Annotated in this window: 61 protein-coding genes (1 of these 61 cut by a window edge); 32 read left to right on the top strand and 29 right to left on the bottom strand. The window is 59.5% G+C overall.

The features are described 5' to 3' along the window. Positions 1-1,255, top strand: partial view of a phosphoribosylamine--glycine ligase gene (gene purD, locus ACMU_RS17330; protein WP_035262371.1) — the 3' portion only. 8 nt of this gene lie to the left of the window's left edge; 1,255 of the gene's 1,263 nt are visible here — the last part of the coding sequence; its start codon lies off the left edge, out of view; the stop codon is at positions 1,253-1,255. 74 nt (positions 1,256-1,329) lie between these two features. On the opposite strand, the gene ACMU_RS17325 is transcribed toward purD, so the two are convergent. Both ACMU_RS17325 and ACMU_RS17320 read right to left on the bottom strand, forming a co-directional pair. Further along, the gene (locus ACMU_RS17325) at positions 1,330-2,019 is read right to left on the bottom strand and encodes an FG-GAP repeat domain-containing protein (protein ID WP_035262368.1); all 690 of its coding nucleotides are present in this window, start codon (positions 2,017-2,019) and stop codon (positions 1,330-1,332) included. 185 nt (positions 2,020-2,204) lie between these two features. Next, positions 2,205-2,528, bottom strand: a complete 324-nt coding sequence (locus ACMU_RS17320; RefSeq protein WP_035262356.1) for a 2Fe-2S iron-sulfur cluster-binding protein — start codon at positions 2,526-2,528, stop codon at positions 2,205-2,207. Between the two features lie 113 nt (positions 2,529-2,641). Here ACMU_RS17320 and ACMU_RS17315 point away from each other — a divergent pair, with 113 nt between their 5' ends. Together ACMU_RS17315 and ACMU_RS17310 are read left to right on the top strand one after the other, a co-directional pair. Beyond that, the gene (locus tag ACMU_RS17315) at positions 2,642-3,007 is read left to right on the top strand and encodes an OB-fold nucleic acid binding domain-containing protein (protein ID WP_035262218.1); all 366 of its coding nucleotides are present in this window, start codon (positions 2,642-2,644) and stop codon (positions 3,005-3,007) included. A gap of 126 nt (positions 3,008-3,133) precedes the next feature. Further along, a complete protein-coding gene (locus tag ACMU_RS17310) occupies positions 3,134-3,598 on the top strand; it encodes a peptidoglycan-binding domain-containing protein (RefSeq protein ID WP_236626295.1) in 465 nt (154 codons plus the stop codon). A 45-nt stretch (positions 3,599-3,643) separates the two neighbouring features. Here ACMU_RS17310 and ACMU_RS17305 read toward each other — a convergent pair whose 3' ends face one another. From ACMU_RS17305 to ACMU_RS17275, 7 genes are all read right to left on the bottom strand, one after another. Continuing rightward, on the bottom strand, positions 3,644-5,107 hold the full coding sequence (locus tag ACMU_RS17305; protein WP_051588425.1) for a Do family serine endopeptidase: 1,464 nt from the start codon (positions 5,105-5,107) through the stop codon (positions 3,644-3,646). Positions 5,108-5,259: 152 nt separating this feature from the next. Then, positions 5,260-5,454 carry a DUF2065 domain-containing protein gene (locus tag ACMU_RS17300; protein ID WP_035262212.1) on the bottom strand — a complete coding sequence of 65 codons (195 nt, stop codon included), beginning with the start codon at positions 5,452-5,454 and terminating at the stop codon, positions 5,260-5,262. Next, positions 5,451-6,323 (bottom strand): protease modulator HflC, encoded by an 873-nt coding sequence (gene hflC, locus ACMU_RS17295; protein WP_035262209.1) that lies wholly within the window; start codon positions 6,321-6,323, stop codon positions 5,451-5,453. The genes ACMU_RS17300 and hflC overlap by 4 nt, the downstream gene beginning before the upstream one ends. Next, positions 6,323-7,462: an FtsH protease activity modulator HflK gene (gene hflK, locus ACMU_RS17290; RefSeq protein WP_035262207.1), complete on the bottom strand. Its 1,140-nt coding sequence runs from the start codon at positions 7,460-7,462 to the stop codon at positions 6,323-6,325. Before hflK ends, hflC begins: the two co-directional genes overlap by 1 nt. Before the next feature lie 68 nt (positions 7,463-7,530). Beyond that, on the bottom strand, positions 7,531-8,889 hold the full coding sequence (gene gor, locus ACMU_RS17285) for a glutathione-disulfide reductase (protein ID WP_035262205.1): 1,359 nt from the start codon (positions 8,887-8,889) through the stop codon (positions 7,531-7,533). 14 nt (positions 8,890-8,903) lie between these two features. Continuing rightward, positions 8,904-9,686: a ribose-5-phosphate isomerase RpiA gene (gene rpiA / locus ACMU_RS17280; RefSeq protein ID WP_035262348.1), complete on the bottom strand. Its 783-nt coding sequence runs from the start codon at positions 9,684-9,686 to the stop codon at positions 8,904-8,906. An 89-nt stretch (positions 9,687-9,775) separates the two neighbouring features. Further along, on the bottom strand, positions 9,776-10,366 hold the full coding sequence (locus ACMU_RS17275; protein WP_035262344.1) for a LysE family translocator: 591 nt from the start codon (positions 10,364-10,366) through the stop codon (positions 9,776-9,778). 72 nt (positions 10,367-10,438) lie between these two features. On the opposite strand from ACMU_RS17275, the gene ACMU_RS17270 reads away from it, so the two are divergent. Continuing rightward, positions 10,439-10,891, top strand: coding sequence for an Lrp/AsnC family transcriptional regulator (locus tag ACMU_RS17270; RefSeq protein ID WP_035262195.1), 453 nt, complete (start codon positions 10,439-10,441; stop codon positions 10,889-10,891). A 39-nt stretch (positions 10,892-10,930) separates the two neighbouring features. Further along, positions 10,931-11,836: a DMT family transporter gene (locus ACMU_RS17265; protein ID WP_035262193.1), complete on the top strand. Its 906-nt coding sequence runs from the start codon at positions 10,931-10,933 to the stop codon at positions 11,834-11,836. Here the strand turns inward: ACMU_RS17265 and ACMU_RS17260 are convergent. Next, positions 11,772-12,413 carry a thiamine diphosphokinase gene (locus ACMU_RS17260; RefSeq protein WP_236626294.1) on the bottom strand — a complete coding sequence of 214 codons (642 nt, stop codon included), beginning with the start codon at positions 12,411-12,413 and terminating at the stop codon, positions 11,772-11,774. The two genes, ACMU_RS17265 and ACMU_RS17260, sit on opposite strands and share 65 nt — an antisense overlap. A 257-nt stretch (positions 12,414-12,670) precedes the next feature. Between ACMU_RS17260 and ACMU_RS17255 the strand changes: the two genes are divergently transcribed. Next, positions 12,671-14,989, top strand: coding sequence for a hypothetical protein (locus ACMU_RS17255; RefSeq protein WP_152544671.1), 2,319 nt, complete (start codon positions 12,671-12,673; stop codon positions 14,987-14,989). Positions 14,990-15,092: 103 nt separating this feature from the next. On the opposite strand, the gene ACMU_RS17250 is transcribed toward ACMU_RS17255, so the two are convergent. Together ACMU_RS17250 and ACMU_RS17245 are read right to left on the bottom strand one after the other, a co-directional pair. Then, complete coding sequence (locus tag ACMU_RS17250) at positions 15,093-15,341, bottom strand: DUF2842 domain-containing protein (RefSeq protein ID WP_035262181.1); 249 nt, start codon at positions 15,339-15,341, stop codon at positions 15,093-15,095. Further along, positions 15,341-16,633: an adenylosuccinate synthase gene (locus ACMU_RS17245; RefSeq protein ID WP_035262179.1), complete on the bottom strand. Its 1,293-nt coding sequence runs from the start codon at positions 16,631-16,633 to the stop codon at positions 15,341-15,343. Before ACMU_RS17245 ends, ACMU_RS17250 begins: the two co-directional genes overlap by 1 nt. 142 nt (positions 16,634-16,775) lie before the next feature. Here ACMU_RS17245 and ACMU_RS17240 point away from each other — a divergent pair, with 142 nt between their 5' ends. Continuing rightward, complete coding sequence (locus tag ACMU_RS17240; protein ID WP_035262176.1) at positions 16,776-17,174, top strand: DUF6524 family protein; 399 nt, start codon at positions 16,776-16,778, stop codon at positions 17,172-17,174. On the opposite strand, the gene ACMU_RS17235 is transcribed toward ACMU_RS17240, so the two are convergent. From ACMU_RS17235 to nthA, 3 genes are read right to left on the bottom strand one after another with little or no spacing between them, the layout of a single operon-like run. After that, positions 17,175-17,486, bottom strand: a complete 312-nt coding sequence (locus ACMU_RS17235; RefSeq protein ID WP_035262173.1) for a nitrile hydratase accessory protein — start codon at positions 17,484-17,486, stop codon at positions 17,175-17,177. Continuing rightward, positions 17,483-18,160 carry a nitrile hydratase subunit beta gene (nthB, locus tag ACMU_RS17230; protein ID WP_035262171.1) on the bottom strand — a complete coding sequence of 226 codons (678 nt, stop codon included), beginning with the start codon at positions 18,158-18,160 and terminating at the stop codon, positions 17,483-17,485. Before nthB ends, ACMU_RS17235 begins: the two co-directional genes overlap by 4 nt. Then, complete coding sequence (nthA, locus tag ACMU_RS17225) at positions 18,157-18,765, bottom strand: nitrile hydratase subunit alpha (protein WP_035262328.1); 609 nt, start codon at positions 18,763-18,765, stop codon at positions 18,157-18,159. Before nthA ends, nthB begins: the two co-directional genes overlap by 4 nt. A gap of 111 nt (positions 18,766-18,876) precedes the next feature. Between nthA and secG the strand changes: the two genes are divergently transcribed. The 15 genes from secG to ACMU_RS17150 all read left to right on the top strand — a co-directional run bounded on the left by secG (position 18,877) and on the right by ACMU_RS17150 (position 32,646). Next, positions 18,877-19,251: a preprotein translocase subunit SecG gene (secG, locus tag ACMU_RS17220; RefSeq protein ID WP_035262324.1), complete on the top strand. Its 375-nt coding sequence runs from the start codon at positions 18,877-18,879 to the stop codon at positions 19,249-19,251. Between the two features lie 164 nt (positions 19,252-19,415). Further along, positions 19,416-21,059, top strand: coding sequence for a CTP synthase (locus ACMU_RS17215; protein ID WP_035262169.1), 1,644 nt, complete (start codon positions 19,416-19,418; stop codon positions 21,057-21,059). A 50-nt stretch (positions 21,060-21,109) separates the two neighbouring features. Continuing rightward, complete coding sequence (gene cutA, locus ACMU_RS17210; RefSeq protein WP_035262167.1) at positions 21,110-21,421, top strand: divalent-cation tolerance protein CutA; 312 nt, start codon at positions 21,110-21,112, stop codon at positions 21,419-21,421. 3 nt (positions 21,422-21,424) lie between these two features. Continuing rightward, a complete protein-coding gene (locus ACMU_RS17205; protein WP_035262164.1) occupies positions 21,425-22,321 on the top strand; it encodes a PhzF family phenazine biosynthesis protein in 897 nt (298 codons plus the stop codon). Positions 22,322-22,369: 48 nt separating this feature from the next. Beyond that, a complete protein-coding gene (locus ACMU_RS17200; RefSeq protein ID WP_035262161.1) occupies positions 22,370-22,783 on the top strand; it encodes a tellurite resistance TerB family protein in 414 nt (137 codons plus the stop codon). A gap of 39 nt (positions 22,784-22,822) precedes the next feature. Then, positions 22,823-23,266: a tellurite resistance TerB family protein gene (locus tag ACMU_RS17195; protein ID WP_035262159.1), complete on the top strand. Its 444-nt coding sequence runs from the start codon at positions 22,823-22,825 to the stop codon at positions 23,264-23,266. Between the two features lie 103 nt (positions 23,267-23,369). Next, on the top strand, positions 23,370-24,152 hold the full coding sequence (locus ACMU_RS17190) for an ABC transporter ATP-binding protein (protein WP_201769914.1): 783 nt from the start codon (positions 23,370-23,372) through the stop codon (positions 24,150-24,152). 26 nt (positions 24,153-24,178) lie between these two features. Continuing rightward, positions 24,179-24,898 (top strand): transporter substrate-binding domain-containing protein, encoded by a 720-nt coding sequence (locus ACMU_RS17185; RefSeq protein ID WP_035262155.1) that lies wholly within the window; start codon positions 24,179-24,181, stop codon positions 24,896-24,898. A 56-nt stretch (positions 24,899-24,954) separates the two neighbouring features. Then, positions 24,955-25,842 carry an ABC transporter permease gene (locus ACMU_RS17180; protein ID WP_035262152.1) on the top strand — a complete coding sequence of 296 codons (888 nt, stop codon included), beginning with the start codon at positions 24,955-24,957 and terminating at the stop codon, positions 25,840-25,842. Then, positions 25,839-26,678 (top strand): ABC transporter permease, encoded by an 840-nt coding sequence (locus ACMU_RS17175; RefSeq protein WP_035262150.1) that lies wholly within the window; start codon positions 25,839-25,841, stop codon positions 26,676-26,678. The genes ACMU_RS17180 and ACMU_RS17175 overlap by 4 nt, the downstream gene beginning before the upstream one ends. Further along, the gene (locus ACMU_RS17170; RefSeq protein WP_051588424.1) at positions 26,675-27,973 is read left to right on the top strand and encodes a glutamine synthetase family protein; all 1,299 of its coding nucleotides are present in this window, start codon (positions 26,675-26,677) and stop codon (positions 27,971-27,973) included. The genes ACMU_RS17175 and ACMU_RS17170 overlap by 4 nt, the downstream gene beginning before the upstream one ends. A gap of 59 nt (positions 27,974-28,032) precedes the next feature. Further along, complete coding sequence (locus ACMU_RS17165) at positions 28,033-28,725, top strand: type 1 glutamine amidotransferase (protein WP_035262318.1); 693 nt, start codon at positions 28,033-28,035, stop codon at positions 28,723-28,725. After that, positions 28,718-30,073 carry a glutamine synthetase family protein gene (locus ACMU_RS17160; protein ID WP_035262147.1) on the top strand — a complete coding sequence of 452 codons (1,356 nt, stop codon included), beginning with the start codon at positions 28,718-28,720 and terminating at the stop codon, positions 30,071-30,073. The genes ACMU_RS17165 and ACMU_RS17160 overlap by 8 nt, the downstream gene beginning before the upstream one ends. Further along, positions 30,070-31,374 (top strand): NAD(P)/FAD-dependent oxidoreductase, encoded by a 1,305-nt coding sequence (locus ACMU_RS17155; RefSeq protein WP_035262145.1) that lies wholly within the window; start codon positions 30,070-30,072, stop codon positions 31,372-31,374. The genes ACMU_RS17160 and ACMU_RS17155 overlap by 4 nt, the downstream gene beginning before the upstream one ends. A gap of 81 nt (positions 31,375-31,455) precedes the next feature. Next, positions 31,456-32,646 carry a DegT/DnrJ/EryC1/StrS family aminotransferase gene (locus ACMU_RS17150; protein ID WP_035262143.1) on the top strand — a complete coding sequence of 397 codons (1,191 nt, stop codon included), beginning with the start codon at positions 31,456-31,458 and terminating at the stop codon, positions 32,644-32,646. A 221-nt stretch (positions 32,647-32,867) separates the two neighbouring features. On the opposite strand, the gene ACMU_RS17145 is transcribed toward ACMU_RS17150, so the two are convergent. Continuing rightward, on the bottom strand, positions 32,868-33,821 hold the full coding sequence (locus ACMU_RS17145; protein WP_035262140.1) for a LysR family transcriptional regulator: 954 nt from the start codon (positions 33,819-33,821) through the stop codon (positions 32,868-32,870). 211 nt (positions 33,822-34,032) lie between these two features. On the opposite strand from ACMU_RS17145, the gene ACMU_RS17140 reads away from it, so the two are divergent. Beyond that, positions 34,033-35,400 (top strand): aminotransferase, encoded by a 1,368-nt coding sequence (locus tag ACMU_RS17140; RefSeq protein ID WP_035262137.1) that lies wholly within the window; start codon positions 34,033-34,035, stop codon positions 35,398-35,400. A gap of 3 nt (positions 35,401-35,403) precedes the next feature. On the opposite strand, the gene phaR is transcribed toward ACMU_RS17140, so the two are convergent. From phaR to phaC, 3 genes are all read right to left on the bottom strand, one after another. Further along, positions 35,404-35,961, bottom strand: a complete 558-nt coding sequence (gene phaR / locus ACMU_RS17135) for a polyhydroxyalkanoate synthesis repressor PhaR (RefSeq protein WP_035262134.1) — start codon at positions 35,959-35,961, stop codon at positions 35,404-35,406. Between the two features lie 137 nt (positions 35,962-36,098). Continuing rightward, positions 36,099-36,548 (bottom strand): hypothetical protein, encoded by a 450-nt coding sequence (locus tag ACMU_RS17130; RefSeq protein WP_035262132.1) that lies wholly within the window; start codon positions 36,546-36,548, stop codon positions 36,099-36,101. A gap of 113 nt (positions 36,549-36,661) precedes the next feature. Next, positions 36,662-38,449 (bottom strand): class I poly(R)-hydroxyalkanoic acid synthase, encoded by a 1,788-nt coding sequence (gene phaC / locus ACMU_RS17125; RefSeq protein ID WP_035262130.1) that lies wholly within the window; start codon positions 38,447-38,449, stop codon positions 36,662-36,664. A gap of 97 nt (positions 38,450-38,546) precedes the next feature. Here phaC and phaZ point away from each other — a divergent pair, with 97 nt between their 5' ends. Then, positions 38,547-39,812, top strand: coding sequence for a polyhydroxyalkanoate depolymerase (gene phaZ, locus ACMU_RS17120; protein WP_035262128.1), 1,266 nt, complete (start codon positions 38,547-38,549; stop codon positions 39,810-39,812). On the opposite strand, the gene ACMU_RS17115 is transcribed toward phaZ, so the two are convergent. The 3 genes from ACMU_RS17115 to ACMU_RS17105 all read right to left on the bottom strand — a co-directional run bounded on the left by ACMU_RS17115 (position 39,813) and on the right by ACMU_RS17105 (position 42,344). Further along, positions 39,813-40,568, bottom strand: coding sequence for an alpha/beta fold hydrolase (locus ACMU_RS17115; RefSeq protein WP_051588423.1), 756 nt, complete (start codon positions 40,566-40,568; stop codon positions 39,813-39,815). Between the two features lie 63 nt (positions 40,569-40,631). Next, positions 40,632-41,591: an alpha/beta hydrolase gene (locus tag ACMU_RS17110; protein ID WP_035262125.1), complete on the bottom strand. Its 960-nt coding sequence runs from the start codon at positions 41,589-41,591 to the stop codon at positions 40,632-40,634. Between the two features lie 12 nt (positions 41,592-41,603). Further along, entirely contained in the window at positions 41,604-42,344 is a 741-nt protein-coding gene (locus tag ACMU_RS17105) for an alpha/beta hydrolase (RefSeq protein WP_035262124.1), read from the bottom strand. A 54-nt stretch (positions 42,345-42,398) separates the two neighbouring features. On the opposite strand from ACMU_RS17105, the gene ACMU_RS17100 reads away from it, so the two are divergent. Together ACMU_RS17100 and ACMU_RS19610 are read left to right on the top strand one after the other, a co-directional pair. After that, positions 42,399-43,511, top strand: coding sequence for a pyridoxal phosphate-dependent aminotransferase (locus tag ACMU_RS17100; protein WP_035262121.1), 1,113 nt, complete (start codon positions 42,399-42,401; stop codon positions 43,509-43,511). Between the two features lie 55 nt (positions 43,512-43,566). Beyond that, the gene (locus ACMU_RS19610; RefSeq protein ID WP_169737941.1) at positions 43,567-43,743 is read left to right on the top strand and encodes a hypothetical protein; all 177 of its coding nucleotides are present in this window, start codon (positions 43,567-43,569) and stop codon (positions 43,741-43,743) included. On the opposite strand, the gene ACMU_RS17095 is transcribed toward ACMU_RS19610, so the two are convergent. Continuing rightward, entirely contained in the window at positions 43,740-44,939 is a 1,200-nt protein-coding gene (locus ACMU_RS17095; RefSeq protein WP_035262119.1) for a pyridoxal-phosphate-dependent aminotransferase family protein, read from the bottom strand. The two genes, ACMU_RS19610 and ACMU_RS17095, sit on opposite strands and share 4 nt — an antisense overlap. Positions 44,940-45,047: 108 nt before the next feature. On the opposite strand from ACMU_RS17095, the gene ACMU_RS17090 reads away from it, so the two are divergent. From ACMU_RS17090 to ACMU_RS17070, 5 genes are all read left to right on the top strand, one after another. Continuing rightward, a complete protein-coding gene (locus ACMU_RS17090; RefSeq protein WP_161635702.1) occupies positions 45,048-45,755 on the top strand; it encodes a phosphatase domain-containing protein in 708 nt (235 codons plus the stop codon). Next, positions 45,748-47,496, top strand: a complete 1,749-nt coding sequence (locus ACMU_RS17085) for an ABC transporter ATP-binding protein (protein ID WP_035262116.1) — start codon at positions 45,748-45,750, stop codon at positions 47,494-47,496. The genes ACMU_RS17090 and ACMU_RS17085 overlap by 8 nt, the downstream gene beginning before the upstream one ends. 9 nt (positions 47,497-47,505) lie before the next feature. After that, on the top strand, positions 47,506-48,258 hold the full coding sequence (ygfZ, locus tag ACMU_RS17080) for a CAF17-like 4Fe-4S cluster assembly/insertion protein YgfZ (RefSeq protein WP_035262114.1): 753 nt from the start codon (positions 47,506-47,508) through the stop codon (positions 48,256-48,258). 65 nt (positions 48,259-48,323) lie between these two features. After that, complete coding sequence (locus ACMU_RS17075) at positions 48,324-48,704, top strand: VOC family protein (protein ID WP_035262112.1); 381 nt, start codon at positions 48,324-48,326, stop codon at positions 48,702-48,704. Beyond that, entirely contained in the window at positions 48,704-49,408 is a 705-nt protein-coding gene (locus ACMU_RS17070; protein WP_035262110.1) for a helix-turn-helix transcriptional regulator, read from the top strand. The genes ACMU_RS17075 and ACMU_RS17070 overlap by 1 nt, the downstream gene beginning before the upstream one ends. Here the strand turns inward: ACMU_RS17070 and ACMU_RS18935 are convergent. Next, on the bottom strand, positions 49,405-49,872 hold the full coding sequence (locus tag ACMU_RS18935) for a GNAT family N-acetyltransferase (protein WP_051588422.1): 468 nt from the start codon (positions 49,870-49,872) through the stop codon (positions 49,405-49,407). The genes ACMU_RS17070 and ACMU_RS18935 overlap by 4 nt on opposite strands. An 88-nt stretch (positions 49,873-49,960) precedes the next feature. Beyond that, positions 49,961-50,524 carry an elongation factor P gene (gene efp, locus ACMU_RS17060; RefSeq protein ID WP_035262107.1) on the bottom strand — a complete coding sequence of 188 codons (564 nt, stop codon included), beginning with the start codon at positions 50,522-50,524 and terminating at the stop codon, positions 49,961-49,963. A gap of 215 nt (positions 50,525-50,739) precedes the next feature. Between efp and ACMU_RS17055 the strand changes: the two genes are divergently transcribed. Further along, on the top strand, positions 50,740-51,060 hold the full coding sequence (locus ACMU_RS17055) for a DUF6280 family protein (protein WP_035262104.1): 321 nt from the start codon (positions 50,740-50,742) through the stop codon (positions 51,058-51,060). 57 nt (positions 51,061-51,117) lie between these two features. Here ACMU_RS17055 and ACMU_RS17050 read toward each other — a convergent pair whose 3' ends face one another. The 4 genes from ACMU_RS17050 to ACMU_RS17035 all read right to left on the bottom strand — a co-directional run bounded on the left by ACMU_RS17050 (position 51,118) and on the right by ACMU_RS17035 (position 54,905). Continuing rightward, on the bottom strand, positions 51,118-51,615 hold the full coding sequence (locus ACMU_RS17050; RefSeq protein ID WP_236626293.1) for a cobalamin biosynthesis protein CobQ: 498 nt from the start codon (positions 51,613-51,615) through the stop codon (positions 51,118-51,120). Positions 51,616-51,704: 89 nt separating this feature from the next. Next, on the bottom strand, positions 51,705-52,760 hold the full coding sequence (locus ACMU_RS19560) for a hypothetical protein (RefSeq protein ID WP_035262098.1): 1,056 nt from the start codon (positions 52,758-52,760) through the stop codon (positions 51,705-51,707). A 70-nt stretch (positions 52,761-52,830) separates the two neighbouring features. Continuing rightward, complete coding sequence (locus ACMU_RS17040; protein ID WP_035262306.1) at positions 52,831-54,192, bottom strand: TolC family outer membrane protein; 1,362 nt, start codon at positions 54,190-54,192, stop codon at positions 52,831-52,833. 59 nt (positions 54,193-54,251) lie between these two features. Continuing rightward, positions 54,252-54,905, bottom strand: a complete 654-nt coding sequence (locus tag ACMU_RS17035; RefSeq protein ID WP_035262095.1) for a protein-L-isoaspartate O-methyltransferase family protein — start codon at positions 54,903-54,905, stop codon at positions 54,252-54,254. Between the last annotated feature and the right edge of the window lie 170 nt (positions 54,906-55,075).

Below are 55,075 nucleotides of genomic sequence, written 5' to 3'. Positions count from 1 at the left end.
TCTAATTTTGGGCAGCGGCGGGCGCGAGCACAGCCTGGCCTGGGCGATCAAGCAGAACCCGAAATGTGACCGGCTGATCTGCGCCCCGGGCAATGCGGGCATGGCGGAAATCGCCGAATGCGCCCAGATCGACATCAATGACGGCGCCGCGGTGGCCACGTTTGCCGAGGAAAACGCCGTGAGCTTCGTGGTGATCGGCCCCGAGGCGCCTTTGGCCGCAGGCGTGGGTGACGCGCTGCGCGGGGCGGGCATTCCGGTCTTTGGGCCCTCGGCCGCAGCGGCGCGGCTGGAGGCCTCCAAAGCCTTCACCAAAGAGATCTGCGATGCCTGCGGTGCCCCCACCGCCGCCTATGCACGCTTTACCGAGGCCGCCCCGGCCAAGGCCTATATCCGCGCGCAAGGCGCGCCCATTGTGGTCAAGGCAGACGGTCTGGCCGCCGGTAAAGGCGTGATCGTGGCGATGGATGAGGCAACGGCGCTGGCGGCAATCGACGACATGTTCGGCGGCGAATTTGGCGATGCCGGCGCCGAGGTGGTGATCGAAGAGTTCATGGAAGGCGAAGAGGCGAGCTTCTTCATCCTGTGCGACGGTGAAAACGTGCTGCCGGTGGGCACTGCGCAGGACCACAAGCGGGTGGGCGAAGGCGATACGGGGCCGAATACTGGCGGCATGGGCGCGTATTCCCCGGCCCCGGTGATGACCGACGCGGTAACGCAAAGGGCGCTGGACGAGATCGTGAAACCCACCGTGGCCGAGATGGCGCGGCGTGGCACGCCGTATCAGGGCGTGCTTTATGCCGGGTTCATGATCAAGGACGGCCAGCCGCGTCTGGTGGAATACAACGTGCGGTTCGGCGACCCGGAATGCCAGGCGCTGATGATGCGGCTGGGCGCGCAGGTGCTGGATATCCTGCTGGCCTGCGCCAACGGGCAGCTGGACCAGGCGCAGGTGAATTGGGCCGACGATCACGCGATGACAGTGGTGATGGCGGCGAAGGGATATCCGGGCGGGTATGAAAAAGGCTCGGTGATCAGCGGGTTGGACGCCCTGCCCGAAGACAGCATGAACATGGTGTTCCACGCGGGCACCAAAGAGGTGGATGGCCAGATCACCGCCAATGGCGGGCGCGTGCTGAACGTCACCGCGCGGGGCGCATCGCTGCAAGAGGCCCGCGACCGGGCTTATGCCATGTGCGACGCGATCAACTGGCCCGATGGTTTCCTGCGGCGCGATATCGGCTGGCGCGCGCTGTAAGGTTTCGAACCGCTTGCGCGGTCCGACCAAGGCGGGGGCTCGGCCCCCGCACCCCCGGAGTGTTGCGCCCGGTCTTAAGGGCAGGCGAGCAGGTTCGCGACCTGTTCGGTGTTGCGAAATAGCCCAATCGGTGTCGCCTGAATCCGACCATCAAAGCGCACCGCCATCACCTCGCGCCAACGTGCATCCGCAACCAGCACCTCGGGCCCGTCACCGCAGTCACGAATGCCGCCGGTGATAAAATCCTCTCCGATCCGATGATTGGTCAGCCCCGGCATGTCAGCGACATGTTCAAGGCGTCCATCCCTGTAACGCCAAATGCGCAACAGCCTGGCCAGGTGGGGGCGGTCAATATAGGCGATCTCGACATGGCCGTCACCGTCCAGATCTGCAGCACCGATTGGCGCGAGCCAACGGAACCGTGTACCGATATGCGGCGTTGCAGCAAGCTGATTGCCGTGGATGTCATAAATCCTCAATTGCGCTCCAAGATTGGCGTCCGATACCACCGTAATTATCTCGGGCATTCCATCTTGATCGACGTCAGCAAACCGCGGCATCACGTCTTCGAAGACGGCCCCTAGCGGAAGGTGATCTCCCCTAGGACACGAGAACTTGTTATTATTGTCACCCTCTTGGGCCATGGTTATGTTCAGGGTCTTGCGATCGGTTAGCGGCCCGAGAATTCCATGGCCATACTCGTTCGTTTCGGCACTGTACCCTGCGTGCAGCGTGATCTTTGCGCCAAATGGCGCCCATTTCACATGCCGCCCTGCCACCCCGTTGACGTTTCGGAAGAATGTTTTGGTCGAACGCCCGGCATCCCCGAAAGGGCGGAAGTCTGGCGGGCACGCCGCCGCGAACCCCGGTGCCACGCATATCAACACCAGCAGCGCGCCGCGTAGGACCGTTTCCCAGAGGCGCTGGGGCAGACGCGGCGCTTGGGGCATCAGATCTGTTTTTCGGGCAGCTGCACGACAAGCCCGTCCAGATCGTCGGTTACCTTCAACTGGCAGGTCAGGCGTGAGCGGGCGGGGTCGGGTTGCCAGGCGAAATCCAGCATATCCTCTTCCATCGCTTCCTTGGCCGGCAGCTTCTCAACCCAATCCGGCACCACATAGGCGTGGCAGGTCGAGCAGGCACAAGCGCCGCCGCAATCGGCCTCGATGCCGGGGATGTTGTTGTCGCGCGCGCCTTCCATCACGGTCAGCCCATTGGCGACGTCCACAACATGTTCGCGCCCGTTATGTTCGATATAGGTGATCTTGGCCATCATGCCCTCAGAAGTTCCTGGTCATTCCCTGCTCAAATACGGCAAAAGCCACACGGTTTCCAGCGCACCGGTGATCACTTGTTTTTCCCACCGTTTGTTCTATTTTTGTTCTCATGACAGAGCCCAGCACCCCCCCGCCGGATCCCTGGCCGCTGCCGCCGGCCTGCATCCCGCATAACCGGCTGGTTGACCCGCCGGCGGGTGCGAGGGTTTGCGTGGCGGGGCTGGTGCTGGTGCGCCAACGGCCCGGTACCGCCAAGGGGGTGATCTTTGTCACGCTGGAGGACGAAACCGGCGTCTGTAACGTGGTGGTCTGGGCCAAGACCTATGAAAAGTTTCGTCGGGCCGTCATTGCCGGGCGCCTGTTGCGCGTCACCGGTCGCATTCAGCGCGAGGCGGGCGTGGTGCATGTTGTGGCCGAGCGGATCGAGGATATCTCGTACATGCTGGACAGCCTGCTTGAACCGACCGCCGGCTAAACCTTTCGCCGAAGGCGCGAAACGGGTATAAGGGCGCAAACCGGGGCAAACCCCACGAGCAGTATGTTTAAAGCGATTGTCGCAATTTCCGCTGGCCTGATATTGGCCGGATGTCAGCCGGGTACCGTGCCCGGGCTTGTTGCGCGTGCCGATGCAACTGCCCCCTACACCCCCGCCGCTGCGCCGCCCGGCGCCGCGCCGGGCAGCTGCTGGGGATCAGACAGCAGCCCCGCCGTGGTGGAAACGGTCACGCAGCAGGTGCTTTTGCAACCCGCGCAGGTTTCGGCCGATGGCACCGTGCTGGCACCTGCTTACTACAAGACCGAAACCCAGCAGCGGATCGTCAAAGAGCGGCAAGAGTTGTTGTTCGAGACCCCCTGTCTGAATGTCCTGACGCCCGAGTTCATCGCCAGTCTGCAAAGGGCCCTGAACGCACGCGGGCAGTATGCAGGATCAGATCACGGGCGACTGGACACCGACACACGCCGCGCCATTCGTGCCTTTCAGGCCCCGCAAGGGTTGGACAGTTCGATCCTGTCGATCGCGGCGGCGCGGCGGCTGGGCCTGATTGCGTATCCTCGATCGGAATAAAAAAGGGCGCCATAAAGCGCCCTTTTCACTGACGGGATCAACTGGTCAGTCACCAAGACCCAGCGCAACAAAGCGCGGATCGCCCTGACGACGGATCAACAGCAACAGCGATTTGCGGCCCGCCTCGGTCGCTTCATCGATACGAGCCTGGAAATCGGCCACGCCGGTCACTTTCTGCTGGCCGGCCTCGGTGATCACATCCCCCGCGCGCAGGCCTTTCTCGTAGGCTTCGCTGCCCTCTTCGATCAACGTGATCACCAGACCTTCGGTATCGGCGTCGATCTCCAGCTGCCCGCGCAACTCGTCGTTCAGCGTGGTGACGGTCATGCCCAAGATCTCTTGCTCTTCGGGCTCGGTCGCGGGCGGTTCGGCCGCGGCGGGAACGGCGGTTTCGGCAGTCTCACGGCGGCCCAGCGTCACTTTCAACGTCTGGGTTTTGCCGTCGCGGAACACCACAACGCGCACCGTTTTGCCCACCGGCGAGTTTCCGACAACTTTGACCAGACCGCGGGTATCTTCGACTTCGACACCGTCGAAGGTTACGATCACGTCACCGGACTCCATGCCGGCGTCTTTGGCCGGACCATCCGGCACATCAGTAACCAACGCGCCTGCAGCGTTTTCCAGGCCAATTGCCTCGGCGACATCCGGCGAAACGTCCTGAATGCGCACGCCCAGCCAACCGCGACGGGTTTCGCCGAACTCTTTCAACTGTGCCACAACATTGGTGACCACTTTCGAGGCCATCGAGAAACCGATACCGATCGAGCCGCCATTGGGGCTGAGGATCGCGGTGTTCACGCCGATTACTTCACCATCGGTGTTGAACAACGGCCCCCCCGAGTTGCCGCGGTTGATCGCTGCATCGGTCTGAATGAAATCATCAAAACTGCCAGACAACGCGCGGTTACGGGCCGATACGATGCCGGCAGAGACCGAGAAGCCCTGACCCAGCGGGTTGCCTACGGCCATCACCCAGTCGCCAACACGCATCTGGTCACTGTCCCCAAAGGGTACAAACGGCAAAGGTTCGTCGCTTTCGACCTTCAGCAAGGCGATGTCGGTGTTGGGGTCGGTACCAACCACGGTGGCCTGTAACAGCTTGCCCGAGAAGAACTCGATCTCGATCTCGTCAGCCTTTTCGATCACGTGGTTATTGGTGACGATGAACCCGTCCTCGGAGATCACAAAACCCGAGCCCAGTGCCTGACCGCGGCGCTGCCGCTGGGGGCCTTCGGGATCCATAAAGTCGCGAAAGAAGTCCTCGAAAGGTGACCCTTCCGGCAGTTGCGGCCCGGGGCCGGTCGATGCGGCGACTGTTGTGGACGTGGTAATGTTCACCACGGCGGGGCTGACCTGTTCAGCCAGATCGGCAAAGCTTTCGGGCATGCGTGCTTGCGCAGCGACGGCCTGCAACAACAGCAAAGCGAGGCCAGCGAACAGCGCCAGCACGGCGCGCGCACCAACATCACGCGTGGAATTCGTTTGGGATAGGGCCAAAACGGTCACTCAAACCTCCTTGGGGTTTAGAATATGGGCCGGTCATGGGGCGCCGGCTTTCTGCCTCATACTCTTCAGATAGTTGCAGAAATGCACATATCAAAGCAATTAACGCACACTCACTTAGACGTGATTTTATGAATTGAATGGCCGATTTCCGCCTAAGCGCCCAAACTGCGCGCCACCCAGACAAGCAATACGCCCAACGCTATCGCCCCCAAACCCAGAAAGCGGCGTGTCTCGGGCGACACGCGGCGCATCGCCTCGAGGATATCCTCGATGCGCAGAGGGGCCAGTGCGAACACCAGCCCCTCGACAACCAACACCAGCCCTATGGCCAGCAGGATCCAGCTCATTCGCCCAGACGGTCCGACTTGAGATAGTCGAAAAACTCGCTGTCGGGCGTAATCACCAGAGTAGAGTTCGCGCCGTTCAGCGCCTTCTCGTAGGCCGACAGCGACCGGTAGAAGGCAAAGAACTCGGGATCACGGCCAAAGGCCTCGGCAAAGATCGCGTTCCGGCGGGCGTCGGCCTCACCGCGGATGATGTCTGCATCCTTCTGCGCCTCTGACGTGGTCTCTACTGCCGTTCGGTCAGCCTGTGCCCGCACCCGTTGTGCAGCCTCGTTACCGCGAGCAATCTCGTCCGCGGCTTCACGCTGGCGTTCAGCCCGCATACGCTCGAACGTGGCGTTCAGGTTTTGTGTCGGCAGATCGGCGCGCTTGATCCGTACGTCGACCACCTCGATCCCCAGGCTTGCCGCTTCGGCGCGCGAACGGTCGCGAATCTGGTTCATCAGGCTGACACGGTCCGACGACAGGATCGCACCGGAATCCACGCGGCCCAGCACCTCGCGCACACCGGCGTTCAGAATACGCTCCAACCGGCGTGCACCGGCGGCCTCGCCCCCGGTACCAACCGCGCGGCGGAAGGTGACCGGATCCTGAATGCGCCAACGGGCGAACGCGTCGACAACAAGACGGCGGTCATCGCTGGGCGTGATTTCCTGGGGCGCGCTGTCCAGTGGCAGAATGCGATCATCGTAGAAGACAATCTCGTGTAGGAAGGGGATTTTGAAGTTCAGGCCCGGTTCTTCAATTACGGCCGAAACCTCACCGAACCACAGTCGCAGCGCCTTTTGGCGTTCATCCACGATGTAAACCGACGAGAACAGAAGCGCGACGGCGACGACAACGACACCAAAGAGAATGTTCAAACGTGACATCAGTTTGACCCCCGCGAGCGATTGAGTTCATTCAGAGGCAGGTAAGGTACAACCCCCTGCCCGCCTTCGGCTTGCTCGTCGATGATGATCTTGTCCACATCGCTCAGCACACGTTCCAGCGTTTCAAGGTACAGACGTTTCCGCGTGACCTCTTGCGCCTTGGCGTATTCTTCGTAGACGGCCACAAATCGGCTGGCTTCACCTTCGGCTTCGTTCACGACCTGCGCGCGGTAACCCTCGGCTTGTTCCAGCATCTGTGCGGCGGCACCGCGTGCCTCGGCAACGACCTGGTTGGCATAGGCGTCGGCCTGCTTTTCCAGCGTGTCGCGGGTTTGTTCGGCGGCCTGCACCTCGCGGAAGGCATCGATCACTTCGCGCGGCGGGTCGGCCTTTTCGAAGTTGACCCGCACGATGTTCACCCCGGCCTCGTAACTATCCAGCGTTGCCTGGATCAGTTCCTGCAGCTCGGCCGCAATGGCCCCGCGATCACGGTTCAGGATCGGCGCCAGGTTGGAACGACCGATGATCTCACGCATGGCCGATTCCGATACGGCGCGGATGGTGTTTTCGGGATCAGCGAGATTGAACAGGAACCATTCCAGATTGTTGATGTTCCACACCACCTGGAAATCGATGTCCACGATATTCTCATCGCCCGTCAGCATCAGGCCAGCATCCGACGTGCTGCTGGTGCCGGTGCCAATATCCAGTGTGCTTTCACGGGTCACTGCACGTTTTTCAACCGTGACAACCGGCCAGGGCGCAAAGTTCAGACCCTCGTTTCCGGTTTGAACGTAATCGCCGAACAAAAGCTCGACCGATTGTTCAGACGTGTCCACGCGATAGAAAGACAATACCAGCCAAACCACGGCCAGAACAGCAATCACCAAAGCGATGCCACCGCGTCCAACGCTGGGCCCCGAAGGACCGCCGGACCGCCCACCGCCATTGTTGCCGCCACGACCGCCCATAAGGACACGCAGCTGTTCCTGACCGCGCTTCATCAGCTCGTCAATCTCAGGGATCGGGGGTTGGTCACCGCCGTTCTGGGGGCGCTGCGGACGCCGGTCGCGGTCATCTCCGCCACCGCGGTTTCCGCCGCCTCCTCCGCCCCAAGGGCCGCCGTTGTTACCAGACATGCAGGGTCTAACCTCTTTTGTTGTTTGAATGCCTCACCCCATCATAACTGGAGGGTGAGGCCCGAAAATCAAGTTGAGCGCGTCGGCGCCTTCATTGTCACCAACTCTTCCGCCATTGTGGGGTGAACTGCAACCGTTCGGTCGAAATCAGCCTTGGTTGCGCCCATTTTCACCGCGATACCGGCCAATTGTATCATCTCACCGGCGTGATCGGCCACGATATGGCAGCCAAGCACCTTCTGGCTGGCCTGATCAACGACCAATTTCATCAGTACCTTGTCCTGCCGGCCGGCAAAAAGCGTCTGCATGCCGCGGAAGGTGGCGACATAGACGTCGATGGGGCCTTGGGCGGCGGCTTCTTCCTCGGTAAGGCCGACAGTGCCCAGCTCGGGCTGGGTAAAGACGGCGCTGGGGACAAGTTCGTGGTCGGGCTTGGTCGGGTTGCCTTTGAACACGGTCTCGACAAACGCGGCACCTTCGCGGATGGCCACGGGCGTAAGGTTGATGCGATCGGTCACATCCCCCACCGCAAAGATCGACGGCACCTTGGTTTGCGAGAAGTCGTCCACCACGATCTCGCCCTTGCGGCCAACTTCGACGCCGGCCTCTTCCAGGCCCATGTTGCCGGTGTTAGGCACGCGACCCGTGGCGTACATAACCTGGTCGACAACCATTTCGCTGCCGTCATTGGCGGTGACCTTGATGCCGCCGTCTACCTTTTCAAGGCTGGCCACATCGGTGTTTACCCGCAGGTCCACTCCGTTTTCCACCATCTGGGCGGCGACATGGCTGCGCGCCTCGTCATCGAAGCCACGCAGAACCTGCGGGCCGCGATAAAACTGCGTGGCCTGCACGCCAAGGCCATTCATGATGCAGGCAAACTCGCAGGCAATGAAGCCACCGCCCACGATCAGGATCGACTTGGGCAGTTCGTCCAGCAGGAACACCTCGTTCGAGGTGATGGCCAGCTCGGCCCCCGGCACGTCCGGGGTGAAGGGGCGGCCGCCGGTGGCGATCAGGATGTGTTTTGCCGTGAACTCCTCGCCGGTGCTCAGCGATACGGTATGCGCGTCTTTCAGCGTGGCGCGGGCGTCAAACGCCTCGACACCGGCATTGCGCAGCGTGTTGCGATAGGCGTTTTCCAGCCGGTTCAGCTCTGTATCCAGCTGCGGGCGGAACTTGGACCAGCTGAAGTCACCCGCCGTTACGTCCCAGCCATAAGAAGCCGCGTCTTCCATCATGCCCGAATAGCTGGAGGCAAACACCATCAGTTTTTTGGGCACACAACCCCGGATCACGCAGGTGCCGCCCATGCGGTATTCCTCGGCCAGGCCCACCTTGGCCCCGGTCTCGCCCGAGGCCAGACGCGCCGCGCGCACCCCGCCGGAACCACCGCCGATTACAAACAGGTCATAGTCAAAGCTCATCGCCGCACGCCTTTTCAAAAGTCCGAGAACAAGTTTTCGCTCTCGAGAAAGTCAATCTTGTCTTCTTCCAGCGTGCCTGCGTTGATGTCCCGCACCTCGACCCGCCCATCGCCGTGGCCAACCACGACGATGTCGCAGATATCAATGAACAGCCCGTTTTCAACCACGCCCGGGATCTGGTTCAGGACCAGCGCAGTCTGGCGCGCATTGCCGATGCGGGTAAGATGCAGGTCGATGATATAGTTGCCCTCATCTGTGACAAAGGGCGCGTCCCCGTTCATACGCAAAGTGCTGTCCGAGCCCAGAACATCAAGATTTATAAGGGTTTCTTCCAGCAGCGCCTTCGAGGTTTGCCAACCGAACGGGATCACCTCAACCGGCAGTGGAAAGGCACCCAACTGCGCCACTTCCTTGGCGCTGTCGGCGATCACGATCATCTGATCGGACGCGGTTGCGACAATTTTCTCCTGCAACAACGCGCCGCCGCCACCCTTGATCAGGTTCAGGTCGCTATCGAACTCGTCCGCGCCATCGATGGTCAGGTCCAGCCACTTGGCCTCGTCCAGAGAAATCACCTCGATCCCGACATCAGCGGCCAGTTCCGCGGTGCGGTTCGACGTGGGCACACCTTTGATCTGCAACCCTTCTTCGCGCACCAGTTCGCCCAGACAGCGCACCATCCACGCCGCGGTTGACCCAGTGCCAAGCCCCACGCGCATGCCATCCTCGACAAAATCAACCGCGCGTTTGGCGGCCACGAACTTGGCCTTGTCAATCGGGGAAAGCTCGCCGCTCATTCGGACCTCCTTGATGCCGTCGCGCACCTTATAAGGCAGGTCGCCGCCCCCTGCGAGCCGGAAATCGCGAATTGGCGTCCTGGCAGGGACTAAAGCTGCAAAACAGGGTACAGCGACGCGACAAGAAGCACCGCCATTGTGATATTGAAGGCGCGCAATCGACTGCGATTGGTCAGAAACCGGCGGATCTGCTGACCCAGCACGGTCCAGCTGCTGACACAGGGGAAGTTGACCAGCCCAAATACCACGGCCACAGCCACCACGCCCCAAATCCCACCGGAGGCATAAACCGTCACCGCCGTCAGCGCCATTGCCCAGGCCTTGGGGTTCACCCATTGAAACAGCGCCGCCTGAACAAAGGTGATCGGCGTGCCCTCAGCCGTGCGGGCCTCGGGCGGGGCGGCATTGGCGATCTTCCAAGCCAGCCACAGCATATAAATCACCGACACCACCTGTAGGCCGGTTTTGGCAATCGGATAGGTGTCGAACACCCCTGCCAGCCCCACGCCTACCAGCAGAACCATCACCGTGAATCCGATACCGATGCCCAGCATATGCGGTATGCTGCGGCGAAACCCGAAATTCGCCCCCGAGGCCATCAGCATCAGGTTATTGGGCCCCGGCGTGATCGAGGTGACAAAGGCAAAACCCATAAGGGCAATCAAATTCTCGTGGCTCATACGGCGCAGATTATCGATTCCGCGCGCCATAGGATTGCAAACAGGTGGCTTCTGGGCCTAATCTTGCAATTAATGGTCAAGATTGACGACATTAACCGCCGAATATTGCGTGAACTCACCCATGACGGACGGATCAGCAATTTGGAGCTGGCCGATCGCGTCGGCCTTTCGCCAAGCGCGTGCTTGCGACGCGTGCAGGAGTTAGAACGGAGCGGGGTGATCACCGGGTATCGCGCCGTGTTGGACCCTGCAGCCATGGGGGTTGGCTTTAAGGCCTATATCACGGTTGGGCTGAACAACCACTCGAAGGAATCGCAGCGCGCCTTCGAGCGGGCCGTTGCCCACACGCCCGAAGTGCGAGAGTGCCACAACGTAACCGGCACCATCGAATACCTGCTGCGTATCGAAGTGGCGGACCTGACCGCGTACAAGAAGTTTCACACAGATATGCTGGGTACATTGCCGCAAGTGGCATCGCTGACCTCGTTCATCGTAATGGAATCGCCAAAGGACGAACGCGCCTGACGATTGCCGGGCCCGGGCTTTGTCGATAAGCCTTGGGCCATGCAGGCAGATCGGCCGTTCATCGGCATCCTCTTTATGTTGGCATTTTGTATGCTTGCCCCCTTGGGCGACGCGCTTGCCAAATGGCTGAGCGTAACGGTTCCGGTCGCCATACTGCTGGTGGTCCGGTTCGGCGCGCAGGTGCTGTTCCTGCTGCCATTGGTCTGGCTAAATGGGTACACGCTGCGACTGTCACGGCGGCACTTGGGATTGCTGGCACTGCGCGCATTGCTGCATATTGGCGGGCTGGGATGCATGTTTCTGGCACTGCGTCAGATGCCTTTGGCCGATGCCATCGCGATCGCCTTTGTCATGCCATTTATCATGCTGCTTCTGGGCCACTTCGTGTTGCACGAAACCGTCGGAGTTCATCGGTTTGCTGCGTGCGCTGTAGGATTCTTGGGCACGTTGATGGTCATCCAACCCAGCTTTGCAAAGCTTGGCGCCGTGGCTTTGTTGCCCTTGGCCGTGGCCGTGTTCTTTTCGCTCTTCATGCTGGTCACGCGACAAATGGCCAAGGATATGCACGCCATCGTCATGCAGACGATCAGCGGAGGATTCGCCACGGTCCTTTTGTTACCGCTGCTGCTTCTTCCGCCAGAGGTCGCATACGCGTTGCCCGATCTGCGCTTTGACTTGTTGCTTTTGCTTGGGGCAATCGGGACACTCGCCCATTTGTTCATGACGTGGTCGTTGCGATTTGCACCTTCGGCTACGTTGGCCCCGATGCAATACATCGAGATTCCCATTACCACGGTGGTCGGGCTGATCGTGTTCAGCGAGTTCCCTAACGGTCTGGCCTTGGCCGGCATCTGCGTAACCATGGCCGCCGGGCTTTATATCATCCTGCGCGAACGCCGCGCATCCCGTTCAGCGCCGCCTGAGCCTGATCACGTGGCAGAATGACAACCATCTTGCGATCCGAAAACGTCAACTGCACGGTTTCTTCGGTCGTTTGGTTTGACGTGCCGATCCGGCCGTCAGGCGCAAAACAAATATCGTCCAAAGGATATGCCAGCCCTTGCGCGTGCCCGGAAACGGCTCCCATTGGGTAAAGCGACAGGCGCGTCGCAATTGGCAATGTCAGCGTCATTTGTAGCGGCGCCAGAAAGGCAACGTCGTGCGAACCGATCAGCAGGCAGGAAACCTCGGGGTGCGCGACAAGGGTGCTGAGCGCGGCAAGTTGATGATCCAACCGAAACCCGAGAAACCCCAACCCAATGACAAGCGGCGCATCGATCGATCGCAGGCATTTGTCAAAATCTGTGCTGTCTTGCTCGGCAATATGGTGCACCTGATCGGACGGCAAAGAGGCCAAGTTGTCCGGGTCTATGGAATCAAGATCGCCGATAACCGCGTGCGGTTGGACATTTACAATTCTGGCAAAATTGGCGCCCCCGTCTGCCGCAACAACCACCGGAGCCTGTCCAAAAGACCAATCAAAGTCAGATTTCGACACTTCGCCGCCGCCGATTAGGGTCACATTTTCAGCTGTTTTTATGATTTTCGGCTGCATTTTGCCTGTTTGTCCCGATTTCGCTAAAAATCACATTATGGCCACGTTTCGTGCAACCTATTATCCCAGTTCAGTTCCATGGTTGGAAACAGCTTGTGGCAGATTTCTGCTACAATCGGTCTGAGAAAGCGAGCGTACATATGGTTGGTGCCAGTAAAATCCTTACCGTTTCCTATGGAACCTTCTCCTGCACGTTGGAGGGGTTTGACGATTCGTTCGACACGATGAAAGCCATCGCGGAGTACTTCCGCGACCTGGCTGCAGACGATCGTTACTTTGGTGCCGAGCCACCGACCCCTGACGCCGAAATGTTGCAGCGGATCGCCCAGCGCGAGATCAAGAAGCAGGTCGAGGCGCGTGTAGGTGATACAGGCATTGTGCTGCGCGCCGCAGACGAGACCGAAGACGAACAGATCGACAATGCCCTAGCTGAGGCACCCGCGCCCGAGATCCAGGCGAAATCCCCGATCGAAGAACCCGCGCCTGAACCGGTCGCAGAGAACGAACCGATTACGTCCATCGCGACGCCGGCCGAACCTGAAGATATTCAAGACGACAACGCCGCCAACGGCGATAATCTGGGATCGGTTGCAGCGCGCCTGGCACGCATCCGCGCCGTTGTCGACAGCGACACTGCCGAAGAGGCCGAGATCATTGCCGACAATGACGACGAGGCCTTGGTTGAGGATATTTCCGACGACCTGACATTCGCGACGGATGAGGTTGCCGAAGTCTCGGATGAAGCGGATGAACTGGACGCTGAAGAGCTTGTAGAAATCGAGGCACCAGCGCTCGAGACCGAAGTTGAAGAAGTCGCGGTTGAAGAAGAGCCTGCCGTTGAAGACGTTGCAGAAGCAGATCAGGCCGAAGACAGCTTTGAGACCAGTGCGGACATCGCGGAGATATCATCCGAGGATGACGACGCCGAGGTTGCGATTGCAAAAGCCGAGACTGTGGCACCTGAAGCCGAAGGCGAAGAAACGCAAGCTGCAGATCAGGAAGAAGTTTTCGTGGCCGAGCTGCAGGATGACCCTGCCCCCGAGGCCGAAGAAGACTTTGAAGACGACGACGCGCTGGACGCAGCGACAATCGGTGCTGTTCTGTCTGCCGCCAAGTCTGTAGACGCCGACGACTGGGACAACGACGACATCGAAGAATCGACCGACGCTGCGCCTGAACTGAGCGCTGATATGTCGGATTTGGTTGAAGACGATGTCGAGGACGCGTTCGAGAATGACGAACCCGTCGATCTGGAACCAGCTGCCATCGAAGCCGAAGAAGAGTCAGTGGAGGTAGAAACTGCCGCCGAAGACGACGCAACGGACGATTCTTTCGACGACAAAGCCGAAGCTGAGGCTGAGCCGGAACCTGAACCTGCGGATGCAGAGGAACCTGAGGCCACGGAAGAAGAACCGGCGCCTTTGACTCTGACCGCTTCTGACGAAGTGGCCCAAGACGACGTATCCGAGGACGTCGCCGAGGAAGAAGAATCCCAGAGTGTCGAGGAAGAGGCACCCGTTGTTTCCGACAAAACGCGTGCCGCTCTGGAACGTGCCCGTGCGCGGGTCCTGAAGGTTAAAAAAGTTGACCTTGCCCAAGTGGCAGAGCCCGTGGCGGAGCCCGTCGAAGAGCCCAAATCGGAAGAGCCTCAGCCCGAGGCAAAGCCCCGTGCCGTGGTTCGCCCGCGTCGAGTAACGCGCGTTGCCGCAGAAGAGCCTCAACCGGAACCGCCCCAACCGCCTCAGGACGACGCCAAGTCCCTTCTGTCTGCTGAAGACGAAGCCGACCTGATGGCCGAACTGGAAGCGCTGCGAGACGAACCCGTTGACGCGCAGGATGCCCCCCCTTTGGGTATGCCGTCCGGTGATCAACTGAAAGAAGCTGCGGAACAGCCGGAAGAATCTGTGTCGCGCCTCGTCGACGAAGTGAACACGATGATGGACGGCCCCGAGCACCGCCGCCGCCGCTCGGCCATCGCGCATCTGAAAGCCGCGGTCGCGGCAACCGTTGCTGAACGCTCGTTCCGCCGTGGCAAGTCTGCTGACGAGGAAGCGGCCGAAGAAGAACAACCCTATCGCGACGATCTGGAAGCTGTGGTGCAGCCCAAGCCGTCGCAAACAACCGAATCCGACGGGATGCCCCCGCTGATGCTGGTGTCAGAACAACGCATAGATACGCCCGCGTCTGAACCGCAGCCGGTAAAGGTGGCCCACGGGAACCTGGCAGTTGCCGATGACCCCGAAGAGGACACCGAAAACCTGTTCGAAGAGTCCGAATCATTCGAGCAGTTTGCCGCACGTGTTGGCGCGCGCGAGCTGCCAGACCTGTTAGAGGCCGCCGCCGCTTATATGTTGGTGGTCGAGGACGAGCCGTTCTTTACCCGCCCCAAGGTGATCCGCGCCGCATCGCGTATCATCGGGAAAGACAACTTTGAACGCGAGGACGGCCTGCGTGCATTTGGAACGCTGCTGCGCGAGGGACCGTTCGAACGCGTCCAACGTGGTCAGTTCACGCTTTCTAAAGCATCGCGCTTTATGCACTAATCCGAGGATTGTGCCTGACCGAGGCAAGCTCAATTCTCGGGTAACGAGTGTTGGGCGACAGGCCCGGTCGGCTTGTCGCCTTTTTTAGATACTTTTCAGATGCTTAACCTTGGTCCGGGGGTAAAGGCGCATCGGGATCCGCCTTACCCACGCCAAGGAAGACACTGCGCAGCGGCAACATCCACAGGAACCCCAAGACAACAAAAATCAACAGTTCCACAAGAAAATTTAGGCCATCAAAACGTTCGCGCAACCAGTCGGTCAGCGTGACGGCCAGCACGATATAGACGGGCAGCCCAATCAGCAGAACGACCAGCGCCCACCGGCGGCGTGCCTTGTAGCTGAGCGCCATCAGTCGGCAAACGGGTCGGTCACCAGGATGGTGTCGTCCCTCTCCGGGCTGGTGGACAACAACGCCACCGGGCAATCGATCAGTTCTTCCACGCGGCGAACGTATTTGATCGCGGCGGCCGGCAAGTCGGCCCAACTGCGCGCGCCTTCGGTGCTTTCTGACCAGCCGGGCATGGTTTCATAAATCGGGGTACAGCGCGCCTGATGGTCGGCGGCGGTGGGCAGGTAATCGATGCGCTGGCCGTCCAACTCGTACCCCACACAGATCTTCAACTCGTCAAACCCGTCCAGCACGTCCAGCTTGGTCAGCGAGATGCCGTTTACGCCCGAGGTCGCGCAGGTCTGGCGCACCAGAACCGCGTCGAACCAACCACAGCGGCGCTTGCGCCCGGTGGTGGTGCCAAACTCGTGGCCCCGCTCGCCCAGCCGCTGGCCGTCGTCATCGTCCAGCTCGGTCGGGAACGGGCCTTCGCCCACCCGCGTGGTATAGGCCTTGACGATGCCCAGCACAAAATCGATCGAGCCCGGCCCGATGCCAACCCCCGTGGCCGCCTGCCCGGCGATCACATTGGACGAGGTCACAAACGGGTAGGTGCCGAAATCAATGTCCAGCAACGCGCCCTGCGCGCCTTCGAACAGGATGCGTTTGCCGGCCTTGCGTTTCTCGTTCATCACCTTCCAGACAGGTGCGGCAAATTCCAGAATCTGCGGCGCGATCTCGCGCAGTTTGGCCACCAGCGCGTCACGATCCACGGGTTCCAGCCCCAGACCAGCGCGCAACGCGTTGTGGTGCACCAATGCGCGATCGACCCGAAGTTGCAGCGTAGCCTCGTCCGCCAAATCCGCCACGCGGACCGACCGGCGGCCAACCTTGTCCTCGTATGCCGGGCCAATGCCGCGGCCGGTGGTGCCGATCTTAGCCACCGAATTCTGGTTTTCGCGCGCCCGGTCCAGCTCGCCATGAATAGGCAGGATCAGCGGCGTGTTCTCGGCAATCATCAGCGTTTCGGGCGAGATCTCGACACCTTGCCCGCGAACGGTGGCGATCTCGTCCATCAGGTGCCAGGGGTCCAGCACCACGCCATTGCCGATCACGCTGAGCTTGCCGCCGCGCACCACGCCCGAAGGCAGCGCGTGCAGCTTGTAAACCTTGCCGTCGATCACCAGAGTATGGCCCGCATTGTGCCCGCCCTGGAACCGGGCGATAACATCGGCCCGTTCCGACAGCCAGTCCACGATCTTGCCTTTACCTTCGTCACCCCATTGGGCGCCGACCACGACGACATTGGCCATTGCTGTTCCTTAGCATTTGGAAAACCCGGCACCGTATAGCGCTATGGGTGCCACAAGAGCAAACGGGATTTTCGCCGCAGCCTAGAGAACGCTGGACACAAAGGCAGCACGGCGGCATCAAGGCACCAGGAAAGGGACCGAGATGGGCAGCATTATTCTTAGGTGGTTGTTCGCGTTGGTGCTGATTGCGGCCACGTTCAACCCGACACCGTTCAACTACATCGCGTGGGCAAGCGGATCTTATGCCGAACAATTGCCTTTGGCGGTCTTATTGGGGCTGCTGCTGATGATCGGCTATATCATCTACCTGCGTGCCACGATCCGGTCGATCGGCGCATTCGGGATGATTCTGGTGGCCTCGGTCGTCTGTGCAATGATCTGGGTGCTGGTCGATTGGGGGCTGCTGACATTGGAAAACACCAGCGTGAACCTATGGCTGGGCATTTTTGCGCTGTCCTTGGTACTGGGAATCGGGCTCAGCTGGTCAATCGTGCGCCGGCGCCTTTCTGGCCAGGCGGATGTGGACGATCTTGAGGACTGACTATATCAACCGAACGGGCGCGCCATGGGGTGTGGTCATATAGGCCTGTTCCCACGCGTTGCGAATCCGGTCAACCTGCGCAGGATCAGCCAGCGATTGCTCTGACAAGACCGCCTCCAGCGTTTCCAGCCACGCGTTGAAATAGTCATCGCCGCCATTCAATTCGCGCGCCACCCCATGGCGTTTCAGTGTTGCGCTGAACCGATCTGCCCAATGTGGCCAATCAAACAAGCCTGTCTCGTTCAGATGAACCGTCAGGGCAAAAAGCTGTGCATGCCAAGGCTCGGCAAAGGCGGGTTCGGGGCGTTTCATGCGGGGGAAAGGTAAGATTGCCAAAGGTCGAGAATGACCTCGTCCCCTACCCTCTCGGGCGCGCCAAACAGCTCGGCGGCGTCAAAGACAACGGCATAGATCGGTTCGGGTGCCTCTCCCAGCCCATGTGCGTTACTGTCAGGGAAAACATGTGCGCCATGCAGACGCAGGATCGTGCCGGTCGCACCCTGTGCATAAGTGGGCAGGCGCGTATGGCCCCCGTCAACCAGCGTGTTGCGGGCCCGGGCGCGGGTTGTGACACGGTCACCGGGGGCGAATTTCGCGGCAACGTCGCTGGGCCGGTCCACCGGGCCACCTTTGGACAATGCGGAGGGAACGTTTTCGGCAACCAAACAACGTTCCGCCAATTGTGACGGGCCATCGGCATGGCCTTTGGTCAGCTCTTCGCGGGTTAATACCCCCTTGGCGACCAGCAAATCCGCCAGCCCGGCCATCCACTTTTCGTAGTAACTGAACCGGGTGTAGTCCCTGGGCGACAGTTTCTCGCGGGCGTGCCGCGAGGTATCGAGATTCCATTGCCCCAACGCACCGCACGCCAGCGTGACGGCCAAAGCGCGGGCGTGCCAGTCTTCGGCAAAGACCGGGGCATCGGGCGCATCGACCTCAACCTTACCGTCGCCAAACCGCCCCCCCATGTCGTGTATGCGGCTCATGCTGGCACCGTGACAAGGCCGCAGCCGACCATGGCATCACGAGAGATGATGGCGGCCAGGTCATCGACGCTCCAACCTTCAGTACCGTCGGGACGGCGGGGAATGACCAGATAGCGGACTTCGGCCGTGCTGTCCCAGACCCGCAATTTGGTCTCGTCGGGCAACGTGACGCCGAATTCGGACAGAACCACGCGGGGCTCGCGCACGGCGCGGGCACGGTACGCATCGGATTTGTACCACGCTGGAGGTATCCCCAGCAGCGGCCAAGGATAACAACTGCACAACGTGCAAACGACCATGTTATGCACGTCGCCGGTGTTTTCCACGGCGACCAGATGTTCACCCTGTCGGCCATAAAACCCCATTTCGGAAACCGCCGCCGTGGCATCGGCCATCAGCGCGGCATGAAATTCAGGCTCCGTCCATGCGCGCGCCACAACCGCTGCGCCATTCTGCGGCCCCACCTTGTTCTGATAGGTATCGATAATGGCATCCAGCGCCGCGGGGTCGATCAACCCTTTCTCGGTCAGGATGGTCTCCAGCGCCTTCACCCGCAGCGCGGGATCGGGAGGTAAAACGGAATGGTCGTGATCGTCATGAGGCATGGGCGCAGCATTGCGCGCGGCACTGTCGACTGTCCAGCGAAACATGGCGGGTTGCCCCCTCACAAAAACTTGCCTAAATAGCCGGTCAACATCCGCGATATGCAGGGCCCCATGGAAAACGTCATTCTGGTCATCCATCTTATCTTGGCATTGTGCCTGATTGCCGTTGTGTTGCTGCAACGATCGGAAGGCGGCGGCCTTGGCATGGGCGGTGGCGGCGGTGGTGCTGCCGGCGGTCTGGTGTCCGGCCGCGCAGCCGCTTCGGCGCTGAGCAAACTGACTTGGCTTTTTGCAGTCGCCTTTATCTGCACCTCGATTACGCTGACCATCATTGCGGCCAAAAACTCGGCCGGTGGTTCGGTTCTGGACCGTTTGGGCGCGGACGCTCCGGCCTCCAGCAGCGAAGGCGCGGGCGATTTGTTGGGCGATGACCTTTTGCCACCTTCGGCAGGTGACGAGCCGTTGGTTCCGCCGCGGGCCGACTAAGTTTAGCCACAAAATTTGGTTGAGGGCGCTTTTTGCGCCCCATCATGTTGCGGTCCGGTTGCGGGACGGCCGCGAATCCGTTATAGGTTAAATCCCGTGATGCAGTGGTCCGACGGGCCCGAATCAAACCAACAAAATTGAATATCACGGGGGTAGCCAGCCCTATGGCGCGCTTTATTTTCATTACAGGTGGTGTGGTCTCTTCGCTGGGCAAAGGTCTTGCCTCGGCCGCACTTGGCGCGTTGCTGCAAGCGCGCGGATACACAGTGCGCCTGCGCAAGCTTGATCCCTATCTGAACGTCGATCCTGGCACCATGTCGCCATTTGAACATGGCGAGGTTTTTGTCACCGATGACGGGGCCGAAACCGATCTGGACCTGGGTCACTACGAGCGCTTCACCGGCGTGGCCGCGCGCATGACCGATTCTGTCAGCTCGGGGCGGATTTATTCCAACGTGTTGGAGAAAGAGCGTCGCGGCGACTATCTGGGCAAAACCATCCAGGTGATCCCCCACGTCACCAACGAGATCAAGGATTTCATCGCCATCGGCGAGGACGAGGTTGATTTCATGCTGTGCGAGATCGGCGGCACCGTGGGTGACATCGAGGGGCTGCCGTTCTTCGAAGCCATCCGCCAGTTCGCCAATGACAAGCCACGCGGAGAGTGCATTTTCATGCATCTGACGTTGCTGCCGTACATCAAAGCGTCGGGCGAGTTGAAGACCAAACCGACACAGCACAGCGTGAAAGAGCTGCGTTCCATCGGCATCGCGCCCGATGTGCTGGTCTGCCGCTCCGAAGGACCGATCCCCAAGAAAGAGCGCGAGAAGCTGGCGCTGTTTTGCAACGTCCGCCCCGACAGCGTGATTGCCGCGCAGGATCTGAAATCTATCTACGAAGCGCCGCTGGCCTATCACCGTGAGGGGCTGGATCAGGCGGTGCTGGACGCGTTTGGCATCCAGCCCGCACCGAAGCCCAAGCTGGACCGTTGGGACGACGTCAGCGACCGCATCTTCAACACCGATGGTGAGGTGAAGGTGGCAATTGTTGGCAAATACACTCAGCTGGAAGATGCCTACAAGTCGATCGCCGAGGCGTTGACCCATGGCGGCATGGCCAACCGCGTGAAGGTCAATGTGGAATGGGTAGATGCCGAGGTGTTCGATACCGAAGACCCCGCTCCGCATCTGGAAGGCTATCACGCGATCCTGGTGCCCGGCGGGTTCGGCGAGCGCGGCACCGAGGGCAAGATCAAAGCGGCGCAATTTGCCCGCGAACGCAAGGTGCCTTATCTGGGCATCTGCCTGGGCATGCAGATGGCGGTGATCGAGGCGGCGCGCAACGTCGCCGGCATGGGCGATGCCGGGTCCGAGGAATTTGACCATGAATCGGGCAAAAAGCGTTTCACGCCCGTAGTTTACCACCTGAAGGAATGGGTACAGGGCAACCGCACCGTGGCCCGCAAGGTGGATGATGACAAAGGCGGCACCATGCGGTTGGGCGCTTATTCGGCGACGTTGGCCGAGGGGTCGAAAGTGGCCGAGGTCTATGGCGCCTGCGCCATCGAGGAACGCCATCGCCACCGCTACGAGGTTGATATCAAGTACCGCGAGCAGCTCGAAGAAAAGGGCCTGTCGTTCTCTGGCATGTCGCCTGATGGTCGCCTGCCCGAGATTGTCGAGTGGAAGGACCATCCGTGGTTCATTGGCGTGCAGTTCCACCCCGAATTGAAGTCCAAGCCGTTTCAGCCACACCCCTTGTTTGCCGACTTCGTGCGTGCAGCCGTCGAGAACTCGCGGCTGGTCTAAGGTAACCTGCGCGGCTAGGGTTCGGTGCGACTCGATGTCGGGACCGAACCATGCCGTATGCCGCCTTCACCACGCTTCACGATGCGCAGCTGGCGCGCGACTTGGCCCGGACTGTGGTTAAGGAGCGGTTGGCCGCCTGCGTTCAGATCGGGCAGGTCACGTCGGTGTTCCGCTGGGATGGGGCCGTGCAGGAAGAGCCCGAATTCCGGTTGCTGTTCAAAACCTCGGCCGAAGCTTTGCCCAATCTCAAAGCGCGGGCGCTGTCAGACCATCCCTACGACGAACCGGCCTTCTGGGCCGTTGAAATGGACACGGGCAGCGACAGCTTCTTTGACTGGATCCACACTGAAACCAAAGGCTGAACAATGACCGAACTGCGTTTTCACGTTTATGACGTGTTTACAGACACCCCGTTTGCCGGCAATCCGCTTGCCATCGTCGAAGGGGCCGGTGGGTTGCGCACCGCGCAGATGCAGACCATCGCGCGCGAATTCAACTTGTCCGAGACAATTTTTGTCATACCCCCCGCCAACCCGGCCCATACGGCAAAAGTGCGCATCTTCTTTCCGACGGCAGAGATTCCCTTCGCCGGTCACCCAACAGTTGGCTGCGCCATCCACTTGGCCAAAGCGCAGAACGCGGGCGATTTCGATACAGAGATCACGTTAGAAGAAGAGGCCGGTCTTGTACCGGTGCGGGTGACTTGTCGTGGCGATGAAATGCGCGCCGAGTTCGCAGCGCCTGTGCTGCCTTCGGCGTTTACCGGTCAGGCTGACCCGGCGCTGATTGCGAAGGCGTTGGATATCTCGCCCGGCGATCTCGGCCCGCATCAGCCCGGTATCTGGCAGGGCGGCCCTGCCTTCCTTTATGCACCGGTTCGATCGCGAGAGGTTCTGGCCCGTGTCCGCGCGATCGAACCCCATTGGTCCACGCTCATGGACGCCGCAAATGTGGATTCAGCCTATATCTATGCCCCGACCGACGGCGCCGACTGGCAAGCGCGCATGTTTTCGCCGACGGCCGGTATCCCCGAGGATCCCGCCACAGGATCCGCTTCGGCCATCCTGTCTGCGCAGCTTTTGGCCAATGGTGCACTTGGCGAGGGGCGCAACAGCTTGCAGCTTTTGCAAGGGGTTGAAATGGGGCGGCGCAGCGAGATTGGCCTGACCATCGACGTGTCGGACGAAAGACTGACACAGATTCGCGTTTCCGGATCAGCGGTGCCGTTCAGTCACGGTTTCCTTACCCCACCTGCAACGTAAACGATTCTGACTTGATCGGTGCCGCGGCAGGGTGGTTAGACTGCGCCCATGTTTCGTGACCTTCTGAACCGCCTGTCCGGCCCCGAACCCAGCGCACTGGCGCCCAGCGACACCCAACTGGCACTTGGCGCCCTGTTGGTGCGACTGGCAAAGTCCGATGACGAATATGCCGTGGAAGAAATCAGCCAGATCGACAGCATCCTGTCCGCCCGGTTTGATTTGAACCAGGTCGAGGCCGCCCGCCTGCGTGCCGAGGCCGAAAAAATGGAAGCCGAAGCCCCCCGGACCGAAGATTTCGCCGCGTCATTGAAAGACGTCATCGCCTATGCCGAACGTTCGGCCATCGTGGCCGCCATGTGGGAAATCGTGACCGCTGACGGCCGCATGCGGGACGATGAAAAGATGCTTTTTGAGAAAGCCGCTCATACCTTTGGCGTGGATCCCAGCGACTTGGAACGTTGAGCGCTTGGCGCTCTGAACGACGCAACCTATATTACACAAATGCTCTCTGATCTCCTGTCCCGGCTGACCGCCGACCGCCCGCAAACCCTGCCCGACCCTGACGCACGTCTGGCGCTGACGGCGCTTTTGGTCCGCGTAGCCCGCACCGATGGTGACTATGCCGCCGAAGAGGTGCGCCGCATCGATCGCATTTGCGAAACGCGCTATGGTCTTGACCATGCTGGCGCGCGCGCCTTGCGCGAGCAGGCCGAAGCGCTGGAGGCCGAGGCCCCTGATACCGTCCGCTTCACCCGTGCGATCAAGGATGCCGTCGCGTATGACGACCGCTCGGCCGTGGTCGAGGCATTGTGGGACGTCGCGTTGGCCGATGGCATGCGGGACGAAGAAGAGGACGCTTTGCTGCGTCTGGTCGCCAATCTTTTGGGTGTGGGCGATGCCGACAGCCACCGGCTGCGGCTGAAAGTTCAGGCAAAATACGACTGACCCGGCGTAAGGTCAGGGCTTCAATACAATATCGGCAAGGCACGGATTGCAATTCCCACAGAATTGCGCCCTAATTTGACCAGAAGTTAAATAAAGTTTGCCTGTGACCGCTGACCCAAACGCCCCCGTCGTCGAAATTCGAGATCTCCACAAAAGCTATGGCCAGCTGGAGGTTTTGAAAGGCGTCGACATTGTTGCCCGCAAAGGGGATGTCGTTTCTCTGATCGGTTCGTCCGGGTCAGGAAAATCCACCCTCTTGCGCTGCGCAAACCTGTTGGAAGACAGCCAAAAAGGCGAAATCCTGTTCGAAGGCGAACCGGTGAAGTGGAAAGGTCAGGGCGCGGCACGCCGCCCCGCAGACCGGGCACAGGTCACCCGCATTCGCACGAACCTGTCCATGGTGTTTCAGCAATTTAACCTTTGGGCCCATATGACCATCCTGCAAAACGTGATGGAGGCCCCCGTGACCGTTCTGAAACGAGACCGGCCCGAGGTCGAAGACGCTGCGCGCCGTTATCTGGAAAAGGTCGGGATTGGCGACAAGTGCAATGCCTATCCCGCCCAACTATCGGGTGGCCAGCAACAGCGCGCCGCCATCGCGCGGGGTTTGTGCATGGAGCCGCGCGCGCTGCTGTTTGACGAACCCACCTCGGCACTGGATCCGGAACTGGAACAGGAGGTGGTCAAGGTGATCCGTGCCTTGGCGGATGAAGGGCGTACCATGTTGATCGTGACCCATGACATGCGCATGGCCCATGATGTCTCCAGCCATGTCGTGTTTCTACACCAAGGGCTGATCGCCGAAGAAGGCGCGCCCGGCACGGTGCTCAAAAACCCGCAGACTGACCGTTTGCGGCAATTCCTGTCGGCGTCTGCGCCGGCCTAAAAAACCAACCAACTGGGAGCAAAAAAATGAAAAAACTGGTTCTGACAACCGCCGCCATGGCGCTGATGGCCGGAACGGCGCTGGCCGATGGTCATGCCGTGGTACGTCTGGGCACGGAAGGGGCCTATGCCCCGTGGAACTTTGTGAATGACGCAGGTGAGATTGACGGGTTCGAGCGTGAACTGGGCGACGAACTGTGCACGCGGGCCGAACTGACCTGTGAATGGGTCAAAAACGACTGGGATTCGATCATCCCCAACCTTCTGTCAGGCAATTACGACGCCATCATCGCGGGCATGTCGATCACGGCCGAGCGTGAAGAAGTCATCGACTTCACCCAAGCCTACACCCCCCCGGACCCCTCGGCCTATGTTGCGCTTGATGCCAGTGTGGATCTGGAAAACGGCGTGATTGCCGCGCAAACGTCCACGATCCAAGCAAGCTTTATCGCCGACAAGGGGTGGACTTTGATCGAATTCGCCTCACCCGAGGACACGGTCGCTGCGGTTCGTAATGGTGAAGCCGACGCTGTTCTGGCGGACAAGAGCTTCCTTGACACAGTAGCGGGCACCGACGGTCTGGTGATGCTTGAGCGCATGGAGGCCATCGGCGGTGGCGTCGGCATGGGCCTGCGTGAAAGCGATGCTGACTTGCGCGCCAAGTTCGATGCCGCCATTTCGGACATGAAGGCGGACGGGACGCTGAACACCATGATCGCCAAGTGGGAAGTTGCATCGCAGTGGTAAGCCGCTGCGTGTGAAATCTGGCTCGCGGGGATCGCTCGCGGGCCTGTTACCGCACCATGTTCGAGTTTTGCTCTGATCCCGAAGCCCTTGAACGGCTACGCTGGTTTGCCTGCTATCTGAGCAATGGCAAACACATGGCGTTTTACGCCTCTTTCGGGACGGTCATGGTACTCTTGGCGATAACCGCGCCAGTGGCCATGGCCTTTGGGTTTGCCGGCGCAAGCGCAGCGCGATCACGTATTCTTCCGATCCGCTGGCTGGGCAAAGGATATACCGCGATTGTGCGTGGCGTACCGGATATCGTGTTTTTCTTGTTCTTTGTGATCGCTCTGGACCAAGCGTTTGAATGGATGCGCCACCAAATCAAATGCCCGGATTGGGCCGACCCGATCCGTCAAGGCAACGACTTTATTGTCTGCGGTGCGGCCAAACTGCCGTTGAACACCGCGCCGCAATGGATCCACGAAACATACGGGTTTTTCCTTGCTGTACTGACCTTTGCCATCGTCTTTGGTGCCTTCGCCGCCAACGTTCTGTTTGGTGCCATGCGCGCTGTACCCATGGCGCAGCTGGAAACCGCCGCCGCGTATGGCATGTCGGAACGCCAGACCTTCTGGCGGGTTTTGGTCCCGCAAATGTGGCTGTACGCCCTGCCCGGCCTTTCGAACCTTTGGCTGATCCTTGTGAAAGCCACGCCCCTGCTGTTCCTGCTGGGGGTTGAGGACATCGTCTATTGGGCGCGCGAGCTGGGCGGTTTCGTGAACCCGCGGTTCACGGACTATCCGCATGGTGACTGGCGTTTGTTCTATTTCCTGGGGCTGCTTGTGTTCTACCTGTTCCTGACCTGGGGCAGCGAAAGGGTGCTGGCGCGGCTGACCAAACGTCTCAGCCATGGACAGGCCACGATGGGCGGTGAAGCGGCCCGGCGCGAGGCACAAGCATGAGCTGTCTTGAAACCATTCAAGCCTACGGCGTACGTGCACTTGGTTACGGTGAACGCCTGCTGCCGCGCAGTGACTTCACGCTGTGTGAACAAGTGACCCTGATCGGTTCCGGCATGATTTGGAACATCTATTTCGGAGCGCTGGCCTTGGTATGCGGGTTCTTTCTGGCCACCGTTGTGGCCCTTGCCAAGAATGTTCCATCGCCGTGGCTCCGCAAGCCGGCTGAGGCGTTCGTTTTTGTCTTCCGTGGCTCACCGCTTTTCATCCAGTTCTTTTTGGCCTACGAGGCCTTCGTTCTGCTGCCAAAGGCGGGGATTCCTGTGAATCTCGGCTTTGTCCTGATCACTGTGGAAACGGCGTGGCTGACCAAAGCATGGGCTGGTGCGCTGATCGTTTTGTTCCTGAACACGGCGGCCTATTCGGGTGAAATCTTCTATGGCGCCCTGCGCGCTGTGCCGCGCGGAGATCTGGAGGCCGCCGATGCTTATGGCCTGACTGGCTGGGCCCGGTTTCGCCGCGTGGTCTGGCCCACGATGCTGCGCCTTGCGTGGCCTGCTTACACGAATGAGGCAATCTTTCTGTTCCATGCCACCACTCTGGTCTATTTCTCGGGCTTCCCGGCATGGAAGCAACAGGGTGATGCGCTGTACTATGCCAACTATTTCGCGGACAAGACGTTCAATCCCTTTGTGCCCTACCCCATCGTTGCAACCTATTTCGTTTTGTTGACCTTGGTGGTGATCGGGTTCTTTGGTCTGGTGAACAGACGCTTGAACCGTCACCTTCCGCAATCAAACCGCCCGCGTCTGCGTATCCGCCCGCAGGTGATCCGATGAGCCGGACCATACGTGTTGCCGCGTGTGACCTGAATGGGCAAGCCCGTGGCAAACGGTTGCCCGAAAGCTATGCCACGAAACTGGATGGCGCAGTCCGACTTCCGTTCTCGGCCCTGAACCTGGACATATTCGGCGCCGATATCGAGAACAGCCCACTGGTCTTTGAAAGCGGCGATGCTGATGGTGCCCTGCAACCCACCGATCGGGGTCCGGTGCCCATGCCGTGGCTGCAGGGCGCACCTATGTTCTATCCGATGACGTTGGTGGAAAATGGCGTACCTTGGCCCGGCGACCCCCGGGGCGCTTTGATCAATGTACTGGACCGCTTTGCAGCACGCGGCTGGCGTGTCATGGCCGCGACAGAGTTGGAGTTCTATTTGCTGGACACGAGCGACAGGCAAGTGCGCGCGCCCTTGTTGCCCGGTACAGATACGCGTCTTTCGGGCGACGAAATCCTGTCATTGCAATTGTTGGACGGTTTCGATGCCTTCTTTTCAGACCTCTACGCCAACGCGGCCGCGATGGGACTGCCAGCACAAGCGGCCATCGCCGAGGGGGGTGTGGGACAGTTCGAGGTGAACCTGAACCACCAAGATGCCCTGCGAGCCGCAGACGACACTTGGCTGTTCAAAATGCTGGTTAAAGGCGTAGCGCACGCGCATGGTCTTACGGCCAGCTTCGCAGCCAAGCCTTTCCCGGCGCAAGCGGGCAACGGCCTGCATGTGCATTTTTCGATCATTGACCGAGACGGCAACAACGTCTTCGATGACGGGTCAGATACCGGAAATGACACGCTGCGCCACGCTGTTGGCGGGCTGTTGGCGACCATGCGCGACCAGACTTTGATCTTTGCACCGCACGCCAATTCCTTTGCCCGGTTCACGCCCGGCTCTCATGCCCCAACAGCGCTGTGCTGGGCGTATGAAAACCGTACAGCGTCGATCCGTATCCCTGGTGGATCACCAAAGGCACGACGCATCGAACATCGTGTCGCGGGCGGAGACACGAACCCTTACCTGATGCTTGCCGCGATCCTTGGCGGTGCCATGAACGGGATTGACGATGCCATCAATCCACCGCCTCCGATCACGGGTAATGCTTATGCGCAGGATCTGCCTCAGATGGCGGGAAGCTGGGTCGAGGCCATCGACTTTTTCGCTGACAGCCCCTTCACGACCCGCATTTTTGCGCCTCTTCTGATAGACAATCTTGTTCGCACCAAGCGTCAAGAGTTCTCTCAATTGGGCGAGGCCACATTTGATGTGCAGTTGGGCGCGGTCCTCTCGCGGGTCTGACCCCTTGTCCGAATTTCAGGCCGGCGTTAGCGTACCCACCAGATAACGTGCAGGTATCAATGCTGATTGGAATTCTTCAGGCAGGCCATTTGGCGCAGGAAGTGCAGGCCGGCCACGGTGACTATGTGCGGCTCTATTCCGAGCTGTTGGCAGGCCACGGGCTGCGGTTTCAGGGATGGAACGTCGTGGACATGGAGTTTCCGATTTCTATCGACGCGGCGGATGGCTGGCTGATCTCGGGGTCGCGACATGGGGCATATGAAGATCTGCCGTTCATTCCGCGCCTTGAAACCTTTATCCGCGAGGCACATGCCGCCGAGAAACCTATGATCGGCATATGTTTTGGCCATCAGTTGATCGCCAAGGCCCTGGGTGGTCGGGTCGAGAAATTCGACGGCGGCTGGATGGTGGGGCGCAAAGACTACATGCTGGATGGCATGAGCTACGCTCTGAACGCATGGCATCAGGACCAGGTTCTGAAAGCCCCGGCAGGCGCCCGCGTCATTGGTTCGGCCCCGGGATGCAAAATCGCGGCATTGGCCTATGGCGACACAATCCTGACGATGCAACCGCATCCCGAGTTTCCAAACAGCGTGTTGACCGAACTGCTGGACCATCGTGCCAAGGGCATCGTGCCCGTTGACCGCCAAAACGCTGCACGGGCCATGTTGGACCAGCCCAACGACAACGCGCGCATCGGGCAGAAACTTGCACGGTTCTTTGTGGCACACCAACAGGTGGATCATGGGTGATCTGATCCAAAAGTTGCCCGAAGCAGCCCAAGCCTATTTGTCCGGGCGACGATTGGACGAGGTTGAATGCATCGTTTCCGACCTTGCCGGTGTGGCACGCGGCAAGGCAATGCCAGCCAGCAAATTCGGCAATCAAAGCCACTTCTACCTGCCGAATTCGATTTTTCTACAGACGATTACCGGCGATTGGGCCGACCTGGATGGCGAAGCCTTCACCGAACCCGACATGGTTTTGACCCCCGACTATGACACGGCCGTGGCGGCGCCGTGGACCGGGGACTGGACGCTTCAGGTGATACACGACATTGCCACGCAGGATGGCAGGCCGATGCCTATTGCCCCGCGTAACGTGCTGAAACGTGTTGTCGCCCTTTATAATGACCGCGGGTGGGAACCGGTTGTGGCCCCGGAGATGGAGTTCTTTCTGGTGGCGCGCAACACTGATCCTGCCATGGAAATCGAACCACCCATGGGTCGGTCCGGGCGCCGGGCAGCAGCGCGGCAGGCCTATTCGATGAGCGCGGTTGACGAATACGGGCCGGTGATCGACGACATCTATGATTTCGCCGAGGCGATGGGGCTGGAGATCGACGGCATCCTGCAGGAAGGCGGCGCCGGTCAGATCGAGATGAACCTGCGCCACGGCGATCCGGTGCGGCTGGCCGACGAGATCTTTTACTTCAAACGCATGATCCGCGAGGCAGCTCTGCGGCACGATTGTTTTGCCACCTTCATGGCCAAGCCTATTCAGAACGAACCCGGCAGCGCCATGCATATCCACCATTCCGTGGTGGACCTGGCCAGTGGACAAAACCTCTTTGCCGCGCCAGACGGGCAGGAAACCCCGGAGTTTCTGCATTTTATCGGCGGAATGCAGCGGCATTTGCCTTCCGTGATTGCCTTGTTGGCGCCTTATGTGAACTCCTATCGCCGCTATGTCCCGGATTTTGCGGCGCCGATCAATCTGGAATGGGGCCGCGACAATCGTACGACGGGGCTGCGCGTGCCGGTTTCGCGTCCTGAGGCGCGGCGGGTCGAAAACCGCATCGCCGGGATGGACTGCAACCCTTATTTGGGCATCGCGGCCTCGCTGGCTTGCGGATATCTTGGCCTGCTGGAGCGTGAAGCCCCGCGCGAAGGGTTCACCGGCGATGCCTATGACAGCGACGCGGGCATTCCGCGAAATGTCGGCGAGGCGCTGGACCTGCTCGTGGCGGCCGACGCCCTGAAAGATGTGCTGGGCACGGAGTTCTGTCAGGTTTATGCGGCGGTTAAGCGTCTGGAATACCAGGAATTTCTGCACGTTATCAGCCCGTGGGAACGCGAACATCTGCTGCTGAACGTATGAACCTGCTCACGGCAAACGACCGACCCGGCTTTTACCCACACAGCTGGTACGCGGCAACCGCCAAGCCATTGCCACCATTTCCATCCCTGAAAGGTAACGCGACAACCGATGTGGCCGTCATAGGTGGTGGCTTTACCGGGCTTTCCGCGGCACTTCACCTGGCCGAGGCGGGCGTGCATGTCACCTTGTTAGAGGCGCAAAGGGTTGGCTTTGGCGCTTCGGGGCGAAATGGCGGGCAAGTTGGTTCGGGTCAGCGACGCGAACAAGACACGTTGGAACAGATGATGGGCAAGGAAGACGCCCAAGCGCTTTGGCAATTGGGCGAGGATGCAAAAGCCAAAGTCCTGTCTTTGTGTCGTGCTCATGCGATTGATGCAATGTGGCGTCCGGGCATTGTGCATGCCGACATAAACCCGAAGGACGTTCCCCACAGTCACGCCTATGCGGACCACTTGCGCGGCGCCTATGGCTACGTAGCAATAGAAAAACTGAACGGCGCTCAAATACGCGCACTCGTTGGCTCGCCGACCTATCATGGCGGCTATATCGACCGCGGCGCGGCTCATATTCACCCGTTGCGTTTTGCCCTGGGGCTGGCACGCGCTGCTGTCACAGCGGGGGCCGTGATTCATGAAGGTAGCACGGTAGAGCGAATTGACCCCGGCCAACCCGCGACTTTGCAGACGCCTAACGGAACGCTGCGCGCGAACCATGTGATCGTTGCCGCCAATGGCTATCTTGGCAAACTGATGCCACAGATCGCCTCACGGGTGATGCCGATCAACAATTTCATCGTTGCAACCGAGCCGTTGGACCAGACCGCGCCGGAAATCCTGTCCGAGGATGTTGCCGTAGCTGACAGTAAATTCGTGGTGAACTATTTTCGCCTGTCCGAGGATCGCCGGTTGCTGTTCGGCGGCGGCGAGACGTATGGCTATCGGTTTCCCAAGGACATTGCGTCGACCGTTCGAAAACCGATGGCCCGGATCTTTCCACAGCTCAAAAACGTGCGCATAGACTATGCTTGGGGCGGCACGCTGGCCATCACGATGCAACGTCTTCCCCTGTTCACACGGTTGGGGTCGAATATCGTGTCGGCCTCGGGCTATTCAGGGCATGGCGTCGCGTTGGCAACGTTGGGCGGGCAATTGCTGGCCGAGGCCATTCGAGGCCCGTCAGACGGGTTTGCACTGATGTCGCGTCTGCCAACGCCACGCTTCCCCGGTGGAGCCGCCTTGCGCAGCCCGCTGTTGGCCGCCGCCATGACTTGGTACGCCATGCGCGACAAATTGCGCCTTTAGCCCTTGCAGTAAAAATTTCATTTGCCTTTCATGAACCCAAAGTTCAAAATTCCTGAAACTCTTATTCAGGATTTCTGAAACATGACCACCGCGCCGAATGTGCATGACGCCGAGCCCATCCCCGAAGCCGCCCGGGCCGAGATTGACCGGCTGCTGAACTCGGGCGATCTGTTCCGTTATACAGCCCCCGAAAACGCACCGGTGGCCCTGCTGGAACGCGAATTCGCGGAATTCATGGGTGCAAAATACGCGGTGGCTGTGGCCTCGTGCTCGGCCGCGCTGTTCCTGTCGCTCAAGGCGCTGGACTTGCCGCGCGGCGCGCGCGTTCTGGTGCCCGCCTTCACCTTCGCCGCTGTGCCCAGCGCGATCGTCCATGCCGATTGCCAGCCGGTGCTGGTTGAAGTGGGCGAGAACTATCGCATCGACATGGCCGATTTCGAGGCCAAGCTGGATGACAGCATCGCCGCCATCATGATCAGCCATATGCGCGGCCATACCTCGGATATGGACGCCATCATGGCGCTGGCCGATGCGCGCGGTATTCCGGTGGTCGAAGACGCCGCCCATTCGCTGGGTACGCTGTGGCATGACCGCAAGATCGGCACCATTGGCAAGATCGGCTGTTTCTCGTTCCAGTCCTACAAGATGATCAACGCCGGCGAAGGCGGTATCCTGATCACCGACGACGCCGACCTTGTGGCCCGCGCGGTGATCATGTCGGGCGCCTACGAGCATAACTGGCGCAAGCACCCGGTGGTGCAGGACCGGTTTGGCCACTGGCAAAACAAGCTGCCGCTGTACAACACGCGCATGCAGAACCTGTCGGCCGCGGTGATCCGCCCGCAACTGGCCGAGGTGGCGCGCCGGGTGCGCGACGGGCGGGCCAACCATGACTATGTGGCCGGGCGGCTGAACGCGTCGCCCTTTCTGACAGTGCCCGAGCCGCTGGCCGCCGAGACCCGCGCGCCGGATTCCATTCAGTTCAACCTGGTGGGCTTCGGTTCCGATGCCGAAGCCAAGGCATTTCAAGATGCCACGGCAGCCATCGGCGTACATGTGCAGGTCTTTGGGCTGAGCGACGACAATGCCCGCGCCTTTTGGAACTGGCAGTTCATTCCGGGCAAGATGCCCGACCTGCCACAGACCCGCGCGATGCTGATGCGCGCCTGCGACGTGCGCCTGCCCGCGCGCCTGACCCGGGCCGAGCTGGATTTCATCGCCGATGCACTGCTGAACGCCGCCACCCAGGTTAAGGGGGCCGAGGCGGCCTGAATTACGGCATTGCCTGCAAGGGTCGTCTTGCGCAACGGTCAAACCTCACGCGAAAGACCGCGGGGTGGCGATCCAACCGGGGTCGTGATGCGTTTATGGTGCAAGGCGCCTCTGACGGCGTGGTCAAAGACCGTCCATTGCAAAATCGCCAGCCCTTTCGGGCGGTCTGGCGATCAGCCGGGCGCCTTCGGCGCTGTTAACCGGCTGAGAAACGGCACGGCCTAAAGCAACTTCAATCGCCCCTTCAGCCACGGCATGTCGTGTGTTGCCGGCGCAACGATCATCTCGTCCAGGATAGGGCGCAGGCGGCCAGCCATCTGTGCGGGCATCTCGCCCAGAACACCCTGGCGGGCATTCAGGCTGATCTGTCGCGACAAAGGTGCAAAAGGCAACGGGTGCGCACGGGTTGCACCCCGGAAGCGGTGCGCCCGCAAATACCCCAACGGTGTCAGGATCGCCCAGCCCAGCCCCGCCGCCACCATCGCCAGGATGGCGTGATAGCTGTCCAGCTCGAACCGATGCGGTGGTGCCAGATTGTGGCGTTCCAGATGCGCCAGGATCTGCCGGCCCATCACATGGCGCGCCGAATACTGGATCAGCGGCAGTTCGGCCATCGCCGCCTCGGCGCTGTCGAACCCGTCGGGCGTGGCGGCAATGAACGGTTCCTCCAGCAGCGGATGCACCTCCATCCAGCTGGGCGGCGTGGCGGTATCGGCGGTCACCACCACGTCTAACGCCCGGGCGTCCAGCTGATCAATCAGCCGATGACTGGCCCCGGTTTCCAGCAGGAACTGGCAGGTTTGCAGGTCGCCGGCCATCTGAGCCAACAGGCGTGGGGTGACATCGGCGTCAAAATCCTCGATCACGCCCAGTCGGAAATCGGTCAGCGCCGACAGATCGTTGCCCGCCAGTTCGGCCTTGGCCAGCTGCGCCTCGGTCAGGATCTTGCGAGCGCGCCGCAGAAAGATCTTGCCCGCCGGGGTCAGGGTCACGGGCCGCGTGGTGCGGTCCATCAACTGCACCCCCAGCGCGGTTTCCAACCCGGCGATCTGTTGCGAGATGGCCGACGGGCTGGCGCCCAGCCGCTTGGCGGCGGCGGATACGGCGCCCTCGTCGGCGGTGGCGGCAAATGCCTCGACCCCCCATAGGGTTACCCTGCCCGCCGATTGTACCATACCCACCCCTCTGGCTCAGATTACGCAAAGACTAGGCCGATGCAGAACCCGCCGCAACGGCGAAGGCGGGCGAAAACTGCCCGCTGCCCGGCCAGAAACCCGGCCAAATGCCCAACGGTTTGGGCAAACTGCCGCCGCGCCGGTTTCGCCGATTGATCCGCCGCAACGGGGGCGCTAGCGTGCAGCCAACAGCAGACCCAAGGAGAGCCCGATGGCCGACACCACCCCGCAAAGCTGGGACGCCCGTGCAACCAACAGCATGTTCTATGGCTTTACCGACCTGCCGTCGATCCGCGAACGCGGCGCGGTTGTTCTGACCCATGGCGAGGGGCCTTACGTGGTGGATGTCGAAGGCAAGCGCTATCTGGATGCCAATTCGGGCCTGTGGAACATGGTTGCGGGCTTCGACCACCCCGGCCTGATCGAGGCCGCGCAGGCGCAATATGCGCGCTTTCCCGGCTATCACGCGTTTTTCGGCCGAATGTCGGACCAGACGGTGATGCTGAGCGAGAAGCTGATCGAGGTATCGCCGTTTGAGACGGGCAAGGTGTTTTTCACCAATTCGGGGTCCGAGGCGAATGATACCATGGTCAAGATGCTGTGGTTCATGAACAAGCAACGCGGCATGCCAACCAAACGCAAGATCATCACGCGCGAAAACGCCTATCACGGGGTGACGGTGGCCGCGGCATCCATGACCGGCAAACCCTATAACGAGCTCTTTGGCCTGCCCCTGCCCGAATTTGTGCATGTGCGTTGCCCGCACTACTGGCGCGAGGCGCTGCGCGGTGAGACCGAGGAAGAGTTCACCCAACGCATGGCCGACGAGCTGGACCAGACCATCCGCCGCGAAGGCGCCCAGACCATCGCGGCCTTTGTGGCCGAGCCGGTGATGGGCGCTGGCGGGGTGATCCCGCCCAGCAAAGGCTATTTTCAGGCCATCGCCAAGGTGCTGAAAAACCACCGCATCCCGTTCATCGCCGACGAGGTGATCACCGGGTTTGGCCGCACCGGCAACACCTGGGGCTGCGAGACCTATGACTTCATGCCCGACGCCATCATCTCATCCAAGAACCTGACCGCCGGGTTTTTCCCGATGGGTGCGGTGATCCTGGGCCCCGAACTGGCCGACACGTTGCAGCAGGTCACCGACGAGGTGGAGGAATTCCCGCATGGCTTCACCGCCTCGGGCCACCCCGTGGGCTGCGCCATCGCGCTGAAGGCCATCGACGTGGTGATGAACGAGGGGCTGGCCGACAACGTCAAGGCGCTGACCCCCCGGTTCGAGGAAGGTCTGGCGCGGCTGGCCGAGCACCCGAACATAGGCGAATGGCGCGGCAAAGGCTTTATGGGCGCGCTGGAAGCGGTGCAGGACAAGGCCACAAAAACTCCGTTCGACGCCAAGCTGTCGGTCAGCGAGCGCATTGCGAACACGTGCACCGATCACGGGCTGATCTGCCGGCCGCTGGGTCAGTCGATCGTGCTGTGCCCGCCGTTCATCATGACAGAAAGCCAGATGGACGAAATGTTCGACAAGTTGGAAAAGGCCCTGAACGAGGTGTTCAAGGCCATCACCTAGGGCTTAGCCACCCAGTTTGCTGAGTTTTGCCTGAAGCTCGGCCAACTGGGCCTTTATGTCATTCAGGTCATCGCCACCTTCGCCCTGCTCTTCTTCGGGCTGCGTCGTGCCGAAACCGCCCATCATGCCGCCGGTCATTGCTTTCATAAACGCTTCTTGCTGCTTTTGCATCGCGTCGAATCCGGGCATGCCCGCCATCGGGTTAGGGATCGAGCCAAGGTTTTCCATCATCTTTGACTGACCGTCGCGCAGCATTTCAAAGCTCATGGCCAGAAACTGCGGCACCACGCTTTGCGCCTGCGTGGAATAGCTGCGCACCAGATCGTTCAAAACACCCAGAGGCAGAACATTTTCGCCGCGACTTTCATGCTCGGCCACAATTTGAAGCAGGTATTGGCGGGTCAGATCGTCACCGCTTTTCAGGTCGACGATCTTGACTTCGCGACCATCACGGATGAATCCGGCGATGTCTTCGAGCGTCACGTAGTCACTTGTTTCGGTATTGTACAACCGCCGGCTGGCATATCGCTTGATCAACAGCGGTTTTACTTCCTCGTTCACAGAGCTTCTCCCCAGATTTTACCCACCGATGTTGCGGTGCAGAGAAGCTTAGGACCAGTTGGACAAAAAGAAAAGAGCGGGCTGAGGGAAGCCCGCTCTTGCGACCACATCAACAGGGAGGGAGTTGATGAAGTAAATTACTTAGCAGCTGCAGTAGCTTTCTTAGCGGCAGCAGTTGCTTCGTCGGTTGCTTTCTTGACCGCGGCGGTTGCTTCTTCGGTCAGGTCTTTACCAGCAGCCAGAACCAGCTCAACGGTTTCCATCTGAACTTTCTTGGCAACTTCAGCGAAGGCAGCCAGGTTTTCAGCAGCCAGTTCAGCCGAAGCCGAAGCGAAGTCGGTCAGGGCTTTGGTGTATTCGGTCGGCTCTGCCTTGGCAGTGGTTACCGAACCCAGTTTGCCCAAAGTGTCTTTGGCCCAAGCCGACGAGATGTCGTTCGACTTTTCAGCAGCTTCCAGAGCTACTTTCGACATTTTCTCGCCCAGCACGGCGCTGGTTTTGAAGGCGTCTTGGTAGGCAGTGGTGTCAACCGGGAAGTTTGCAACCATGTCCTGAACCATTTTGTTGAAGTCTTGTGCGGTAGCCATTTTCGTATCTCCTAAAAGGATGGGCGGGGGCCCGTTCGTATTTCCTGAAAAGAGATATACATGCTGCGCCGCAGCATTTCAACATTTTTTTGCTGCGGTGCAGAAAAAACTTTCTAGTCGCTTCTCTGGACGTTGCGTCCGGGTGCATCTTCCAACGCGGGGAATTCGTCTGAACCGGGCACGCGTGCATCAACCTTTTTGCCTGCGCGGCCAGCCAGCCATTCACCCCAACGCGGCCACCAAGACCCTTCGGTAAACTCAGCGCTGTCCAGCCACTCTTGCGCCGTACCATCAAGGGATTCGTTGGTATAATGACCATACTTCTTCTTTGATGGCGGATTTATGATACCCGCAATATGGCCGCTTTCGGACATGATAAACGTCTTGTCCTTGCTCGCCATTTTCTGAATGCCGCGGTAACTGTCATTCCAAGCAGCGATGTGATCGGTTTCGCAGGCAATTGCGCACAGCGGTACAGTCACGTCCTTTAGCGTCAGGGTTTCGCCGCACAGCAGAAATCCCTCATTTGCCAGCTTGTCGCCCTGACACAGCCCGCGCAGATACTCGACCGTCATTCGGCCAGGCAGGTTGGTGCCGTCACCGTTCCAATACAACAGGTCAAATGCAGGCGGTGCCTCACCCATCATGTAACTGCGGATTGCCGGGCGATAAATCAGATCATTGGCGCGCAGGTACGAGAACGTGCGCGACATGTAGAAGGATTCGAGGATACCGTTCGCTTCAACTTCCTGCTGGATTCCGTCCACAAAGTCGTCATCCAAGAAGGGGCTGAACTCACCCTGGTCGGAAAAATCGGTAAGCGTCGTAAAGAACGTCGCGGACTTTACCGATCTATCTTTGCGCTTTTTCAACAGGCCCAGAACCATCGACAGCGTGGTGCCCGCAATGCAGTAGCCCACTACATTCACCGACTTTTCCCCGGTGATCTTCTTGGCCACGTCGATCGCAGTCAGGTAACCCTCTTGAACATAGGTATCCATCCCGACATCGGCATAGGTTTTGTCCGGGTTTACCCAGCTGACAACAAACAATGTAAAGCCCTGATCGACGATCCACTTGATCAACGAGTTCTTGGCCTTCAGATCCATGATGTAGAACTTGTTGATCCATGGCGGGAAGATGATCAACGGCGTCGCATGTACCTTTTCAGTCGCAGGGGCGTACTGGATAAGCTCCATCATGCGGTTGCGGAATACGACCTTGCCCGGTGTGGTTGCCAGGTTCTCACCCACCTTGAAAGCGTTCTTGTCGGCCAGCGTTACCAGAACCTCGCCGTCATTCGCTTCGACGTCACGCACCAGGTTTTCCAACCCAAGAACCAGAGACTCACCTTCGGTTTCCACTGCTTTTGCCAGCGCCTCAGGGTTTGTTCCAAGGAAATTCGTTGGCGCCATCAGGTCGACAACCTGCTGTGTAAAATGCCGGATGCGGCGCCGGTCTTTCTCGTCCAGTCCATCCAGTTCTTCGACCGCCTCGCGGATGGCCTCGGACGTGGTCAGGTATTGTTGCTTGAGATAATTGAAATACGGGTGCGTCTGCCACAGCTCGCTTGTGAACCGCGGGTCCTTGGGTGTTTCATCCTTGGGCGGCACCAGCTTGCCGGTCGCAAGCGCCTCTTGCGCTTCGATGAAGTGTTTCACCGTTTTGCCCCAAAACGCCACCTGCTGTTCAAAGATTTTCGACGGCTGATGCATCACGTCGTTAAGGTATGCCGCCGTGGTTTTCATATAGAGGTCTTGGCCCGGACCGTTCAGACTGGGCCGCACTTGTCGCTTGGAAGACAAGGCTGTTACCAAACGTTCGCTCAGTTCTTCAACCCGCGCGAGGTTCTCGTTCAGCTTTTCGAGGTTGGCAGATGCGTCCTTCTGGTCGGTTGTCATCGGGCCATTTTCCCCCTATATTTCGCACTCGCAGCATAACTAGTATTAAGCTACGCTTCAACCGTGGCACGCCGACGCAGCAGGAAAGGACTACCGCATGAAGAATATGGCGACATATGACCTCATGGAGAGCATCCGAAACACCAACCAATGGTTGGGCGCGTCTGCGCATGCTCTGGGATCGTACCCTTTTGCAGGCATCATTGCCAATCCGTTCTTTCAGGTCCTGTCAGCCTGGGGTGAAGTGACCGAACGCAGCTTTGCCCGCATGGTCGCCAAACCCGACTGGAACATCTACACCGTTGTAGGCGAAGATGGCCGCGATCATGTCGTCAACGTTGTGCCCGTGGTTGAGCGGCCATTTGGCGATCTGATCCATTTTTCTGTGCAAGGCCGCGGCCCAATGAAGCGCAAAGTCATGCTGGTGGCACCGATGTCGGGCCACTATGCCACGCTGTTGCGGTCGACCGTCGCCAGCTTGCTGCCGGACGCCGACGTTTATGTCACCGACTGGCACAACGCGCGCGATATCCCTGTTTCTGCTGGCAAGTTTGATATCGAGGACTACACGCTGTACCTCGTCGACTTCATGAAGGCCTTGGGTTCGGACGTGAACGTCATCGCCATTTGCCAGCCTGCCCCGCTTGCATTGGCCGCCACGGCCTACCTGGCCGAAGAGGACCCCGAGGCGCAGCCGCGCACCCTGACATTGATCGGTGGCCCCATTGATCCCGATGCCGCCGCAACCGATGTCACCGATTTTGGCCGCCGCATCACCATGGGTCAGCTTGAACAGCTGGCCATTCAGCGTGTAGGCTTCAAATATGCAGGCGTTGGCCGCATGGTTTACCCCGGCCTGTTGCAGTTGGCCTCGTTCATGTCAATGAATGCGGACCGTCACGGTCAGGCGTTCTACGAGCAGATCCTGCGCGCCGCGAAGGGCGAAGCAGCCGATCATGACAAACACAATCGCTTTTACGATGAATACCTTGCTGTCATGGACATGACCGCCGAGTTCTATCTGTCGACGGTAGAGCGGATTTTCAAAAACCTTGAGATCGCACAGAACCGGTTCGAAGTCGCAGGAAAAACTGTGGACATCGGAAAAATTACATCGGTTGCCGTGAAAACGGTGGAAGGCTCCAAGGATGATATCTCGGCCCCGGGGCAATGCGTTGCCGCGTTGGACCTGTTAACCGGATTGCCCGACAGCAAGAAAGCCAACCACTTGGAAGACGGCGCTGGCCACTATGGCATCTTCGCGGGCAAAAGCTGGCGGAACAACATCCGTCCCCTGGTTTTGGAGTTCATCGACAGCAACGCTGGCGAAGACGCGAATGTCACCCGCTTGGCGCAGGTCTGATCACGTCAACCTGAGCGGCATCGCCAACCATTCCTGTAACGCATCCGTCACCGCACGCGGGTTTTCCAGCAATGGCAGGTGCCCGGCATTCGGAACCACACACAGCCTTGCGCTGGGTAACAGCGTTGCCGTGAACTCGTGCCGCTGCAGTGGTAGCCGCATGTCATCCTGACCGCAAATGACCATCGCGGGCCCACGGTAATTGCGCAGCGCGCGCTGCTGATCCGGGCGGCGTTGCATGGCCCTGGATTGCTCGCAAAACACTTCCGGCCCCAGCCGCTTGGCCATTTTCTGCAGATTTTCCAGCAGGTTCGCCTGTGCCTCACCAGTATAAAGGATCTCGGCCGGGTATTCGTTTTTGATCGCGCGCCAAAGCCGACCAGCCTGCGCGTCAAATATCCGCATCTCGCGATCTGCAGCCTCTTGCGGCGTCGGGGACAACGGCCCGGCCGATATCAGGGCAAGCCGTGTTACGCGATCTGGCTGTTGCCGCAAGACCTCCATCGCGACCATTCCACCCAGCCCGTCACCGGCCAACGCGAAATGCGCTGGCGCGCTGGCCAGAATTCGGGCGGCCATGTCGCGAATGCTGTCTCCGCGACACACGGGCGCCAATTGCACCGGGTGCTGATCGTTCAAAGCCATGATCAGTGTGGAAAACACGCGCGCATCGCATCCCAGTCCCGGAATGAGAATGACGGGTTCGCCTGTCACCGCGCCGATTCCCTGCGGCGGCTTGGGGTCGTGTCGGGTCATTGCCCGGCCTCATTTGTGGTTCACTGCCTTTAAGGAAAATTTACCAAGCTTCGGGCGTGAGAGCTACAAATCTGCGACCCATTTCTCAATCGCTGCGCGGACCGTTGCATTAAGGCCCGGGCTCATGATGTCTCCGGCTAATACATGGGCGTTTTGATCATCTTCCGTGCCCGGCTCGACATTCACGATCTGCGCATCATCACCCCATGACCCTGCAACCTGACGGGTCAGGTCCGCACGCACCACGGTGTCGTTGTCCGAAAAGATGAACAAGGCGGGAACAGAGGCTGTGCTGAAATCAAGACGACGCACAGCCACCAAAAGCGCCTGCAGCGGCAAAGCGGAAACCACTGGATAGCGCGCCGTCCAGAATGCCGCATGCGCGTCGTTCTTCGTTTCGAAGCTGCGTTCGTGCCCTTCGATCAACGGCACAAAGTAGCGCGCGAATGGGGCGGAAAGTATGGGGGCCATGGGGTTGTTAATCCCATAATTCGGCGAAATCAGGACCATACCCTTTACGTTCTCTGCGCGCGCTGGATCGGTCGCGGCAAGCATGGCCAGTGTCCCGCCAGTGGAAGTGGACAGGATCAACAGCTCCTCTCCAATGGTGCGACCGATGGCCAGCGCTTCGTCCAGATCATGCACCCAATCCGCGACGGTGGGTTCTGCCATCGCCGCGCCATCGCGGCCATGGCCAGCAAGCCGAGCGTAGTAAAGGTTCGCACCAAGGGTTGCGGCCACTTGATCCGGAACCGGCCGAATCTCTTCGGACGTAGCCGAGAAACCGTGCAGGTAGATGATCGAAAGCGGTGTTTTTTGCCGTGCTTCTGTCGCCCAGACCACGCGTTTCGCGACGCCCTCACGCAGGTTTGGGACGTTTCCTTCGACGTCCGCCAGGTAAATGTCCACGTCGTCACCAATGGCATTGGGATCGAACCGCGCTGTCAGGTCCACCTTTTCGCGGGTCAGGTACCCGCCCACAACCAAAAGCGCGACCAAAGCCGCAAGGATCTTCCACACCATGCCTTTCCTCCCTCAGGCAAGCAGGGCCTCGGCTGTCTTGGTGATCAAATCGAGGCACTGGGGCGAGGAGAACCGGTGATCTTCCCCTTTGACAAGGGTCAACCTAACGTCACCTCCGCCCAGATGGTCCAGCAGTCGCAGGGCGGTATCCCGGCTGACGGCCTCGTCTTCTGTGCCTTGCAGAAGCCGTACGGGGCCGGGAACCGACAAGGGGCTGCGCAGAACCAATTGATTGCGGCCATCCTCGATCAGACGCTTGGTGATGACATAAGGCTCGTCGGAATACTCCGATGGAAGCTCGATCCTTCCATCGCGCAGCAAAGTGGCCCGTTGGTCTTCTGTGAATTCGGACCAATAGCCGTCCTCGGTGAAATCCGGCGCCGCCGCGATTCCGATCAGACCCGCCACGCGTTCCGGCATTGCGCGCGCCACCAACAAGGAAATCCATCCTCCCATGGACGAGCCGATCAACAATTGCGGGCCCTCGGTCAGCGCCCCGATCGCATCCATCGCATCCTGCGCCCAATCGCCGATGCAGCCATCCTCGAAAGCTTCACTGCTTTCGCCATGTCCGGAATAGTCGAACCGCAGAAAGGCGCGGCCTTGCGCACGCGCCCACTCCTCCAAATACACCGCCTTTGTCCCTGCCATGTCGGATTTGAACCCCCCCAGGAACACGATGCCGGGCCCTGCCCCTTCGGTCCTGTGGTAGGCGATAGTGCGGCCGTTCGGGGTGGTAAGGTTGGCGTGCATGTCGGTCCTGAAATTGCTTGTCGTCCCGTGGGAACATGTGGTTGTTTTACCGCCATGACTGGACCGCGTTTTACCCCGCTCGTCAACTCTTTGCCCGCCACCGTTCCCTTTGTTGGACCCGAGGCGCTGGAACGCGCGCGCGGCCGGCCCTTTGCGGCACGGCTGGGTGCAAACGAAAGCTTGTTTGGACCGCCACCAGTGGCGGTCGAGGCAATGGCGAAGGCTGCCGCCGAGTTGTGGCAATACGGCGACCCGGAATCGTGGGACCTGCGTGCGGAATTGGCGAATATTCACGCGGTTGGTATGGAAAACATCGTCATGGGCAGTGGCATTGACGGTCTGTTGGGCTCCCTGGTGCGACTATGCGTGGCGCCGGGGGATGCAGTGGTCACTTCGCTGGGCGGCTATCCCACATTGAACTACCACGTGGCCGGATATGGCGGTGTGATTCACACCGTGCCATTTCGTGGCGATCACGAAGATTGCGATGCCCTGATCGCCAAAGCTGCCGAAGTTGAGGCAAAACTGGTGTATCTGGCCAATCCCGACAATCCGATGGGCACATGGCATGACGCCGCCAAAGTTCAGGCAATGATCGAAGCCGTGCCTGACGGCACGCTGCTCATTCTGGACGAAGCTTATCTTGAATTTGCACCTCAAGGGACTGCCCCCGCCGTCAACCCGGATGACCCGCGGGTGATCCGCATGCGTACCTTCTCCAAAGCTTATGGCATGGCGGGCGCCCGGATCGGTTACGCACTTGGCGCAGCACCTGTGATTGCCGAGTTCGCAAAGGTTCGCAACCATTTCGGCGTTTCACGCGCCAGCCAGGCGGGCGCACTTGCGGCACTGGGTGCGACCGCGTGGTTGGCTGAAACGAAGGCAAAGGTGGCCGCCGGGCGCGACCGCTTGGCTGGCATCGCACGCGCCAACCAGATGACTGCAATCCGCTCGGCCACGAATTTTGTCACTATGGATTGCGGCAAGGATGGAGAGTTTGCCCGCGCGGTGCTGGCAGCGCTGGCAGATCTCGATATCTTCGTACGTATGCCCTTTGTGGCCCCGGGCGACCGATGTATTCGCGTCTCTGCCGGTCCTGAACGGGAAATGGCCCTGTTTGAAGCGGCCCTGCCTCAGGCGCTGAAAACCGCTCACACGAAGGCGTGATTGGCCGTGGCTTAACCTCCACCCTACCCTTTGAGACACAGCAAAGGAGGCCCCGATGCACATGCCGCCACGCGGCCCCGCGCCAAACTATACAGTTCCGGCCCTGATTATGGGGTTCGTCAACCTGTTGGCGTGGTTGATTGTCATTTGGGGTGTTTGGGGGTTCAGTGTTGCGCTGCTGGTTGGCGTGGCACTGCACTGGTTGGTGGGACGCCTGCCCCACCGCGATTAGCTTGCCGCCAGCACTTTTGCCGCCGCGCCCAGCGCGCCTTCACCATGCGGAATGTCCAGCGCCGTTAATCCTGCTTCGATCGAACCCAGCACACCGAAGATCATCTGACCATTCACGTGACCCATATGGACAATACGGAAATGCCGGTGCCATGCGGGATCGCCCGAATGCGCCATGCCTAACCCGATGCCCAGGGTCACGCCCATATTCTGTTCGGTCCAATCGCGCAGTGCGGTGCCATTCGGGCCGGTCAAACGCGCAGCTGTCACGGCGTGCGAGCGGTCTTTGCGGTCTTCAACGTTCAGTGTCATCGGGCCGCCATCGCCCCAAACCTCCATCGCGGTCCAGACCGCCTCGGCAATACGCGTGTGTCTGTTGAATACAGCGTCGAGCCCTTCTTCATGCACGATCATGTTGAGCGCCTCGCGCAGGCCAAACAAATGATGCGTCGGCGCGGTTCCCGCGAAGTATTGATAGAATTCTTCCGGGTTGCCCCGGTTCGTCCAGTCCCAATAGATCGAGACCAAAGGCATCGCGCGGCGCACTTCGGCGGCCTTTTCGTTGAAAAAGACAAAAGAGACACCGGGCGGGGTCATCAGGCCTTTTTGACAGGCCGCCACCATCACATCGACACCCCAGGCATCCATTTCGAACCGGTCACATCCCAGCGATGCGATGCAATCGGCCATCAAAAGCCCCTCGTACCCTGCCGCATCCAGCGCAGCCCGAACGGCAGCAACGTCGTTCAGGATCGAGGTCGACGTATCAACATGAGTCACCATCACGGCTTTGAAACCGGCCGCGTCGGGCTGCTTCAGCCGGGTTTCAACCTTGGCAGGATCCACCGGTGTATCCAGACCAAATTCCAAGATCTCTGCGTGAATCCCCATGCGTTCGGCCATCTCGGCCCAGCCATGTCCAAACCGGCCTGTGGCCAGAACCAGTACCTTCTCGCCAGGCGCGGCGACGTTGGCCAATGCGGCCTCCCATGCGCCGTGACCATTGGCGATGTAGATCGCAACGTGGCCGTTTGTGCGCGCAACGGTCTTTAGATCGGGGATTAAGCTGGCCGTAAGGTCCACAAGTGAACCTGAATAGATGTTCGGCGCGGGTTGGTGCATGGCCCGCAGCACCCGGTCTGGCGTGACGGAAGGGCCAGGAATGGCGAGGTAGGAACGACCGTTGCGCAAAGACATGGGATCCTCGTGAGAATTGGTGACCTATCCCACTTATGCCTCACATAAGGACAGGTCAATCGCTTGCCACACCGCAATTTTCCCGCTAGACCCGGCCCCTGTTTGAACGTGGAAAATCTGAGCATGCTGCGCAACCTTTGGTCCCGTCTGAAGGGGTTTGAAACCCACCTGCGCCAAAACTGGGGACGCGACATTTCCACGCCATCCGGACGCCGCAACGCATGGTGGCATTTCCAGTTGATGGATCACGCCTTTTTACGAGTGCTGTGGACCAACCTGGACGAAATTGCACCGGGCGTTTGGCGGTCGAACCAACCCAGTCCAAAACGCATTAAGCGCTATGCACGTATGGGTATCCGCAACATCATCTATTTGCGAGGCGAAGCGCCCAAAAGCCATCTGCTATTTGAGCGTGAAACCTGCGCGCAGCTGGACATTGGGCTGCACAACGTTTCGCTTAGCGCGCGCAACCTGTGCCCGGCCGATGAATACCTGAAACTTCTGGACCTGTTTGATCGGCTGGAAAAGCCTTTTCTCATGCATTGCAAATCGGGTGCAGACCGTGCCGGTCTAGCTTCGGCGATGTATTTGATCCATGCTGAGGGAAAATCAGTAGCCGAGGCGCGGGCGCAACTTTCGTTCAAATACCTGCACCTCAAGAACGACAGCACGGGTGTTCTGGATTTCATGCTGGAGAAACTTGAAGTCGATCAGAAAAATGCACCGCAAACCCTGCGGACGTGGCTGCAGTCAACGTATGATCAAACTGCCCTGAGCCACGAATTTGCACAAAAACGGGCAGCGCGCAGTGGCTGAGCACCGCGGCATCCTAAGGTGGATCTGGCGCGGGTATCTACGCCGCTATTGGCCCATGATTGCCGTGGCACTGGCTCTGATGTCGGCGGAAGGCGTGGCACTGGGTGTGTTCAGCCGGATGATCGAACCGATGGTCGACAACGCCCTCGTCGCGCGCGAACCCGGGGCTTTGTCGCGCGTGGCAACGGTAATTGCCGGCATCTTCGTGCTGCGGGCCATTGCCGGATTTGGACACCGCGTTCTGATGGCACGCGTCGGACAAAGGGTGGCCAATCACCTGCAAAAAGACCTTTTGGACCACATGCTGACGCTGGACAAACAATGGTTCCAACGCAATCCGCCCGGCGGGCTGATTGAACGGGTACGCGGTGACACAACGGTTGTCTCAACGATTTGGGGCACCATTCTTGCCGCTGGTGGACGAGACATCGTGGCGCTGGTCGCCCTGTTCAGCGTTGCGATTTCAATCGACCTGACCTGGACATTGATTGCCGTGGCGGCGGTGCCCCTTCTGGTCTTGCCTGTGGCGGTCTTGCAGCGGCTGGTACGACGCATGACATTGGGTGCCAGAAATGCCGCCGAAGGCATCACAACGCGCCTGGACGAGATTTTCCACGGTATTACGACTATCAAGCTCGACCGAATGGAGACCCGGGAATCGGGGCGTTTCGTCTCTAAGCTCGATGCATATTTCAAGGCTCATATCGCGGCGCAGACCGGTCAGGCCGCGATCCCCGCCTTAATCGACGTCGTGGCCGGTATCGGCGTTACGGGCGTTATTGTTCTTGGTGGGTCGGAAGTTTTGTCGGGCGACAAAACACCGGGCCAGTTCATCAGCTTCCTTTTTGCCATCGCGCTGGTCTTTGACCCTTTGAGGCGGTTGGGGCAGATTTCCGGAGCTTGGCAAGCGGCGTTGGCCAGCCTCATGCGCCTTCACGCTGTGTTTCAAACGCAACCTTCCATCCTGCCGCCGGCCGAGCCACGCGCGTTGCCGGTTTCCGGCAATCAGGCGGATGTGGAGTTGCGGGATGTACACATGGCCTATGATGACACCCCGGTTCTGAACGGCCTGAACCTGACCGCCAAAGCGGGGGAGGTCACCGCGCTGGTTGGCCCGTCCGGCGCTGGCAAAAGCACCGTTTTCAACCTGATCACCCGCTTGGTCGAGCCACAAAGCGGTGACGTCCGCGTTGGAGGCATAGCCGTATCCGAACAAGACCCGGACGCGCTGCGCGCGCTGTTTTCGGTGGTTTCGCAAGACGCGGTACTGTTTGACGAAACGTTGCGGGATAACATCCTTCTTGGACGCTCGGTGCCTGATGCCACTTTGCAGTCGGTGCTCAAGGCGGCGCATGTGGACGAGTTCCTGCCCAAACTTCCGAATGGTCTGGACAGCCCCTGTGGGCCGCGTGGTTCAGCCCTGTCAGGAGGGCAGAAACAGCGCGTCGCCATTGCACGTGCATTGTTGCGGGATGCCCCGATCCTGCTGCTGGACGAGGCAACGTCTGCACTCGATACACGCTCGGAACGCATCGTTCAGGAAGCGCTGGAACAGCTTTCAGCCAACCGCACAACACTTGTGATTGCCCACCGTCTTGCAACTGTACGCAATGCAGACAAGATCGTGGTGATGGACAAGGGAACTGTCGCCGAAGAAGGTAGCCACGACGCATTGCTGGCCTCGGGCGGGTTGTATTCGGGGCTGTATCAACTGCAATTCGCCGGCAAAAACGGTGCATGAGGGCTGACCATGGAAGACAATGCACGCACAGTCTTGTCGCTGACCGGGACCGACGTCGTCGAGTTTCTGCAGAACCTTGTTACCAACGATGTCTCGGATCTGGACGGGCGTTTGGTTTATACCGCCTTGCTGACACCGCAGGGTAAGTACTTGGCCGACTTCTTTGTAACCAAACGGGGCGATGCGGTGCTGCTGGACGTGGCGATGCCCCTTGCAGCGGGGCTGGCACAACGGCTGAACATGTACAAACTGCGCGCCGACGTAACGATCGGCGATAGCGGCCTGAAGGTGCTGCAGGGTGACGGGACACCGCCAGAGGGGGCGCTTGCCGATCCGCGTGATACATCGCTTGGATGGCGGCTTTATGGCGCTGAAGGCGGCAATCAAATCACCGAATGGACCGCACGCCGGATCGCCGCTGTGGTGCCTGAAACCGGGGTCGAGCTGACACCCAACGAAAGCTATATCCTTGAACAAGGATTCGAGCGGCTAAACGGTGTTGATTTCCGCAAGGGCTGTTATGTCGGTCAGGAAGTCACCGCCCGCATGAAACACAAGACCGAACTGCGTAAGGGTTTGGCCCAGGTCAGGATCGAAGGTACGGCCGAGCCGGGTTCCGAGATTACGGCCAATGGCAAACCCGCGGGCACTTTGCACAGCGTGGCAGGCGACCTTGGCCTGGCCTATCTGCGTTTTGATCGGGCCGTTGGCGAGATGCAGGCGGGCACGGCAAAAATCTTCCGGGTTAATGCGTCCTCCTGACAGATAGTTGTCAGGAGGGGTCTGTCATGGTGTGATCATTCACAACCATCCAAGGATGACACAGCATGCCTTTCACACCACCCAGCGCACTTGTCTGGTCCGAGATTCCGGCCACAGATCTGGACGCGGCCATTGCCTTTTACAAAGCTGTTTTCGACTGGGATATCGAACTGCAGACGGATGGACCGAACCCGTTCGGCATCATTAAAACCTCTGACCCCATGGGCGCAGCAGGTCATATCTATCCCGGAAAACCCGCAGCAGAGGGCCAAGGACCAACTCCACATTACCTTGTTCCCGACAGTATCGAAGCCAGTGTCGAGCGTCTGGTTGCTGCCGGCGGTACCAAGTTGAGCGACCCAATCCCCTTCCCTGGTGGGCGGTTCCTATATGCGCAGGACCCCGATGGCAATTCCATCGGCCTGTTTCAACCGCCTTCGGCCTGATGCGTCGCGCCGACCGCCTTTTCCAGATCGTCCAGTATCTTCGGGGCGGTCGGTTGCTAACAGCGCGCGATCTGGCCGAACGTCTAGAGGTATCCGAACGCACGATCTATCGCGACATTGCCGATCTGATCGGATCGGGTGTACCCATCGAAGGCGAGGCCGGCGTTGGGTACCTGATGCGCGCCGGTTACGACTTGCCCCCGCTGATGTTCACCGAAGGAGAGATCGCGGCACTGGTGGCTGGCGCGCGTTTGATCCGTGCCTGGGGCGGGTTGGACATGGCCCGCGCCGCCGAACATGCGCTCTCGAAGATCGATGCGGTTTTGCCCGAAGCAGCACGTGAACGGGCGCAATCCGTTCAGATTCACGCAATCGCCGGCCCGGAAATCACCGAGGACTTGCGACGCCAGATCGATCTGCTTGACGCGGCAATCATTGGCAGCATCGGCATGAACGTCGCCTATGCCGATGGCGAGGGTCGCAAGACGACCCGCCATATTCGCCCGCTGGGCCTATGGTTCTGGGGTAAGGTTTGGACGCTTATCGCGTGGTGCGACCTGCGTCATGACTTCAGGATGTTCCGTGTCGACCGCATTTCCGACATGCAGTCGACCGGGGCCTATGCAAAGGCTCCCGGCCGTGATCTGGCGGCATTCTACCGCCAGATGGAAATGGAGCATGGCAGCGGGGCGTATCGCGGCTAGAGCGCTGCCCCGACACGCATGACACGTACGTTCAACCCGTTCTTTTCCATCAAACGGGCAGAGGCTGTGTTGAACACGTGATAGCTGGCCGAGATCGTGTGACAGCCCACCGCAACAAGCCGCGCTTTGCCTGCCTTTATCAGTGCGGTGCCAATGCCGCGCCCCTGCCTGTCGGTACGAACCGCGATCTGGTCCACTTCGCCATTCCGCTGAGGCCGGACAAAAGGGTTTCCTTCGCGCCGCGTTACCGAGAAGGCGGCATATCCCACGGCCTGCCCGTCCTCGCGCGCAACAAGGATGAACTTGTCAGGATCATTCACCCAGTCGTCATAAAAGGATTTCAGCCGGGCCGGTTCGGGCGCAGCGTAAAACTGCCCCGGAACCATCTTGGCGTGCAAACCTTGCACTATGGCATTCAGCGGCAGGATCTCTGCCACCTCGCCCTTTTTAAGATCGGTAATCATCTTGGTCTCTCCGGGTTTTGCCGAAGCCGACCTGCCCAATCTGCGCCCCGGCTTGTTTCAGCCAAGGGGCAGTGCGCGCGAAGCCCCGTTAGGCGCGTTCGCTATACTCAAACGTTTCGGTATTCACGATGATGTCCTCGTCCTGCCCCACAAAGGGCGGCACCATCACCTTGACGCCATTGTCCAGAACAGCCGGTTTGAAGCTGTTGGCGGCGGTTTGGCCTTTGACTACCGGCTCGGTCTCGATCACCTTGCAGGTGACCTTTTGCGGCAACGTGGCGTTCAGCGCCTCGGATTCGTAGAATTCGATCACGATGGTCATACCATCCTGCAGGAACGGACGACGGTCGCCCAGAATCTCGGACGGCAGTTCGATCTGGTCGAAAGTTTCGTTGTCCATAAAGACCAGCATGCCGTCAGATTCGTACAGGAACTGCTGATCTTTCTGTTCCAGACGCACGCGCTCCACTTTGTCGGCGCTGCGGAACCGTTCGTTCAGTTTCGAGCCGTTGCGCAAGTTGCGCAGCTCGACCTGCGCAAAAGCGCCCCCTTTTCCGGGCTTTACGTGGTCGACCTTTACAGCGGCCCACAGGCCATCGTTGTGCTCCAGCACGTTGCCGGGGCGAATTTCGTTGCCGTTGATCTTTGCCATCGTCGAGACCTAGCCAAAAGGTTGATACTTGTTCACCGAGACCTATATATTTTCGGCTTCGGGGTGGCAAGCTGACTATATCCTGTAAAGGTATTGCGACAGACATGCACCGTGTGCATAACAGGTATTCCAAACTGGAAATACCGAATCGTCGCAAAAACGCCATATTGCCCCTCACGCCAGAAATGCAAGAGCAAGAATAAAAGGACGACGAGATGATCGATTTCGTTGACGGCACTGCCTACAACAATGAACAAGGCAACCGGTCACGTAAACTGTTTGCGGCTGTTGTGTTGGCCGCTTTGGATGACGCTATTGCCGACGACAAAAAGTACGGCAATGGCCCGGAACAGATTGCGCGTTGGGCGCGATCAAAGGATGGCCGCGAGGTTCTGTCGTGCGCCGGAATCGACCCGAACGAACGTGTGGTCGGTGGTCTGATGGAATTTGTGTCCAAGGGTGTTCGCACCTCGGTCGCGCTGTCGCGCGAAGAAAGCGAACGCCGCCAGTCGATGGAACAAGCCGAAGCGGCCTAAGCCAGAGACTGTTTGTGCAAAAGGCCGTGCCCTTTCGGGCGCGGCTTTTTTGTGCCCTCAGGAAAAGACCCAGCTCCAGAAAAGTGTGGGCGTTACCGTAAGAAGCATGGCAACGGAAATCGCAACCCTGGGGGCGACTTCGTGATGTCGCAGCCAAAGGGCAACCCCGCACGCAGCACAGATCGCGCTTTCAACATAGCGAACGACACCGGCATGATGCGCGTTGTCCCAATAGCTGACGGGGCTGTAAAACACCCAGTTGCTCAGCGGCCAGAAATGTCGTCGCGCATCGTCGTTATGTAGAGGGAAATCTGTCAACAAATGCACGATCCCTGCCCCGGCAAAGGCGATCAATACCGGCGCCCGCCAAAAGAGTGCAGCGAACAGAAGCAGGCTCCAAAGGACAAAACTGTTATCCACAGCAAAGATCTGTTGCCATTCGTCCGAGAAATAGCGTTCGTTAAAAACTTTTTCGGGGCTTTCCTTGCGGATTAACAAGGCCCAGCCGCTGAGCGCATACAGTGATAAGTCCGGCAGCAGCGCACCCGCCGCCACCAACGCATTGCGTCGCGGCTGATTGGGGCGGCCAAACAGCGCCAGCCCAATAAGAATATGGCTGGGAGTATTCACGTTTTTTGGGTGTCTTAGTCGAAGTCGCGGCTGGCCAACGCGCGGTTGATTTCACGCCGGACCAGTTTTCGGACGTTGCGCGTTATTCGCTCACCTAGGCCGCCTTGCAGCTCCTCGCGGACAATTGCAACAACCATTTCACGCAAGGAATCTTCATCCAGCAGAACGGAATCACTTTCGTCGACCGCAGACCATGTGTCGTCCGGTTCGACCTCTTCCGGTTTTTCGTCCAGTTGCGGAGGCTGCGCATGGTGAAACATGGCTGACGCAACAGTGGCCTCTTCAGGCTCGGGGCTTTGTTCCAGTTCCTGTGCAAGTTCTTCGGCAGCTTCTGCCTCGGTAACGGCCTCGGGTTCTGAAAAAGTTTCGGTTTCAGGGGCCTCTTGTGTTGATTGGGCATCCGCCGGGGCGACCAGTTCTTCCACCGGGTCGTCAGAAACGTCAATTTCAGCTTCCGGTGGCAATTCGAAGGGTGTTGTCGACTGCTCGGCGTCGACAGCGACTTTTTCTGCCGGTTCGTCGTCTAGTTCTTCGGGTTGCTGAGTGGTCTGCCAAGGAAAAGCGGTTGGCGACACCTTTTCAGGTGCTGCGTTTTCCGGCGGCTGTTCCGTCTCCTGAAGCTCTTCCTGTACCACCTCGGCAACCGCATCTGTTGCAAAGGCTTCAACTTCGCCTTTTACCGCGTCGCCAGCACCTACAAGCTCTTCGAAGCTGGTGGCGGGTTTTTCCATCTCGCTGCCGTCGGGCTCCCATTCGTCATGAGCGCGCGAAACGGCTGCCTCCAGTTCAGCAATGCGATCCTCCAGCGAAATCTCTTCCCACCGATCCTCGGAACTTGGCGCGGGCGTGTCCGGTACTTCCCTTGCCTCAAGCGCGGCATCTTGCTCAGAGACACGCAGCGACGGTGTCAAAACCAATTTGTCGGCGGCATCCTCTTCTTCGGCCGCTGCTGGCTCTTGCGCTTTTTCTTGTTGAACGCCACCAAGTTTGTCGCCTTCGTCCGCAGACACAAGTTTGCGGATCGAAGCCAATACATCCTCGATTTCGGAGTTCGTTGCCACGTCCGACATACCAATCCTCACTGCCACCTCAAGCACTTAGTGTAGCGCGAGAGGGGCAGTCACACAATCTTTGGAATTGTCAGTTTTTACCGAGGCTCTTCATAATGCGGTCCAGCTTCTCACCCTGGACACTGCGAACTGGCGCAGTTTTGACCGCATTATAGTAGGCTGCCGGATCGTATGTCGGAATGCCAAGACCCAAATGATCCACCGTCAGCAAGCCAACCGATTGCAGGACAACATAGTAGGAGTTGAACAAAGCAGCTTCGGCATCAACACGGGCGGTCTGTGCATCAAGCAGGTCTTGTTGGGCATCCAAAACGTCCAGCGTCGTTCTTGCACCCAGGCGTGCTTCTTCCCGCGTACCGTCAAAGGCCAGCTGTGCCGCGCGGATTTGCTTGTCTGTTGCTTCAATTTGCGCGCGCGCCACCGCCAATCCGGTCCACGCATCGCCGACACCTTGTTCAACGATCTGTGTCGAGCGAAGCAAAGACGAGCGTGCCGCATCCCGGTTCGCAGACGCCTGACGCAGCGCAGACTTCAACGCACCACCGGCGTACAAGGTTTGCTGCAATTGCAAGCTCAGACTGGCGGATGAGCGGCCGGTATCACCGGCTGACAATCCTGCGGTACCAGTTACACTTGGCCCCAGTGTTGTCTTCGCCCGGCTCACCAAGATCTCTGCCGCTGCCACATCATGCTGGGCTGCTGTGATTGTCGGATGGTTGCGTTGTGCCAGCTTCCGCGCTGCATCCAAAGAGTTGGGCAACTGCGGAACACGTGGAACTCCCATCAGGTTTGAGGGCAATCCGCCGATCTCGGCCCGATAGGCTTCCTGCGCCTGCAAAACAGACCCTCGGGCAGAGACTTCCTGACTTTGTGCGCGTGCCAGCGCCGATTCCGCCTGCGAAACATCCGTCCGGGTCACCTCGCCCACTTCAAAACGGTCGCGTGCCGCCCGCAGCTGTTCAGCGCTGAGGCGCACGTTGCTTTGCGCCAGCCGCAAGTTTTCGGTGGCGCTGCGCAACGTATTATAGGACACGACGGCAGACAAAAGAACGTTCTGTTCCAGACCCAGCAACTGCGCGCGAGTCGACAAAACGCTTTCTTTGGCACCTTCAATCGCCAGCCGGTTGTTGCCACCATCATAAAGATCCATCGATGCCTGAAGGCTGATCGACGCGCTGGTATTGGTACTGTTCCCAAAGGTTGGCGACGGGCTCACATTCTGGATTGAAGCATCCGCCACAAATGCCAAAACCGGACGCAAAGCCGCAACACTTTGGGCAACGCCTTCGTCCGCTGCGCGAAGCAGGGCACGGTTTTGCTCCAACAACTGGCTGTTGTTATAGGCCTTGATCAGCGCATCCGTCAGAGTTTCCGATAAGGCGCCCGTTGTGCCGGCCAAAAGAATGGCCGCCGACATCGTCAATCGCCGCATCATGGTTCCTCGGATTGGTTTCATCTTCAAATCCCTTTGCGGCATATTCCGAATTCAAATCAGAGGCTAAAGGCCAGTTCCTTGGCAAACCCCGGCAAGACCGGCGCTGTTGCGTTGAACACCATTCGCCACGAAACACCATGTGGGGTTTTCACGCCAACTTTACACTGCCCCAAGGCACCTTCCATGAAAATTGCGGCAATCCTGCCACCTTCGCGGAGTTGGTCGAGGATCTCGCCGGGTACATCTTCAACACCGCCAGCGACTACGATCGCATCATAAGGCCCATGTTTCGCCGCACCAGCGCTCAGCCGGCCAGCGATGACCGCAGCGTTGTCCGCCCCATGCTCTGACAAGAGTTTCTGGGCGTCTTCGGCCATTCCTTCGTCGGTTTCCACGGCCACGACCGCCGCGGCAAACCGCGCAATCACGGCCGACGAATAGCCAAGCCCACAACCGATATCCAAGACAACGTCGTCGCCTCCGATTTCGAGCGCATCCAGCATCTTTGCGAGACTTCGAGGTTCACAAATCTCACGCCCATCCGAAAGGGCAACCGGACCATCGACATACGCAGCTTCGCGCTGTTCGTCCGGAACAAACTCTTCGCGTGGCACTGAAAGCATGGCATCGATAATCGGATATTTGGTTACATCAGAAGGGCGGATTTGCGTGTCCACCATCACCAAACGACGTTGCGCGAATGCTGTCATGAGACTGAACTTTTCGGTCTAGTTTCTGTTCGCACTGTCTTGCCACAGAAACACGAAATCGGCAACACGGCAAATCGGCCGAAACTGCGTACGAGGCCTTGCAACCCAACGACCTTTGCTCTATCGAACCGTCACCCACTTAAGGCGAGTTGGCGGAGTGGTGACGCAGC

The sequence above is a fragment of the Actibacterium mucosum KCTC 23349 genome, assembly GCF_000647975.1.
Classification (GTDB): domain Bacteria; phylum Pseudomonadota; class Alphaproteobacteria; order Rhodobacterales; family Rhodobacteraceae; genus Actibacterium; species Actibacterium mucosum.
The sequence above is the reverse complement of the archived record's forward strand: the minus strand, read 5'-3'. Positions and strand labels throughout refer to the sequence as shown.

Bases quoted from the DNA above. Each gene is read 5' to 3' on its own strand.
- ACMU_RS17320 (WP_035262356.1), bottom strand. From the start codon at position 2,528: ATGGCCAAGATCACCTATATCGAACATAACGGGCGCGAACATGTTGTG.
- ACMU_RS17315 (WP_035262218.1), top strand. From the start codon at position 2,642: ATGACAGAGCCCAGCACCCCCCCGCCGGATCCCTGGCCGCTGCCGCCG.
- ACMU_RS17300 (WP_035262212.1), bottom strand. From the start codon at position 5,454: ATGAGCTGGATCCTGCTGGCCATAGGGCTGGTGTTGGTTGTCGAGGGG.
- hflC (WP_035262209.1), bottom strand. From the start codon at position 6,323: ATGTCACGTTTGAACATTCTCTTTGGTGTCGTTGTCGTCGCCGTCGCG.
- hflK (WP_035262207.1), bottom strand. From the start codon at position 7,462: ATGTCTGGTAACAACGGCGGCCCTTGGGGCGGAGGAGGCGGCGGAAAC.
- gor (WP_035262205.1), bottom strand. From the start codon at position 8,889: ATGAGCTTTGACTATGACCTGTTTGTAATCGGCGGTGGTTCCGGCGGG.
- rpiA (WP_035262348.1), bottom strand. From the start codon at position 9,686: ATGAGCGGCGAGCTTTCCCCGATTGACAAGGCCAAGTTCGTGGCCGCC.
- ACMU_RS17275 (WP_035262344.1), bottom strand. From the start codon at position 10,366: ATGAGCCACGAGAATTTGATTGCCCTTATGGGTTTTGCCTTTGTCACC.
- ACMU_RS17270 (WP_035262195.1), top strand. From the start codon at position 10,439: ATGGTCAAGATTGACGACATTAACCGCCGAATATTGCGTGAACTCACC.
- ACMU_RS17265 (WP_035262193.1), top strand. From the start codon at position 10,931: ATGCAGGCAGATCGGCCGTTCATCGGCATCCTCTTTATGTTGGCATTT.
- ACMU_RS17255 (WP_152544671.1), top strand. From the start codon at position 12,671: ATGAAAGCCATCGCGGAGTACTTCCGCGACCTGGCTGCAGACGATCGT.
- ACMU_RS17250 (WP_035262181.1), bottom strand. From the start codon at position 15,341: ATGGCGCTCAGCTACAAGGCACGCCGCCGGTGGGCGCTGGTCGTTCTG.
- ACMU_RS17245 (WP_035262179.1), bottom strand. From the start codon at position 16,633: ATGGCCAATGTCGTCGTGGTCGGCGCCCAATGGGGTGACGAAGGTAAA.
- ACMU_RS17240 (WP_035262176.1), top strand. From the start codon at position 16,776: ATGGGCAGCATTATTCTTAGGTGGTTGTTCGCGTTGGTGCTGATTGCG.
- ACMU_RS17235 (WP_035262173.1), bottom strand. From the start codon at position 17,486: ATGAAACGCCCCGAACCCGCCTTTGCCGAGCCTTGGCATGCACAGCTT.
- nthB (WP_035262171.1), bottom strand. From the start codon at position 18,160: ATGAGCCGCATACACGACATGGGGGGGCGGTTTGGCGACGGTAAGGTT.
- nthA (WP_035262328.1), bottom strand. From the start codon at position 18,765: ATGCCTCATGACGATCACGACCATTCCGTTTTACCTCCCGATCCCGCG.
- secG (WP_035262324.1), top strand. From the start codon at position 18,877: ATGGAAAACGTCATTCTGGTCATCCATCTTATCTTGGCATTGTGCCTG.
- ACMU_RS17215 (WP_035262169.1), top strand. From the start codon at position 19,416: ATGGCGCGCTTTATTTTCATTACAGGTGGTGTGGTCTCTTCGCTGGGC.
- cutA (WP_035262167.1), top strand. From the start codon at position 21,110: ATGCCGTATGCCGCCTTCACCACGCTTCACGATGCGCAGCTGGCGCGC.
- ACMU_RS17205 (WP_035262164.1), top strand. From the start codon at position 21,425: ATGACCGAACTGCGTTTTCACGTTTATGACGTGTTTACAGACACCCCG.
- ACMU_RS17200 (WP_035262161.1), top strand. From the start codon at position 22,370: ATGTTTCGTGACCTTCTGAACCGCCTGTCCGGCCCCGAACCCAGCGCA.
- ACMU_RS17195 (WP_035262159.1), top strand. From the start codon at position 22,823: ATGCTCTCTGATCTCCTGTCCCGGCTGACCGCCGACCGCCCGCAAACC.
- ACMU_RS17185 (WP_035262155.1), top strand. From the start codon at position 24,179: ATGAAAAAACTGGTTCTGACAACCGCCGCCATGGCGCTGATGGCCGGA.
- ACMU_RS17180 (WP_035262152.1), top strand. From the start codon at position 24,955: ATGTTCGAGTTTTGCTCTGATCCCGAAGCCCTTGAACGGCTACGCTGG.
- ACMU_RS17175 (WP_035262150.1), top strand. From the start codon at position 25,839: ATGAGCTGTCTTGAAACCATTCAAGCCTACGGCGTACGTGCACTTGGT.
- ACMU_RS17170 (WP_051588424.1), top strand. From the start codon at position 26,675: ATGAGCCGGACCATACGTGTTGCCGCGTGTGACCTGAATGGGCAAGCC.
- ACMU_RS17165 (WP_035262318.1), top strand. From the start codon at position 28,033: ATGCTGATTGGAATTCTTCAGGCAGGCCATTTGGCGCAGGAAGTGCAG.
- ACMU_RS17160 (WP_035262147.1), top strand. From the start codon at position 28,718: ATGGGTGATCTGATCCAAAAGTTGCCCGAAGCAGCCCAAGCCTATTTG.
- ACMU_RS17155 (WP_035262145.1), top strand. From the start codon at position 30,070: ATGAACCTGCTCACGGCAAACGACCGACCCGGCTTTTACCCACACAGC.
- ACMU_RS17150 (WP_035262143.1), top strand. From the start codon at position 31,456: ATGACCACCGCGCCGAATGTGCATGACGCCGAGCCCATCCCCGAAGCC.
- ACMU_RS17145 (WP_035262140.1), bottom strand. From the start codon at position 33,821: ATGGTACAATCGGCGGGCAGGGTAACCCTATGGGGGGTCGAGGCATTT.
- ACMU_RS17140 (WP_035262137.1), top strand. From the start codon at position 34,033: ATGGCCGACACCACCCCGCAAAGCTGGGACGCCCGTGCAACCAACAGC.
- ACMU_RS17130 (WP_035262132.1), bottom strand. From the start codon at position 36,548: ATGGCTACCGCACAAGACTTCAACAAAATGGTTCAGGACATGGTTGCA.
- phaC (WP_035262130.1), bottom strand. From the start codon at position 38,449: ATGACAACCGACCAGAAGGACGCATCTGCCAACCTCGAAAAGCTGAAC.
- phaZ (WP_035262128.1), top strand. From the start codon at position 38,547: ATGAAGAATATGGCGACATATGACCTCATGGAGAGCATCCGAAACACC.
- ACMU_RS17115 (WP_051588423.1), bottom strand. From the start codon at position 40,568: ATGACCCGACACGACCCCAAGCCGCCGCAGGGAATCGGCGCGGTGACA.
- ACMU_RS17110 (WP_035262125.1), bottom strand. From the start codon at position 41,591: ATGGTGTGGAAGATCCTTGCGGCTTTGGTCGCGCTTTTGGTTGTGGGC.
- ACMU_RS17105 (WP_035262124.1), bottom strand. From the start codon at position 42,344: ATGCACGCCAACCTTACCACCCCGAACGGCCGCACTATCGCCTACCAC.
- ACMU_RS17100 (WP_035262121.1), top strand. From the start codon at position 42,399: ATGACTGGACCGCGTTTTACCCCGCTCGTCAACTCTTTGCCCGCCACC.
- ACMU_RS19610 (WP_169737941.1), top strand. From the start codon at position 43,567: ATGCACATGCCGCCACGCGGCCCCGCGCCAAACTATACAGTTCCGGCC.
- ACMU_RS17095 (WP_035262119.1), bottom strand. From the start codon at position 44,939: ATGTCTTTGCGCAACGGTCGTTCCTACCTCGCCATTCCTGGCCCTTCC.
- ygfZ (WP_035262114.1), top strand. From the start codon at position 47,506: ATGGAAGACAATGCACGCACAGTCTTGTCGCTGACCGGGACCGACGTC.
- ACMU_RS17075 (WP_035262112.1), top strand. From the start codon at position 48,324: ATGCCTTTCACACCACCCAGCGCACTTGTCTGGTCCGAGATTCCGGCC.
- ACMU_RS17070 (WP_035262110.1), top strand. From the start codon at position 48,704: ATGCGTCGCGCCGACCGCCTTTTCCAGATCGTCCAGTATCTTCGGGGC.
- ACMU_RS18935 (WP_051588422.1), bottom strand. From the start codon at position 49,872: ATGATTACCGATCTTAAAAAGGGCGAGGTGGCAGAGATCCTGCCGCTG.
- efp (WP_035262107.1), bottom strand. From the start codon at position 50,524: ATGGCAAAGATCAACGGCAACGAAATTCGCCCCGGCAACGTGCTGGAG.
- ACMU_RS17055 (WP_035262104.1), top strand. From the start codon at position 50,740: ATGATCGATTTCGTTGACGGCACTGCCTACAACAATGAACAAGGCAAC.
- ACMU_RS19560 (WP_035262098.1), bottom strand. From the start codon at position 52,760: ATGTCGGACGTGGCAACGAACTCCGAAATCGAGGATGTATTGGCTTCG.
- ACMU_RS17040 (WP_035262306.1), bottom strand. From the start codon at position 54,192: ATGCGGCGATTGACGATGTCGGCGGCCATTCTTTTGGCCGGCACAACG.
- ACMU_RS17035 (WP_035262095.1), bottom strand. From the start codon at position 54,905: ATGACAGCATTCGCGCAACGTCGTTTGGTGATGGTGGACACGCAAATC.